Source organism: Lysobacter sp. HA18 (assembly GCF_054057595.1).
This window is the reverse complement of the sequence record NZ_JBSRZL010000001.1, coordinates 2,559,249-2,616,919: the sequence shown is the minus strand read 5'-3', so window position 1 is coordinate 2,616,919 and position 57,671 is coordinate 2,559,249. Positions and strand designations below refer to the sequence as shown.

Genomic DNA, 57,671 nt, shown 5'->3' with positions numbered 1-57,671 from the left:
GCTCGATAGAATTCCCGGTCCCCCCGTTGTTCGGATCCGCATGCGATCGATTCTGGTGTTCCCGGCCCTCGTGGCAGCCCTGGCCCTGACGGGCTGCGGTGACCGGGCGAACGCCGCCAAGGACGGCAGCAGCAAGGGCGGCGGCGACCGCCCGATCACGGTGACGACCGAAGTCGTCCGAACCCAGCCTTTCGTCGACACGCTGCAGGCGCTCGGCACCGTGCGCGCGCGCGAGTCGGTGACGGTCACGGCCAGCGTGTCGCAGAAGGTGCAAACCGTTCACTTCGACAGTGGCGACACCGTGCGTGCCGGCGCGCCCTTGATCACGCTCGTGGGTGACGCCGAGCAGGCGCAGCTCCGCTCGGCCGAGGCCGCGGCGAAAGAAGCGAGTGACCTCTACAACCGCCAGGCCTCGCTCGCGACGCAGCAGCTCATCGCGCGTTCCCAGCTCGAGACACAGCGCGCAGTGCGCGACGCCGCGATCGCCCGTGTCGCGCAGATGCGCGCGCAAGCAGCGGATCGCGTGATCCGCGCGCCATTCGCGGGCGTCGTCGGCCTCCGCCAGGTCAGCCCGGGTTCGCTGGTCACGCCAGGCACCGCGATCACCACGCTCGACGATCTCGGCACGGTGTTCGTCGACTTCCCCGTGCCCGAGACGCAACTCGCGCAGGTGTCTGCCGGTGAATCGCTGAGCGGCCACGCCGCCGCATATGCCGGTCGCCGTTTCGATGGCACGGTCGCGACGGTCGACGCCCGCGTCGATCCCACCACGCGCGCCGTCACCATCCGCGGCCAGTTTCCGAACGCCGACCATGCGCTCAAGCCCGGCATGCTGATGCAGGTGGACGTCGCGCGCGCCGAGCGCCAGGCGCTGCTGATTCCCGAGATCGCGGTCGTGCAGGTCGGCAACGATTCGTACGTGTACCGCGTGCGCGACGGCAAGGCGGAACGCGCCGACGTGAAGCTCGGCACGCGCACCAATGGCCGCGTCGAAGTGCTGTCGGGCATCGCGGTCGGCGACAGCATCGTGGTCGACGGCACCGGCAAGCTGAAACCGGGCGCGAAGATCAGCGACGTTTCCAAGGCGCCGCGCGGCAAGGCCGCGTGACCTGCGCCGGGCGCGCAATGCCCGGCATTTCCCGACGCCCACGCACCGGGTGTCCTCCGACGCCGCCGGCACGCGGGCGCGACGAGCCTGAGCCTTCGCGATGAATCTGTCCGACCTCTCGATCCGCCGTCCCGTGTTCGCGACCGTGATGAGCCTGCTGCTCATCACCCTGGGCGTGATGGCCTTCAGCCGCCTCACGCTGCGCGAATTGCCGGCGATCGATCCGCCCGTGGTGTCGGTGGACGTGAGCTACCAAGGTGCGTCGGCGAGCGTGGTCGAAACGCGCATCACGCAGGTGCTGGAGGACGCGCTGTCGGGCGTCGAGGGTGTCGAGTCCATCGATTCGCGCAGCGTCAACGGACGCTCGTCGATCTCGATCGAGTTCAAGCTCACGCGCGACATGGAAGCCGCGGCGAACGACGTGCGCGATGCAGTCAGCCGCGTGCTCGACCGCCTGCCGGACGAGGCCGACGCGCCGCAGATCGCGAAGGTCGAGAGCGACGCAGAACCGATCATCTGGCTCAACATGAGCAGCAAGTCGATGAACACGCTGCAGCTGTCGGATTACGCCGACCGCTACATCGTCGACCGGCTCGCAGCACTCGAAGGCGTCGCGCAGGTCCGCATCGGCGGCGAGCAGCGCTATGCGATGCGCATTTGGCTCGATCGCGATGCGATGGCCGCGCGCAACATCACGGTCAACGATGTCGAGAGCGCACTGCGTGCCGAGAACGTTGAGCTGCCGGCCGGCCGCATCGAATCGCAGACGCGCGACTTCACGTTGCGGGTGGCACGCAACTACCAGAAGCCCCAGGACTTCGCGCAGATCCCGCTGAAGAAGGGTGATGACGGCTACGTCGTGCGTCTCGGCGACATCGCGCGCGTCGAGCTGACCACCGCCGAGCGCCGCGCGTACTACCGCAGCAACGGTGAGAACAACATCGGCCTCGGCGTCATCAAGACATCGACTGCGAACAGCCTAGACGTTGCACGCGCCGCGCGCGTCGCGGCCGACGAGATCCGTCCGTCGCTGCCGCCGGGCACCGACATCTTCGTCGCGTTCGACACCACCACCTTCATCGACGCCGCGGTCGATCGCGTCTATCACACGCTGGCCGAGGCGATCATCCTCGTGCTCGTGGTGATCTGGCTATTCCTCGGCAGTTTCCGCGCCGCGTTGATCCCGGCCGTGACGGTGCCGGTCTGCCTGATCGCCGCGTTCATTCCGCTGTACGCGTTCGGTTACTCGATCAACCTGCTGACGCTGCTTGCGCTGGTCTTGTGTATCGGCCTCGTCGTCGACGATGCGATCGTGGTGCTCGAAAACATCCAGCGTCGATCGGATCTCGGCGAGCCGAGGCTGGTCGCCGCAGCGCGCGGTACCAAGCAGGTCGCGTTCGCGGTGATCGCGACGACCGCCGTGCTGGTGTCGGTCTTCCTGCCGATCGGCTTCATGCAGGGCAATACCGGACGACTGTTCCGCGAGTTGTCTGTTGCGCTCGCCGGTGCGGTCGCGCTGTCGGCATTCGTCGCGCTCACGCTCACGCCGATGATGTCGTCGAAGCTGGTGCGTCCGCATAGCGACGAAAAATCCAACCCGGCCACGCGGTTCGTGAACGCGCGGCTGGAAGCGGTGAGCGCGCGTTATCGACGCTTCCTCGACACCACCGTCGAACGCCCGTGGATGTTCGGCCTGCTGATGCTGGTCGCACTTGCGGCGAGCTTCGTGCTGTTCAAGGTCGTGCCGAGCGAGCTTGCGCCCGCGGAAGATCGCGGCTTCTTCCAGGTCATGATCACCGGGCCGGAAGGCGCGGGCTTCGACTACACGGTCGGGCAGGTGCAGCAGGTCGAGAAGATCCTCGCGGCGCGTACCGGCGACGGCAAGACGATCGCGCGTTACAACCCGCGCGTTCCGGGTGGATTCGGCGCGAGCGAGGAAATGCACACGGGCCGTATCTCCGTGTTCCTGCAGGACTGGGACAAGCGCACCACCAGCACCGCGGACGCGGCCGACAGCCTGAAGAAGGAGTTCGCCAAACTTCCCGGCGTCAAAGTCGCCGCGCAGGTGAGCGGTGGACTCGTGCGTTCGCGCGGGCAGCCGGTGAACATCGTGCTCGGTGGCCCCGACTACGCGCAGCTGGTGAAGTGGCGCGACGCGTTGCAGGCGCGAATGGAACAGAACCCGGGTTTCTTCGGCGTCGACTCCGACTACAAGGAAACGCGCCCGCAGATGCACGTGGAGATCGACCACGGCCGCGCTGCGGATCTCGGGGTTAGCGTCACCGACATCGGTCATGCGCTCGAAACGATGATGGGCAGCAGTCGCGTCACCACGTTCGTGCAGAACGGCGAGGAGTACGACGTCATCGTGCAGGCCGACCGCGTCGCGCGTGCATCGCCGGCGGATCTTGAGCAGATCCAGGTGCGCGCACGCGACGGTTCGCTGGTGCCGCTGTCGAACCTGGTGACGCTGCGCGAAGTCGCCGAGCCGGGCAGCCTCAATCGCTTCAATCGACTGCGTTCGATCACGCTCAGCGCCGGGCTGTCGCCGGGCTATCGCATGGGCGACGCGATCAAGTTCCTCGACCAGGCGGTCAAGCAGGATCTTCCGCCCGAAGCGCAGATCGACTGGAAGGGCGAGTCACGCGAATACCAGCAGGCCGGCGGCGCCGTGGTGCTGACGTTCGCGCTCGCGCTCCTCGTCGTATTCCTCGTGCTCGCCGCGCAGTTCGAAAGCTTCATCCATCCGCTGGTGATCATGCTGACCGTGCCGCTGGGCGTGCTCGGCGCGCTGCTCGGCATCTGGATCACGCACGGCACGCTCAACCTCTTCAGCCAGATCGGCATCGTCATGCTGGTCGGCCTGGCGGCGAAGAACGGCATCCTGATCGTCGAGTTCGCCAACCAGCTGCGCGACGAGGGCCGCACGATCCACCAGGCGATCGTCGAAAGCGCGAGCGTACGGTTGCGGCCGATCCTGATGACCTCGATCGCGACCGTCGTCGGTGCGGTGCCGCTGGTGCTCGCAGGCGGGCCGGGTTCCGCGAGCCGCGCGGCAATCGGCATCGTGGTGATTTTCGGCGTCTCGTTCTCGACGCTGCTTTCGCTGTTCGTGGTGCCCGCGTTCTACGTGCTGCTCGCGAAGTACACGCGATCGCCCGAGGCCGTCAGCCACGAGCTCGAGGCGCTGGAGGCCAGTACGCCGCAGGCGGGTGGGCACGCCTGACCGGTTCATCATCGTAGGCCCGAATGGGTTGACGATGGCCGGAAGCACTTCCGTTTTGCGTTAGACCCCCCTTATGATCGGCGTCACAAAAGTGTAGCCGTCGTCCCGGTTTGCGGGCGCGGTGTGTCGCCGACAGGGGAAAACTCGATGCAAGGTAAGAAGCCGGCCCGCACGGCCCGCGCTGGAACGTCGCGTGTTATTCGCATGGCGCCGGTTGCATCGGCGATCCGCCACGCCCTCGCGGCATCGGTCGCAGCGGTTGCGCTTGCCGGCCCGGGCCTGGCTCTCGCAGCGCCGGCACGGATATCGACGAGCTATAGCGCACAGGCCGCATTCGTCCCGACTTACCCCGTTCACGACCTCACGCGTGTTTCCGCCGCGCAGGCTCCCGCCTTCAACTCTTTGGTGCCGCCCCCGCAGACGGGCGACACCGTCGTCGATAACAACCTGCCCGTTACGTATGCGGCGGCTTCGGGGTACACGGTCGGGGTGGACGGGTACGCCAGCGGCGCAAACGTCCACATTAACAATACCGGCGACATCACGATCGATTCGGCGTACGCCGGGTCGGCGATCGGCGTCGGCATCAGTGGCAACGCGGTGGATGGAGGCGTCGCGATCACGAACTCGGGCGCCATCGCGCTCGGTGCCAGCACCATCAATTACGCGTCGTTTGGCATCGTGGGCATCGCCGACGCAGTTGACATTGCGAACGTAGGCGCCATCGCCGCGAACGGGCTTACGCAGGCCACCGGCATCTACACGGTCGCGACTGATGCGGTGTCGATTAACAACGGCGGCGATCTGCAGATCAGTTCCGCCTACGCAACCGCCGACGGCATTTTCGCGAGCGCTGGCGACGTGGACGTTACGAACTCCGGGTCGATTCGCGTGTCCGGCTACAACTGGTCCGCGGGCATTGAAGCGCAGGGCACCGATGGGGTGACCGTCGACAACAGTGGCGCAATCAACTCGCATGCGACGCAGTACGCCTATGGCGTACAGAGCAGCGCGTTTGGCATTTACGCCACGGGCGGAACCGGCCAGGCGACGGTGACGAACTCGGGGGCGCTGGATGTTTTGGTGGATGCCTACGGACCTGGCGCGGTAGCGACGGGCATCAGCGTGCAGGCCGGCACTGGTGGCGCGGTGGTGCAGAACCATGGCGACATCACGGCGAACGGTTACTACGCCAACGGCATCGACGTGCGCTCGTACGGCACAGCCTTGGTGACGAACGAGGGCACGCTGGCCATTGGCAGCGTCAACTACACGCTTGAGGCCACGGGTATCCATGCCTCGGCCGGCTACGACGGAGCTCACGTCGGTGTCGTCAATTCCGGCGACCTGACCGTAGATGCATTTCTTAGCGGTACCGGCATCGAAGCGATTGCCACCGGAGCGGGCAGCACGGTCGACGTGTCCAATAATGGCGCGATCGCGATCAATACCTTGTCGAGTCGCTCCGCCACCAACGGCGTCGTGGGTTCCGGCGATGCGGCAACGACGGTGACCAATAGCGCGAGTGTGGACGTCTTGGGTCACGGCACGCTCGAGGGCATTGTCGCCGAGTCGGTCATCGGCCCTGCAACGATCGTCAACAGCGGCGATGTATATGTCGCGGCGCCGACGGTCGGTGGCTATCACTACACGACGGGTCTGGCGGCGATCTCGAGCGGCGGCACGGCTCATGTCGACAACACGGGCGCGGTCAGCGCCTACGGCGGTTATTTCGCGACGGGCATCCATGCCGATGGCCTGGCCGGCGCGAGCGTCACGAACGACAGCGCGGTCGCCGCGTATGCAGTGCGCGCCTACGGCATAGACGTCCACGCCGATGCCGGTGACGTGTCGATCGCGAATGGCGGGAACGGTTCCATCTATGGCGGGGGCGCGATCGCCTTCGGCGTGTCGGCTCGTTCGACGCAGGGCGATGTCGCCATCGACAACGCCGGCGCGATTCAAAGTTATGGCTCTTACTTCCCGTCGGTTGGTGCGCGCGGCAATTCGACCTACGGCGACGTTAGCCTGACCAATACCGGTGATATCACTTCGATTGGCGTCGGGAACTATTCCAACACCAGTGCCGAGGCGGTACGGCTGACGGCCACCAACGGCGACGTTCACGTCGACAACAGCGGCACGATCAACGGAGTCGGCTACTTCGGCGCCTATGGCGTGCGTGCGCGGGCGCTGGCCGGTGACGTCGGTTTCGACAACAGCGGCAGCATCTACGCACTCGGTGTCCAGGGTGACGCGATCGGTGCATTCGTCCAGGCCGGCGGCGTTGCGACACTGACGAATGCAGGCGACGTGCAGGCGTACTCGCGAGACGGGTTCGCCGCAGCGCTCGTGGTGCAGGCGATCGACGGGATCGCTCTGACCAACAATGGTGCGATCACGGCACAGTCCAACAACGGCGGCGCTATCGGCATGTATCTCGGCGCCGCGAATGTTGCGATCACCAATGACGGGCCCGTTATCGTCACGGGCTATGGCAACGCCACTGGCATTGCAGCCTTGGGCGACAGCGTCACGATCAATAGCAGCGGTGATTTCCAGGTCAGTTCCGCGTACGCAACGGCCGACGGCATTTTCGCGAGCGGCGGCGGCGACGTCGACGTCACGAATTCCGGATCGATGCGCCTGTCGGGCTACAGCTGGGCTGCCGGCATCGAAGCGCAAGCGACGGATGGCGTGAGCGTCGACAACAGCGGTGCCATCAGCTCGCAGGCGACCCAGGGCGGGCTAGGCAATGCGTTTGGCGTGTACGCAACGAGCGGAACTGGTCTGGCGACGGTGACCAACTCCGGCGCAATTGATGTCTCGGTCGTCGGGGCTTACGGCATCTACAGCTCGTTGGCGACGGGCATCAGCGTGCAGGCCGGCACTGGTGGCGCGCTGATCCAGAACCATGGCGACATCATCGCGAACGCTTATTACGCCAACGGCATCGACGTGCGCTCCGACGGCACGGCTTCGGTCACGAACGACGGTGCGCTCACCATCGGCGCCACCTACTACTCGCTTGTGTCCACCGGCATCCACGCCTCCACTGGGTATGACGGGGCGAATATCAGTGTTGTCAACGCGGGCGACATGAACGTCAACGCGTTCTGGAACAGCACTGGCATCGAAGCCATTGCGACGGGGGTAGGTAGCACAGTCGATATATCGAATGCTGGCGCTATCACGGCCAACACGCTGTCCTCCCGCTACGCGACTACCGGCATCATCGGGTTGGGCGATGCGGCAACGACGGTGACCAATAGCGCGAGTGTGGACGTCTTGGGTCACGGCACGCTCGAGGGCATTGTCGCCGAGTCGGTCATCGGCCCTGCAACGATCGTCAACAGCGGCGATGTATATGTCGCGGCGCCGACGGTCGGTGGCTATCACTACACGACGGGTCTGGCGGCGATCTCGAGCGGCGGCACGGCTCATGTCGACAACACGGGCGCGGTCAGCGCCTACGGCGGTTATTTCGCGACGGGCATCCATGCCGATGGCCTGGCCGGCGCGAGCGTCACGAACGACAGCGCGGTCGCCGCGTATGCAGTGCGCGGCTACGGCATAGACGTCCACGCCGATGCCGGTGACGTGTCGATCGCGAATGGCGGGAACGGTTCCATCTATGGCGGGGGCGCGATCGCCTTCGGCGTGTCGGCTCGTTCGACGCAGGGCGATGTCGCCATCGACAACGCCGGCGCGATTCAAAGTTATGGCTCTTACTTCCCGTCGGTTGGTGCGCGCGGCAACTCGACCTACGGCGACGTTAGCCTGACCAATAGCGGGGATATCACTTCGATTGGCATCGGGAACTATTCGAACACCAGTGCCGAGGCGGTACGGCTGACGGCCACCAACGGTGACGTTCACGTCGATAACAGTGGCACGATCAACGGAGTCGGCTACTTCGGCGCTTACGGCGTGCGTGCGCGTGCCCTGGCGGGTGATGTTGGTTTCGACAACAGCGGCAGCATCTACGCACTCGGTGTCCAGGGTGACGCGATCGGTGCGTTCGTCCAGGCGGGCGCGGTTGCCACGGTCACGAATACCGGCGATGTAGCCGCGATGGCTATCTATGGCAATGCGACATCGGTCGTCGGTCGTGCAACCAACGCGATCGCGCTGACCAACAACGGTGCAGTTGGTGCACAGTCGTATTACGCGAGTGCGGTGGGTCTCGACCTTGCCGCTGCGAATATCGTCGCGACGAACGCAGGATCGATCGATGTCACCGCGTACGACCAGGCGATGGGCATCGCTGCGGTCGGCGACGGCGTCACGGTCAGCACCAGCGGCGATCTGGCGGTCAACGGCGCATCGGCCTACGGCGCGTATGTCAGTGGCGCCACGGCCGGATCGTTCACGAACTCCGGCATCGCAACGATCACGGGTGATTCCGCGATCGGCGCGTTCGTGACCAGCGACGCCAGCGCCAGCGCGACGAACACGGGCACGCTCGGCGTATCCGGTACCAGTCGCGCATTCGGCTTCGACGTCAGCGGCGCCGGCAACGGGGCTGCGATCAACAGCGGCACGCTGAAGGTGGATTCGCAGGACACGGCGATCGGCATGCTCGCCGACAACCAGGGCGGCACCACGGCTCGTAACAGCGGCGCGCTGACGGTGAACGGCGATCTGCTCGCGATGGGCATCAACGCGTTCGGCTACGGCAGCACGACGGTCGCGACGACCGGCGGCGCGATCACCGTGTCGTCCTCTGCAGGTGACGCTTACGGCGTGGTCGCGGGGAGCGGTGGTTCGCTGACGATCGACAACACGGCTCCGATCAGCGCCACCGCTTACGGCATCGCCGACGGCATCCTGGTGCAGACCTATGCGGGTGCGAGCGTGCTCAACCGCGGCGCGATCACCGCGTTGTCGAACTACGGCACCGCGACGGGCATCGATGCGACGGGCTACGGCGCGCTCGCGATCGAGAACCGTTCGACGATCGACGCACAGGCTTACGGGGTCGCGGCCGGTGTCGCGATTGCCAACGGGCCGGGCGCAGCGTCGCTGCTCAACAGCGGCACGATCTCCGCGACGTCGGGCACGGATGAAGCCATCGGCGTGCGCGCCGGCGGGGCAGGCAGCGTCGTCATCGACAATCGCGGACTGATCACCAGCACGAGCGATACCTCGGCCGTGGCGGTGAGCTTCGACACGGCCGGCACGCTGCTCAACTCCGGCACGCTGTCGCCGGTCGCCGACGGCGATGGCGCCATCGCGGTGCGCGGCGATGCGGGCGTGCAGGACATCCGCAACAGCGGTTCGATCACCGGGGCAGTCATCACCGGTGCGGGCGACGACGTGTTCGTCAACAACAGTGGCGGCACATGGACGGTCTACAACGCGTCGACCGACTTCGGTGACGGCAACGACTCGCTGGTCAACGCGGCGAATGCCAATCTCGTGCTCGATGGTGGTTCGATCGCCTTCGGTGCGGGCGACGACAGCCTGACCAATGCGGCCGGCGGCACGCTGTTCCTGAGCGGCGGCACGATCCGCTTCGGCACCAGCACGACCGGCAACACGTTCGCCAACGCCGGCACGCTGCGCATTCTCGACAGTGGCCTGATCGACATGGGCGCCGCGAACGCGAAGGCGTTCACCAATACCGGCCTGATCGACATGGCCAACGGCAGCCCGACGGACACGTTGACGCTGACCGGCAACCTCGCCGGCGCCGGACGTCTCGCGGTTGATCTCGATCCGAACGGTGGCGGCGCCGATCACCTCGTGGTGAACGGCAACGTGGTGCCGAATGCGGTGCAGACGGTGGATGTCTACTTCACCGGCCTGCCGTCCGATGGCGCGGTCACGCCGACTGAATTCGCACGTGTCAGCGGCGATTCGACCGCCGGATCTTTCGTCGGCGGCCAGCTGATCGGTTACTCGCCGGCGGACTTCCTCGACCTGCGCGTCGGTGTCACCAGTTCGCTCTCGGCCAGCAACGCGGCGCCCGACATCTTCTTCGTCGGCCTCGACATCGCGGGCCTCAACACGGCCGGCGCGCTTGCGGCGACCGTGGCACCGGCGGCGCACAGCCTGATGAGCGCGCAGGTCGGCACCTGGCGTGAGCGCATGGGCTTCAACCCGTCGCTCGATGAAGGTCGCGTTGGCCTCGGCCCGTGGGTGCGCGTGTTCGGCGAGCACGGTCGCGTGGCGCCGGAGAACCTCGGCACGACGATGGGTTCGTCCGGCGACCTGCGGTTCGACCAGTCCACGCACGGGACGGAGGTGGGCTTCGATGCGCATGTCGGCCGCGGCGTGCACCTCGGTGTGCTCGTCGGCGAGGCGGATTCGAGCGAGACCCTCGTCGCGAAGACCGGCACCGATCACCTGCGCGGCGAGACCTCGGGTGTCTATGGCAGCTGGTTCGGTACGAACGGGAGCTACGTCGATCTCTCGTATCGCTGGAACACCTTCACCGCGAAGATGAATTCGTCGGCCGGCCCGCAGAAGACGCGCGGTGATGGTTCGGCGTTCAACGTCGAAGCCGGTCTCGGCGGCCTGTCGTTCGCTGGCATCAACGTCGTTCCGCAGGCGCAGTACACGCGCACCACGATCGACAACATCGATGCGGTCGATGGCGCGACGGCGGTGTTCTCGGCTGATGGCGGTCGCTCCAAGCGCGCGCGCCTCGGCGTCGAGTTCAACACGCTGCTGCACAGCGGTGCGGTGACGTGGATGCCGTACGGCGCAATCAGCGCGGTACGCGAGTTCGACGGCAAGACGTCCTACGACATCGACAGCGTGTTCGGCGGCACGACGACCACCGAAGGCACCAGCGCGAAGGTGAACCTCGGCGTTGGCATGCAGTACCACGGAATCAGCGTGGCGGGCGGCGTGGACTGGACGGACGGCGGTGCACTGCAGGACTTCCTCGGTGGCCAGGTGATCATGCGCTACACCTGGTAATGCTCCGCGGCCGGCGGATCAGTCCGCCGGTCGAGGGCTTTCGAGGCGCTGGCATACTCGTTTGACGTTCGACTTCTGGAGTTCCACGTGGCGACCGAGAAAGGCGCGGACGCAACGCCGATCAACGAAAACAGCGAGCCTTCGGGCGCGCAGGCGCGACTCGATACCGTCGGTGCCGAGCCGCCCGCAGCGGGCGTACCCGCTGCAAAGCCGCCGGTGGATCTCACGCAGCTGAAGGTCGACAAGAGCTGCTCGCGCGGGCTTGCGGGCTGGCTTGCTCAGAACCGCATGTCGCTCGCGATCTCGTCGTATCAGAGCGGCCGGTTGTATCTGGTCGGCAGTGATGCGCAAGGCCGCGTCTCGTTCTTCGAACGCATCTTCGAGCGCGCCATGGGCGTGGTCGGCAATGCGCAGCGCATCTACCTCGGCGGCCTGTACCAGTTGTGGCGCTTCGAGAACGTGTTGCGTGGGAACGAAGTCATCCACGGCCAGTACGACAAGTGCTACGTGCCGCGTAATGCACAGACGATCGGCGACCTCGATATCCACGAGCTCGGCATCCGCAGCGACGGGCGCGTCGTATTCGTCAACACCAAGTATTCCTGTCTTGCCGAGCTGAGCACGACGCACAGCTTCAAGGCGATCTGGAAGCCGAAGTTCATCAGTCGCCTCGCACCGGAAGATCGTTGCCATCTCAATGGCCTCGCGATGGTCGACGGCCGGCCGAAATACGTGACCGCCGTCTGCCGCAGCGACAGCGTGGACGGTTGGCGCGATCGCCGTCGCGACGGTGGGGTCGTCATCGACATCGAGACGGACGAGATCGTCTGCGAAGGCCTGTCGATGCCGCACTCGCCGCGCTGGGCGAACGGCAAGCTTTGGGTGCTGAATGCGGGTACCGGGCACCTGGGCTGGGTCGACTTCGAGAAGAAGGCGTTCGTGCCCCTGACGTTCGTGCCGGGCTTCGCGCGCGGCTTGTCGATCGTCGGCAACGTCGCAGCGGTCGGCCTGTCGAAGCCGCGCAACCAGCGTTTCGAAGGTCTCGAACTCGACGACGAATTGCGCAAGCGCGACGCCGACCCGTGGTGCGGCGTGCAGATCGTTTCGCTCACGAATGGCGACGTCCTCAACTGGATCCGCTTCGAGGGCGACGTCACCGAACTGTTCGACATCAGCTTCCTGCCCGGCGTTCGCAATCCGATGATGATCGGCCTGCGCACCGCCGAGATCCGCGACCTCATCACTTTCGAATCCGCCGTTCCCGGCGCGGAGCTCGCTCCATGAAACGCATCGTGCTGACCTTTGCGATCGCTGCACTCGCGCCGTTGTTCGCGATCGCCGCGACGCCACCTGCCGCCGCTCCAAAGGCCGCCGCGCAGCCGAATCCAGCCGACGCCGTCTTCAGTGCATGGGACGTCGACCACAACGGCTCGCTGACGCACGACGAGTTCCGCCAGGGTTGGGCGCGTCTTCAGTCGCGCATGCAGATCGAAGGCCGACTTCGCGCCCAGTTCCAGCATCTCGACACCGACCACAACGGCAGCATCGACGCGAAGGAATACGCGGGGGTCGAGCTCGCGAAGCAGCAGGGCTCTGCCGCACCGCTGTCGCGTTTCGACCTGAACTACGACCAGAAGCTCAGCTTCGCCGAGTACGTCGGGCTGGTGCAGGCGCTCGCGCCGCGCACGCCGGCATCGGCGTCGCCGGCGCCGAAGGGGCATTGATCGATGTCGGTCGACATCATTCCCGTTTGGAAGCAGGGCACGCCCGAGTTGCAGTCGGAGCTCGCGGACTTCTGGCTCGGCCATCGCGCGTTGCCGGATCGCGCTGCCGCGGAGAAGCGCGCTACGCAGGCCGTCTCGATCGCGCGCGATGACAGTGGCGCGATTTGGGGTGTGTCGACTGCCGCCATCCGCGTGCTGCCGCGCCTGCGCCAACCGGTCTACAACTACCGGCAGTTCTTCGCAGAGAGTCGCCGAGGTCAGCGGGCTGCGCGTGAGTTCGCGCTCGCGTCGCGCAGCATTCTTGCGACGTACAACGCGTCGCTTTCCGCACCCGAGTCGCTCGGCGTGCTGCTCGAGTTCGAGAACCGCGACGTGGGTGCGCGTTACAGCAAGGCCATCGAAGACGGTTTCGTTTTCATTGGCTATTCGCCGCGCGGATTCGCGCAGCGCATTTCGTATTTCGACGGCGCGACGTTGTCGCCCGTCGCACACGTCGCGTCGCAGCAGCTGCGTCGCGCGTGAGTCACCCTCCAATCACGTCAAGTGTCGTCCGGGCCGCGTCGCGGCTCATCCGTCGCGCCGCCATCGACTCGGCCGGCATCATCGCTCCAGGGGAAATCACCATGCAGCATCCGCTTCGTTCGTTGACCGCCGCGATCGTCGCGGCGCTCGTCGTCTCCGCACCGGCCAGCGCGGGTACGCTCGCCGCAGGCACCCGTGCCGCCGTCGCGCAGCGCGCACTCGGCCTTGCGCAGGGCCCGATGGCCGCGAGCCTTCGTCGCGCCGACGCCGACGCGTTCATCGCCGGCGACGCGATCGTCGACCACCGCGGCACCGAGCATGTGCGTTTCGCGCGCACGTACCGCGGCCTGCCGGTGATCGGCGGCGACTTCATCGTTCATTCGCGCAACGGCCAAGCGGTCGGCGTGAGCCAGACGCTCGCTACCACGTCGCGTCCGAACATCGTTCCGACGGTGACGCGTGACCGCGCGATCGTCGAGGCCGGCGCGCATTTCGGTGCCGGTTTCGTCGGCATGCCAACCGCGCGTCTCGTCGTGTATGCGCGCACCGACACGCCGACGCTCGCGTACGAAGTGACGTTCGCCGGCAAGAAGGCCGACCAGACGCCGACCGACATGCACTACTTCGTCGACGCGCGCACCGCCGCGGTGCTCGACAAGTGGGACACGATCGAGACGGCGGTGCAGGGGCCGGACGCTCCTGCGGTCTGCGCGGGCGCGACGGCCAAGACCGGTACCGGCTACACCTTCACCTCTGGCACCGTGGCGCTTGCGACCACGCTGTGCGCGAACGGCAATTTCCAGCTGCGTGACCTGACGCGCGGCAACGCCACGGTGACGAACCTGGGCACGCAGATGTTCGGCAATGGCACGCTTGTTGTCGACGCGGACAACTTTTGGGGCAACGGCCTGAAGACGAATTCGCAGACGGCTGCGGCCGACGTAGCGTATGGCGTCGCCGTGACGTGGGACTATTACAAGAACGTACACGGCCGCAGCGGCATCGCCGATAACGGCGTCGGTGCGATGAGCCGCGTGCACTACGGCCGCAATTATTCGAACGCGTTCTGGTCCGATGGCTGCTTCTGCATGACGTACGGCGACGGCGACGGCGTGTTCACCAATCCGCTCACCGTGCTGGATGTGTCGGGTCACGAGATGAGCCATGGCGTGACCAGTCATACGGCCGACCTGACGTATTCCGGCGAGTCGGGCGGCCTGAACGAAGCGACGTCGGACATCTTCGGCACGATGGTCGAGTTCTATGCCAACAACGCCAACGATCGCCCCGACTACCTGATCGGCGAGAACGTTTATGTGGACAACCCCACTGGCCTCAAGGCGCTGCGTTACATGTTCAAGCCGAGCCTGGATGGCGCGTCGCGCGATTGCTATTCGTCGAACATCGGACAAGCGGACGTGCATTACAGCTCCGGCGTCGCGAACCACTTCTTCTATCTGCTCGCGGAAGGTGCGGTGGTGCCGGCGGGCTTCGGTGCGGGTACCTCGGCCAACCTCACGCCGGCCTCGCTGGTGTGCAACGGCAACACGGGCCTCGTCGGCGTGGGCCGCGATGCAGCGCAGAAGATCTGGTACGCGGCGCTGACGCACTACATGACCTCGAACACCAACTACGCGGCCGCACGCGCTGCTACGTTGAGTGCGGCTACCGACCTCTACGGTGCGGGCTCGCCGCAGTACAACGCCGTCGCCGCGGCGTGGAGTGCGGTCAGCGTCAACTGACGTTCCACGTTCGGCTTTGGACGTGCCCGCCTCCATGGCGGGCACGTTCGTTTCCGGCGCCGGATTTCGCGGTGCGCGCTATCGGCGGCGGGAGGGCCCGACACATCCATAGCCCGCATCGCCGACAATGGCGGCCTCGATAGCAGGGCTGCCGCCATGAACCGACCTTTCCCGCCGCGTGGGCGTCCACCGCAGGCCGATGCATCGCCGCGCGATACCGGCGACCGCGGCACGCGCGACGAGCTGCGGCTGTACGGGCTCAACGCGGTGCAGGCGGTGTTCGCGCGTCGGCCAGAGGCGATCCGCAAGCTCTATCTCGCCGAGGCGCGCATCCCGGCCGTGCAGCCGCTGCTGAAGTGGTGTGTCGCCAATCGCGTCGGCTATCGCGTCGTGGACGATCCGGACCTGCAGAAGCTCGCAGCGAGTTCGCACCACGAGGGCATCGTTGCCGACGTTCTGCGCGATACGCCGATGCCGCTGTCCACTTGGCTGCGCGACCTGCCGGCCGGTCCGCATTGCGCGATATGGCTCGATGGCGTGGGCAATCCGCACAACCTCGGCGCGATCCTGCGCTCGGCGGCGCACTTCGGCGTCTCCGCGGTGCTGATTCCGAAGGAGTCGACGCTCGCGTTGTCCGGCGCCGCTGCGCGCGTCGCGGAAGGTGGCGCGGAAGCGGTGCCGTTCGTTCGATTGGGTCGCGCGGACAACTCGGTGGCGCAGCTGCACGGTGCAGGCTTTCGGCTATCGGCCACGCTCGTGAAGGGTGGCGATGACGTCTTCACCGCGACGTTGCCGGAGCGCCTGGTCTACGTGATGGGCGCGGAAGGCGCGGGCATGGATCGCACGTTCGCGTCGATGTGCGACATGCGCGTATCGATTCCGGGCAGCGGTGCGGTGGAAAGCCTCAACGTCGCCAGCGCGACGGCGGTGCTGCTCGCCGAATGGCGACGCCGCGTGCGCTCAGCCCTGTAGCAGCCCCGCGCGAGCGTCGGCTTCGGGCGGCAACGGCAGCACGGCTTCGACGACCGTTTTTCCCGGGCGACTGTCCAGCGTCAGCACACCGCCGACGAGGCGTGCGCGCTCACGCATGGTGATGAGCCCGAGGCCGGCGTGGTGGTCGGCAGGGATGCCGCGGCCGTCGTCCTCGACCCGGAGCCGCAGCTCCACATCGTCGCAATGCAGTTGCACGACCACGCGCCCCGCACTCGCGTGACGCAGCACGTTGGTCAGCGCTTCCTGCGCGATACGGAAGCATGCGAGTTCGACTTCGCGCGGCGGCCGGCAATCCAGCGGCGGGATGTCGAGTTCGATGCGCGGCAGGTCGCTGCGGAACAGCGCGCCGGCCTGCCAGCGTAGTGCCGCTTCCAGACCCAGCGCGTCGAGTTGCGGCGGGCGGAGCAGCAGCGACAGGTCGCGCAGCTTGGCGACCGTCTGGTCAGCGATCTGCCCGATCTCGTGTGCGGTTTCCGCGACCACCGCGGTGCGCGGCGGATCGGGTTCGTGCGCCAGCGAGCTCGCGCAGAGCTTGATCGCCGTAATGGCCTGGCCGATGTCGTCGTGCAGTTCGCGCGACAGCGAGGCGCGCTCGTCTTCCTGCACGCTCATCAGCCGGCGCGTGAGCGTCTCGAGGTCCGCGCGTTGCACGTCGAGCCGCGCGGCCAGCGCGCGATCGGCGCCGAGATCCGCAAGTTGAACCAGGCGCATCGCGACGCCGGCGATGCGTGCATCGCGCGCGGACACATGCGCCTCGAACGGACTTCCGCCACGACGGCGCAGCAATGCATCACGATCGAGCGCACCCTCGGCGACGACCGCGCGTGCGATGTCGCTGTCGACGAACAAGGTGCCCGGATCGATCGCGGCGACGTCGCTGTCTACATCGAGGCCGACCATGTCGCGTGCAGCCGGATTTGCCGCATGCAGACGACCCTCGACGACGAGCAGCACGCCTTGCGGCAGCGTCGATGTGAGGTCGAGTAGGGAGCGTTCGCACTCGGCGACGGGTTCGCCACCGATGTCCAGCGCTCGCCGCATGGCCGACGCGGCGAATGCGGCAGCAGCGAGCACCGCGACCGTCACCGCCGCAGCGGCACGCATATCGAGATGCAGCGCATAGGGAACGCCGAACGCGATGAGCAGTACCGGCACCAGAGGCAGCGCGGCCTGCGCAGGCGAGCGGTGCGGGGGCACGGGCGCATCCATGGGCATGGCCGGAGTGTGCCATGCGGACGCGCGCCGCCGCGCGGAGGTGCGTGAGCCGTTCAGTGCGACGGCGGCATCGTCAAAACGATCGGGGCCGCGCACCGGTGTTTCCGGTGGCGGCCCCGAAGGGGTGTCGCGGTCAGTGAAATCAGAACAGCTCGATGCCGCCTGCGTCCATCGACTGCTGCATCACTGGCTTGTGCGGCGGGCGTTCCCACTCGCCGCGCATCGACGCGATGCGCTGGGCGATCTGGGCGAGTGCACGCTGCACTTCGACGTCGTGGTGCGGGCGGTGCAGGAGTTCCTGCAGCGCGACCGCTTCGCGATTGATCGAGGCCAAGCGATCGAGGTGCACGTTCGCAGCGCCGAGGGCTTGCGTCGCGATGTCCTCGAACTGCAGCGAGCGCACGGCTTCCGACACGGAGCCGTCGATCGAACGGCCGCATTCCGCGATGTCGCGCATGCCGTTGCCGAGCGAGCGGTTGATGCCTTCCACGCGCTCCAGCATCGACGCCGCTTCCCCGCGTGCACTGCGGGCGCGGTCCATGTCGCGCGACGCCATCGTCGTGACGGTGTCACGCACCTTGGCGATCGCGTCCTTCGACGAGTACGCGAGCTTGCGGATCTGTTCGTTGAACGCGGTGCTGCGCTCGGAGAGGTTGCGCACCTCGTCGGCGACGACCGCGAAGCCGCGGCCCGCTTCGCCGGCACGCGCCGCTTCGATCGCAGCGTTGAGCGCGAGCAGGTTGGTCTGGTCGGCGATCGACTTCACGTCTTCGAGCAACGCGAAGATGCCGTCGAGATGTTCGGCCATCGCGTCGATGTGCGTCACCGTGTGGTTGCTCTGGCCCGACACGGCCTCGAGCGCTTCCACGAGCTGCTCCATCTGCTGGCTGGCCTGCACCGCGAAGCGTTGCACGTCGACGCCGCTGCTGCCGTCGCCGCGATCGATCAGGCGCGACACCACCTGGTTCTGTTCGCGCGACTTGCGGTTCACCGCTTCGAAGCTGCCGCCGAGCTTGGCGACGGCCTCGCGGATGAGGTCCTTGGTGCGGTCGAGTTCGTGCTTGCTGCCGTTGATCTCGGTCGACACGAAGGTGCGCAGTTCGTCGAGAACGCGCATCTGCTCGCGCACCATCGAGACCTGCTTGCCGCCGGTGTGGCTCATCGACCATGCGAAGGCCAGCCAGGCGCCGAACATCGCAACGAGAGCGCCCCATCGCACCGCGGTGGGCCATTCGAGCCCGACAGCGAGCATGACGAGAAAAGTGAGCGCTACTGGCGCTGCGATTCGGATTAGTACGCGGGAGTCCATCGCGGCTCTCTGGAAGAGGGTCAAAGGTGATAACGGCACTGGGGGCAGGCCCTTTAGCGGACCGTGTCGCGAATTTCGATGCGTGGCGCGCGCTTTGGCGCGTTGATTTGCGATGGATGTATCGAACGGCGGCGTACGGCGATGCGTTGGAGATGAAGCTGTTCAGTCACGCTGCGTGGCGGCGAGCAGGCGTTGCGCGACATCGGCGAGCGGAACGACCTCCTGCGCCGCGCCACGTGCGACTGCCGCACCCGGCATGCCCCAGACCACACTCGTCGCCTGGTCCTGCGCGATGGTCGCGGCACCGGTGTCGCGCAATTTCTGCAGACCGCGCGCGCCGTCCTCGCCCATGCCGGTCAGCAGCGCCGCGGCGGCATTGCGGCCAACATGCGCGGCGACCGAGTCGAACAGCACGTCGACGCTGGGGCGATGGTTGTTCACCGCGTCGTCGTCGCCCACGCGGCAGAGCCAGCGCGCGCCGCTCCGCTGAACGCGAAGATGCAGTCCGCCCGGCGCGAGATACGCATGGCCCGGCAGGATCTGCTGGCCGTCTTCGGCCTGCAGCACGGTCATCTTGCTGTGGCGGTCGAGGCGCTCTGCGAACGAGGCGCTGAACTGCGCGGGGATGTGCTGCGCGATCACCACCGCTGGTGCATCCGCGGGCATCGCCGACAGCACTTCGCGGATCGCCTCGGTGCCGCCGGTGGATGCGCCGATCGCGAGCAACCGGTCCGTCGTGCGATACGCGGTGACGGCATGACTCGCCGCGCGCGGTTCGATGCGGCCAACGCGCGCCTTCGCCGCGTTCAACACCTTCTCGCGCAGCACCGTCGCGTATTCGGTGATGCCGCGTGCGACGTCGATGCTGGGTTTTGCGACGAAATCCACGGCGCCGAGCGCCAACGCATCGAGCGTGACCGTCGCGCCGGCCTGCGTAAGCGACGACACCATCACTACCGGCATCGGGCGCAGGCGCATGAGGTTCTGCAGGAACGTCAGCCCGTCCATGCGCGGCATCTCGACGTCGAGCGTGAGCACGTCGGGGTCGAGCTGCTTGATCTTGTCGCGCGCGATGAACGGATCCGCCGCGACACCAACGACTTCGATGCCCGGGTCCGCGGACAACAGCTCGGTCATCAGTTGGCGGATCAGCGCGGAGTCGTCGACGATCAACACACGAACCGGGCGGCCTGGGGCCGCGTCGGTCTTCACTGCACTCATGAAAACAGTTCCACGCTACCGGCGACAGGCGTATGCGACAGCCGGCCGAAGAGGGCGCGCTCGGCCTTGACGATTTCCTCGTCGCGGGTGACCGGCAGGTGGCGCACGAGCGCCCGGCCGGTCTGCACGAAGAAGCAGACCTTGCGCGGATGGATGTCGCCGAGGTCGCGCGCGACGATCGGAATGTTCTCGGCGCCGAGGTACTCGACGACGAAGCGCGCATTGCGCGTGCCGATGGGGTCGCTGGTGAAGCCGCGCAACACGTTGCCGCCGCCGAACACCTTGGCCTGCAGCCGCGAGCGGCGCGCGCCGCGCTTGAGCAGGTCGTTGATCAACAGTTCCATCGCGTGCGCGCCGTAACGCGCGCTGCCGTCGGACTTCGCCGCCATGGACGCCGGCTCGGAATCCGGAAGCATGAAGTGGTTCATGCCACCCACGCCGAGCGCCGGGTCGTAGATGCACGCGGCCACACACGAGCCGAGCAGGGTGACGATCGCCATCGCGTCGCTGCAGACGCGGTATTCGGCCGGCAACAGGCGGAACGCGTGCGTCTGCAGCGCTTCGTCGTAATAGGTGCCGGGATCGGCGATGGCGAGGGCGGCGCCCATGTCAGCGGGCCGCCTTGTAGATGGTGCGGCCGCAGCCGGTGAACAGGTCGGCGGCGTGGTTGAAGCTTTCCGAGTGGCCGGCGTACAGACGGCCATCGGCCGCGAGCAACGGACGCATGCGCTGGAGCACCTGGTACTGCGTCGGCTTGTCGAAATAGATCATCACGTTGCGACAGAAGATCGCGGTGAGACCGGGCACGACGCGATAGTTCGGATCGAGCAGGTTCATCGGCTGGAACTGCACCAGCTCGCGCAGCGCCGGCTTGATGCGGCACTGGCCGGAATGCGGGCCGCTGCCGCGCTGGAAGAACGTCTGCTTGCGTTCGTCGGAAAGATTCGCGACGCGATCGATCGCGTACACGCCGTTCTCCGCGGTTTCCAGCACCTGCGTGTCGATGTCCGTGGCGAGGATGCGCACCGGCGGCGTCAACGTGCCGAATGCTTCGCAGGCGGTGATCGCCAGCGACCACGGCTCTTCACCGGTCGACGCGGCCGCGCACCAGATGCGCAGCGGCTCGTCGCGACGGCCTCGCGCATGCGCCTCGCGCAACTGCTCGATCAACGCTTCGAAGTGGTAGGCCTCGCGGAAGAACGAGGTGAGGTTGGTGGTCAGGCAATTGACGAACGCCTGCCACTCGTCCGCATCACCGCGCATCTCGAGCATGTCGAGATAGTCGCTGAAGCGGCTCATGCCGTGCGCGCGCAGACGACGCACGAGACGGCTGTAGACCATGTCGCGCTTGTGCGGGCCGAGCGCGATTCCGGCGCGCTGGTGGATCAGCTTGCAGATGCGGTTGAAGTCGCGATCCTCGAACGCGAACACCCGCTCCATACTGGCGCCGACCGGCAATTCCTCGCCGCGACGACGCACATTTGCATCAGCCATCGTGGTGCTCCGGACGACGCCACGGTGCACGCACCGGGTCGGTCGTCTGCGCGGCCAGCCAGTTCTCGAACGCCTTCGGCGCGAGTGCGGGCGAGTACAGGAAGCCCTGCGCGGCCTGGCAACCGATGCCGCGCAACAGCTCGGCCTGCGCGTGGTTCTCCACGCCTTCCGCGGTGACGTCCAGTTCCATATTGCGCGAGATCAGCACGATGGACCGCACGATCGCCGCGTCGCCGCGGTTGTCGAGCATGTCGCGTACGAACGAACGGTCGATCTTGACGCGGTCGATCGGGAAGCGCTGGAGCATCGACAGCGACGCGAAGCCGGTGCCGAAGTCGTCGAACGACAGCTTCACGCCACGCGCGCGCAGCGCGGCGAGCGCGCGCGACGCGCTGTCGTCGGGCTTGAGCGCAATGGTTTCGGTGATCTCGAGTTCGAGCTGTTCGGCGGGCAGGCCGCTTTCGCGCAGCGCTTCATCGACGTCGAAACGCAGGTCGGTCTCGTGCACCTGGCCGGGGAACAGGTTGATGCTGATCGCGATGCGGCGGCCGCCGACTTCTGGCCACGACGCGGCGTCGCGACAGGCCTGACGGATGATCCAGCGGCCGACGTCGTTCGCCATCGCGCTGCCGGCAAGCACGTCGAGGAACACCGCCGGTGACAGCAGGCCGCGCTCTGGATGACGCCAGCGCAGCAGCGCTTCGGCGCCGAAGGTCAGGCCGTTCGCTAGGTCGATCTGCGGCTGGTAATGCAGTTCGAATTCGCCACGCGCGAACGCACGGCGCAGCTCGACTTCCAGCATGCGGCGGTCGATGACTTCGCGACGCATGCCGAGGTCGTAGCGGCACCACTGGCGGCCGCCGCGCGCCTTCGCCTTGTACAGCGCGAGGTCCGCGCGCGCGATGAGTTCGCTGGCGTTCGGCAGGCTGTCGTCGTCGATGTTGTGCAGGTCTTCGCGCACGGCGAGCCCGACGCTCGCCTCCAGATGCATCGGCGTGCCGGTGACGTCCATCGGCTCGTTCACCGCGACCAGCATGCGGTCGAGATGCGCTGGCAGGTCGGCGGTGTCGATGCCGGTGAACAGCACGCCGAATTCGTCGCCGCCGAAACGGCCGACCTGCGCGTTCGCCGGCAGCGTCATGCGCAGACGCGCCGCGGTGGTCTGCAGCACGGTGTCGCCGGCTGCGTGGCCGAGCGTGTCGTTGATGGTCTTGAAGTTGTCGAGGCCGAGCAGCGCGAGCGCCAGCGGCGTGTCGGTGGCCTCGAGTTGCGCGGTCAGCGTTTCGACGAGCGCGGTGCGGTTCGGCAGGCCCGTCAGCGCGTCGTAGAGCGCAAGCTGGCGCAGCGTGGCCTGCTGCGCGAGATCGTCGGTGATGTCGCGCAGGATGATCGCCTTGCCGTGGCCCTGGCCGAGGCGCCACGTGCAACGCGTCGCTTCGAGCGAGCGCACGTCGCCATTCGGGCCGAATGCATGCAGGCGGTGCTGCGGCGCGCGGCCGAGCAGGGCATCGCCGTCTTCCGCGCTGAGCCACGTGCTCGCCGCAAGCGGGTCCGTCTGCAGCTGCGACGGGAACAGTATTTCGACCGGCATGCCGCGCATGCGACGGCCGCGGATGCCGAACAGCAGTTCCGCCGCGCGATTGGCGAGCGTCACCTGCCCGTGTTCGTCGGTGACGATCATCGCGCTGAATCCGGCCTGCATGATCTGCGTGGCGATGCGATTGCGACGCTGCAGGCGCTGGCGTTCGATCAGGCGTTCGCCGAGTGCCGCCACGCGCGTAAGCGCCTGCACGACGTCGCGACCGGCCGCAGTGCGCGCCGTGCGATCAGCGACGGCCAGCGTTCCGATGTAACGGCCGTGCTCGCCGAGCAGCGCCTGTGCATGGATGAAACGGATGCCCGGATAGCTCGCAACCAGCGGCTCGGACACGAAGCAGGCGTCGTCCAGCGCATCGGGCACGGTGAGGCGCGGCACTTCGGAATTGGTCGACGCGCACAGCGCGATCAGTGATGCATCGAGGCTCGCGTCGAGGCCGAAGCGCGCGACCATGCGCGGGCGCGATTCGCCATCGTTGAGTGCGATCCACGCGAACGGTGCATCGGCGACGCGTGCGGCCAGCGCGACGAGATCGTCGAATTCCTCGCCCCATGCGTTCGCATCCGGCAGCGTGTCCGACACGTGCGGAGACGACACATCGATGTGGTCGTTCGCGGGATGTGGAATGAGCGCCATGGAGGTCCTTCGGGTGGGGTCGTCCCGCGCAGGCGTCCGGGCGGACAGGGTCCTGCGCTATTGGATTAACGGCGACGCGGAGTGCGACTTGAACCGGCGGCCGGGCCGCCGCGATGTCGCGACGCCAAGCGCGTCACGGCTGCAGGCGTGCATACGTCACGGTCCAGAAACACGAACGCCGGCACGGGGCCGGCGTTCGTGGGGCAAACGGGGCAGGGCCCTTAGAACTCCTGCCAGTGCTGCTCGCCGTTCGCCTTCGCGGTGCGACGCGACTTCGGCGCCGCGATCGCAACCGTCGCCGCGGCCTTCGGTGCATGCACCTTCACCGGCTCGACTGCGCGGGCCAGCGCCGCGTTCACTTCGGCCTGCGCCGCGTCGAGTCGGAACGCTGCGACGGTTTCCACCAGCTGCACGGCCTGCTGCTCGAGCGAGCGTGCCGCGGCGGAAGCTTCCTCGACCAGCGTCGCGTTCTGCTGGGTCGATTCGTCCATGTGCAGGATCGCCTGGTTGACCTGCTCGATGCCGCTGGTCTGTTCCTGCGATGCCGCCGAGATGTCCGCGATGATGTCGCTGACGCGCTTCACGCTCGTCACGATCTCCTGCATCGTCTGGCCGGCCTGGTCGACCAGCTGCGTGCCTTCGCCGACCTTCTCGACCGAGTCGTTGATCAGGCCCTTGATCTCCTTCGCCGCCTGCGCCGAACGCTGCGCGAGCGAGCGCACTTCGGAGGCGACGACCGCGAAGCCGCGGCCCTGTTCGCCGGCGCGCGCCGCTTCCACCGCCGCGTTGAGCGCGAGGATGTTGGTCTGGAACGCGATGCCGTCGATGACGCTGATGATGTCGACGATCTTGCGCGAGGCCGCGTTGATCGCGCCCATCGTGCCGACCACCTTGCTCACCACGGTGCCGCCCTGCTGCGCGACGTCGGCGGCGCCGATTGCGAGCTGGTTGGCTTGGCGTGCGTTGTCGGCGTTCTGGCGGACCGTGCTGGTCAGCTCTTCCATCGACGACGCGGTTTCCTCGAGCGACGCGGCCTGCTGTTCGGTACGCGCCGACAGGTCGCTGTTGCCCGCGGCGATTTCGCCGGCGGCGGTGTTGATGAGCTGGCTGCCCATGCGGATCTGGCCGACGATGCCCGCCAGCTGGTGCACGGTGCGATTCGCGTTGTGTGCGAGCTCGCCGAACTGGCCCGGCAGGTTCTCGTCCGCACGCTGCGTGAGGTCGCCATCGGACACCGCTGCGAGCAGCGAGCCGACTTCGCTCAGGCCGTGGTCGGCGCTCTGCATCAGCGTGTTGAGGTTGCCGACCATCTCGCGATAGATGAACTGGTACGACTCGGCATTGCCGCGCGGGCTGAAATCACCCGCGACCGCGGCGTCGACCAGCGTCTTGATCTCGTCGGTGACCTGCAGCATGCCGGCCTTCACCGCGTCCATGGACTCGGTGATGCGCGCCTTCTGGCCCGGGTAGCGTTCGATGTCGCGCGACAGGTCGCCCTTCGCGTACTGGCCCACGAGGTCCATGACGTTCTTCTGCACGTCGATGTGCGACGACACCAGCGTGTTGAGGTCATCGGCCATCACGCCGTACGAGCCGGGGAACTGGTCGGCATCGATGCGGTGATCGATGTTACCCGACTCGTGCTCGTTGAACATGTCCTGCTGCGCCTTGGCGAAGCCACGCAGCGCGCCGACCGCATTCTCGATGCCGTCGCCGATCACGCGCAGTTCGTCCTGGCTGTCGACGCCGACGGTGTCCGGGAACTGGCCGACCGCGAGCAGCTCGGCGGCGTTCTTGATCTTGGCGAGCGAATCGCGGGTGCTGCGGCTGAAGCCTACGAACAGGTAGGCGGCCAGGCCGAGCGACAGCACGACGATCATGATCACGACGAGCGTGCGATTGCGCACGGCGGCGATCTGGTCGGCGGTGGTGTCATCCAGCGAGACGAACATCGCCTTCGTCGCGTTCTGTACCGCGGCGCGCATCGCGTCGTTGTTCGCGGCCATCGCCGGGATCGGCATGTCCTGCGTTTCGGCGTCGATGACGTTCTTCTGCACGAACGCCTTGTTGCCGTTGATGGCTGCGATCGCGGCCTTCAGCGGGCCAGCGGACTTGGCGGCGTTCTCCGCGTCGAACTTGGCGAGCTGCTTGTGGTCGACGTCGATGCGGTCGAGCAGGAACTGCTCCATGCCGCCAGCCGCGGCGAAATTCGCGCGGTCATCGGCCCAGATCGACTGCTCGCCGAGCACGTGTACGGCGGTCAGGCCGTAGTTCGAACTCGCTTCGCCTAGCAGCGGGAGCCAGTCGACGACCGCGCGGCTCGAGTAGTAGCTGGCCGGGTTCTGCGACAGGCTCAGGCCGCTGGCGACATCGATCTGCTTCACCAGCAGGCGCGCCTGGCGCAGCGCCTCGGTGTGCGCTTCGGTCATCTTGGCGGCGTCGGTCTCCGGCACGAGTGCCTTCGCCCATGCGGCCTTGAACGTATTGATCTGCGCGGCGAGCGGCGTGCCGCTCAGGCGATCGTCCTGCCAGCTCGCGACGTCGGCCAAAGCCTTGTCGATCGCGGTCTGCGCCGATGCAAGCGCTTCGGTTGATACCGGCTGCTTGTACAGCGCGCGCATCGACAGCGCACGATGCAGCTGCATCGCCACCATCGCGTCGTCGAGCGAATGGATCGGTGCCGAAGCGCTTGCCGCCAGCTTCGCCGCCGACATCTCGCTGTACGCGGACTTCGCGATGAAGCCCGTGAGCACGGCGCAGGTCAGCACGAACGAGGCGCCGATGACGACGGCCTTCTGGGTGAAGCGGAGCTTCGACATCAATCGCGTGGACGGCGCGAGTGCCCGGTCGGCGAAGGACGAACTGTTGGAACGCATGACAGCCTCGGCGGTAGACCCTTCATGGGTCGGCTGTGTCCGTCATCGGCGCGTCACCCGCGAACTTTAGTGACCCGCGTCGGATTTCCGGCGCGTCAGGAATCCTGCACATCGCTTCGCGCGCGGCCGACGGGCGGCTTATTGCGATGCGCATCAAGAAGTGGTGAATCCGTTGCGGCAAAAGGCGCTGCGCGGCTCAAGAACACGCGCGCGTCGCCGTTGTCGGGCTCATGGCGCCGCTGTGTGCGCCCTGTACCCGTTGTCAGGAGAAAAACAAATGAGTCGTTCTTTCGTGTTCGCGATCGCGTTGGTGCTCGGTGCCGCGCTGCCGGCCCAGGCCGCCGACCTCAAGCCCATCAAGCGTGTCGAGCCGTCGTACCCGCCGGAGGCCGCACGTGCCGGCACGACCGGTTACGTCGACGTTGAATTCGAAGTCGACCCGACCGGCAAGGTCGCCTCGGTGTCCGTCGTCAGCGCCAAGCCGACGCGTACGTTCGAGCAGTCGGCCGTGAAGGCGGTCAAGCAGTGGCAGTTCGAGCCGGGCGGCGGTAAGGGCAAGGTTCGCCTGAACTTCTCGCTGTAAGAGGTTCGATGCTCTATCGGGTGCTGCGCTTCGGCGCGCACCTGCGGGGCCGGCATTGCCGGTTGCTCGCACAAACCCTTGAGCCGGTCGCGAAAGCGGCCGGTTTTTTTATGCGCGACGAAGAAACGGAGGTCGAAGCCTCCGTTTCGTTTCGACGACGTCCGATCAACGCGAAGGCGGCGTGCGCGTCGTGCTGCCCGGCTGCTGGCGCTGCGTCTGCTGCGCAGCAGTCAGCTGCTCGACGTCGACATCCTGGCGGCGAACCGTGTCCTCGATGGTCTCGGTGCGCACCTCGGCCTTCTTGCCGACCGCCACTTCCTCGACAACGCGCGCCTGCTTGCCGACAACCGCTTCCTCGCCGCGCTCGCGCAGTTCGAACTCGCGGTCGCCCAGGTTCAGGCCTTCGAGTTCACCCGGCTGCAGCACGCGGTCGACGGGGCGGCGCTCCACGATCGCGCGCTCCTGGCACAGCTGCACCTGCTCCTGCACCGGGCGCTCGGTGACGAACTGCCGCACGCGCACGCCACCGGTTTCGACTGCACGCTTGCCGACCTGCAGCTCTTCCTGCACGACTTTCAACGTGTCGTTGCCGAGCGTATCGCCACGCTGGGTCGCCTGCGACGAGGCACGATAGGCACGCGCGCGCTCATCGACATCGCTCGCGCCGCTGCTTTCGAGCAACGAGCTCACGCGGCTCGCGTCCGAATCATCCGGGAGCGTGACGGTCAGCATGGCGTGGCCGCTGCGCACGGCATCGGAATATGTCGACGCGGTCTCGTCGCTATCGCCGAGGCCGAACAGGCGCGAGAAGAAGCCGCGGTGATCGCTCGAATCGGAACCGGCGGTCGTGGTGGCGGACAGGGATTCATTGTTGGCGACGTGCATCGCGCTCTGCTGCACGCCTTCGCGAAGCAGCATGTCGCGGGCGCGTTCGGCGTCGGCGAGCGAATCGAACATACCAACCAGGGTGGTGGCCATGGCCTGTGTCTCCTTGCGTGGGGGAAGGGTGCCCATTGGGCGGATTACTGAAGGGGCGTTGCGCCCCCGATGGGGTGGTGATCGATCTCGACGTCCTGCCGACGCAGCGTCACCGGCTGTGTGCTCTGCACCGTCGCAACGCGGCGACGGATGTGCAGTTCCTCCTTGAGCATCAGTTGTCGCTGGACGACGATGACTTCCTCGTGCACCGGCACGATCATCACGTCGCCTTCCTGCCGCGCTTCGACCGGTCGATCGACGGGTCGGCCAATCGCCACGCGTTCGATCTGCACTTCCTCGCGTTCGAGCGGGATGTCCACGACTTCCTCGTGGGTGCGCGTCACCGTGCGTACGTGCACCACGCCGGTGTCGACGATGCGCTTGTCGACCTGCAACTCTTCCTGCACGACGGGAAGCACGACCTCGTCGTTGCGATCGAAGTGCGGGGAGCGTGGAAACGTGGGCATGGAAGGCGGTGTCCGTGTTGCGGGCACGCAGTGCAACAGTCATCAAGTAAATCGATCGCGAAATTCACGCATGCATTGGAGTCGTTGCGGCTTACGGCCGGTGTCGGTTAAGACTGCGAGCGTGTGTCGCAATCGCAATGCCTGACTTGAACGCGCATGAAAAAAGCCGCGATGTGGCTATCGCGGCTTTCGTGAACAGGCAGTGCGTGAACGTCAGGCGGCGACAGCCTGCTCCACGAGTCCCATCTCTTCGCTCGTCATCAGTCGTTCGATGTCGAGCAGGATCAACATGCGTTCGTCGACAACACCGAGCCCGGTGAGGAACTGCCGATCAATCGCGGAGCCGAGGTCCGGCACTGCGCGAACCTGCGACGGGTCCAGGCGCAGCACGTCCGACACACCATCAACGACGATACCGATCGTGCGGCCGGCGATGCTCAGCACGATCATCACCGTGGTGTCGTCATACACGGCCTGCGACAGCTCGAACTTCAGGCGCATGTCGACGACGGGAACGATCAGGCCGCGCAGGTTGATTGCGCCTTTCACGAAGTGCGGCGCGCCCGGCAGGCGGGTGACCTGGTCGTAGCCGCGGATCTCCTGCACCTTGAGAATGTCGACGCCGTACTCCTCGCTGCCGAGGGTGAACGTCAGGTACTCGTGGTCGGTGATGCCGGCGTCGTGGATGGCTTCGGTGCTCATGGTGCGTTCCTGTGGCGGCGTGCTTACGCCGCGTCCTTCATGCGGATGTGCTGCGCGAGGCCGTCCGCGTCGATGATCAGCGCAACGCGACCGTCGCCCAGGATCGTCGCGCCGGACACGCCGGCCACCTTGCGGTAGTTCGACTCGAGGTTCTTGATGACGACCTGCTGCTGGCCGATGAGTTCGTCGACTTCCAGCGCGATGCGCTTGCCTTCGCTTTCGACGACGACTGCGATCGACGGTGTATCGAGCATCGCGCACATGTCCATGCCGAGCCCGTACTGCGCCGACAGGTTGACCAGCGGGATGTAGTCGTTGCGCAGGCGCAGCAGGCGATCGCCACCGCCGATCGTGCGGATCTCGTCGCCACTCGGTTGCAGCGATTCGACGACGACGTTGAGCGGCACCACGAATACTTCGCTACCGACCGCGACGGTCATGCCGTCGAGAATGGCGAGCGTGAGCGGCAGGCGGATGGTCATGGTCGACCCCTTGCCCGTCGCGCTGCGGATGTCGACGCTGCCGCCGAGCGCCTGGATGTTCTTGCGCACCACATCCATGCCCACGCCGCGGCCCGACACATCGGTGAGCTTGTCGGCGGTGGAGAAGCCGGGGTGGAAGATGAGTTCCCACACCTGCGCATCGGTCGGGTTGTCGCCGATGGGCAGCTCGCGTTCCGCGGCCTTCGAGAGGATCTTGTCGCGATTCAGGCCGCGGCCGTCGTCGGTGACTTCGATGACGATGTGGCCGCCCTGATGCATGGCGGACAGCGAGATCGTGCCCGTCTCGTCCTTGCCCGCGGCGCGTCGATCTTCCGGCGATTCGAGGCCGTGGTCGATCGAATTTCGGATGAGGTGCACGAGCGGATCGACAATCTTTTCGATCACGCCCTTGTCGAGTTCGGTCTGCTCGCCCTGCGTCTTCAGGCGCACCTTCTTGCCCAAGCGCGTCGCGAGGTCGCGCACCATGCGCGGGAAGCGCGAGAACGCGAAGTCGACCGGCAGCATGCGCACGCTCATCACCGCTTCCTGGAGGTCGCGGCTGTTGCGTTCGAGCTGGTTGATCGCGGCCAGCAGGCCTTCGAACTGCACAGGATCAAGACCTTCGGCGCGCTGCTGCAGCATCGCCTGGGTGATGACGATTTCGCCGACGAGGTTGATCAGCGCGTCGACCTTGGTGACGGCCACGCGGATCGAGCTCTCGGCGCCGCCGCCACCGGCGACGGGTGCATGTACGTCGTTCGACGCGGCCACTTCGACGGGAAGCTCGACGACGACTTCAGGTTCGGGCTCGATCGCATCGATGACGAGGTCGCACTGGTCTTCGACCCATGCGAACACGTCGTCGATTGCTGCACGCTTGACGGTGCCCGGCAGCTCGAACGACCAGCCGAGGTAAGCATTGACCGGATCGAGCTCGCCGAATTTCGGCAGCGTGTCGTCGAAGCAGGCGATGTCGCGCGCGCCGAGGTCGGCGAGTTCGCGCAGCATGCGCAGCGGATCATTGCCGCTGAGGAACAGCGATGGATATGGACGGAAGCTGACGCGCCAGCACTCGGGGCCGTCGCTCTTGGGCTTCGCGGCTGCGGCAACCGGCGCTGCAGGCGCAACGCCGGTGAGCAGCGTGTCGAGTTCGCGCTTGCTCGCGTCGACTGCGGGCTGGTCGAGCATGCCGCCGTTCTCGGCGTAGTCGAGCATGCCGCGCAGCACGTCGACCGACGTGAGCAGCACGCTGACCGCAGCGGAATCGAGATGACGCTTGCCGGCGCGCGCTTCGTCCAGCAGCGTTTCCATCACGTGCGTGAAGTCGCTGATGTACTTGAAACCGAACGTGCCCGCGCCGCCCTTGATGGAGTGGGCCGCGCGGAAGATCGCATTGATGGTGTCGGCGTCGGAACGCCCGGCCTCCATGCCGAGGAGACCGGACTCCGCCGTGTCGAGGCCTTCGCGACTCTCCTCGAAGAAGGCCGCGTGGAACCGGCTCATGTCCATGGGGACGACGACTCCTGCCGGCTCAGCCGAGGACTTTGCGGACCGTGGCGAGTAGCTGGTCAGGATCGAACGGCTTCACCAGCCAGCCCGTCGCACCGGCGGCGCGGCCTTCCTGCTTCTTCTCGGGGCCGGATTCGGTGGTGAGCATCAGCAGCGGGGTGAAGCGGTAGTCGGGGAGCTGGCGCAGGTTGCGGATCAGCTCGATGCCGTCCATGCGCGGCATGTTGACGTCGGTGACGACCGCATCGAACCGGCGCGTCTTCGCGATGTCGAGCGCGGCCTGGCCGTCCTCGGCTTCGCTCACGTTGAACCCGCCGGACGACAGCGCGAACGCGACCATCTGCCGCATGGAAGTGGAATCGTCGACGATCAGCAGTTGCGCGCTCACGCAATATCTCCGTTTACAGCTTGAGTGTTTTCGACGCCCAGGCTGACCGCCAGCGCGAGCTGTCGCGCGGCATTGACCAGGGCAGGGGATGCGAGGGTGAAACTCGTGCGGCGGCCCGCGCCCGCGCGGTCGCGCACGAACGCATGCAGCAGCTGCAAGCCGGCGGCATGCACGCGCTGCACCTGGTCGGCAACGATCGAGACGGGCTCGTCGTCCTCGAGATGGGGCAGCAGCACCTGCTGCAATGCACCCACGTGCTCGATGCCGAGGTCGGATTGAAGGCTCAGTTCGGTCATGACGCATCTGGCCGCGGAAAGGATTACGACCGGTTTAACGGCCCCGCGGCGGGTGACTTGAGGCGTGGGGGGTGGGGGTGATGTGGGAAGGGTGTCGCAGTTTGTTGTGTCGGTAGGGTTTGGACGGTGCTCGCACGTTGATTGGTGCTGCGACGACGCGCGGCCGGGCATCAAAGGCGTTTCGTCCGCTGTCGCGGCCGAGTCACTTTTCTTTGCTGGTGCAAAGAAAAGTAACCAAAAGAAAGCACCTTTCTCGAGGGATCTAAAGCCTGCGATCGGGCTGCTGCGTCGGGATCGCCACACTCGCATCCTTCGGCCCGCCGCAGCGCGGCGGGCGCTCACTGGCGCGCGAACCTGCGGTTCGCAAGCGGCGCCGGATCGCCAAGTGGCGACGGCCGACGTCCTGTCGGCCGCCCCTTCGGGGTCTTTACGGTTTGGGCGGCTGCTGAAGTGAGCCTTAGGCGCGGCGCTGCGACTTGGCCATCTGGGGCAACCCAAACCACGGATCGCGAAAAACAGAATCCGAAGTACAGCCCGGCAGAGTTGGGCACGGGACGCCAGCTGCTAAAGCGCGCACGGCAGCAATTCTGCTACGCAGCGCCTGCTGAAAAGGGCTGCGACTCATCGCGACGCGCAAGCGAGCGCACGTGCGAGTGCACGCCGCGACCAAAAATCGTGAGACCCGAAGGGCGGCGGCCATGGGTGGCCGACGTCCGCACCCGAGCCAGGATGGCGAGTGTGCGGATCGAGTGGAGTTACAAGCCGCGCGCTGTAGATCTGATCGGGGAAGGCGCTTTCTTTTGGTTACTTTTCTTTGCGCCCGCAAAGAAAAGTGACTCGGGCGCGCCAGCGCACGAAACGCCTTTGCTTCTAAGGAAAAGTTACGCAGCCGCGATCAATCAAACAACGCATCCGCATCCAACAAAACCGTAGGCGCCTCGGTAACCCGCGCCACGCCCAGCGTCGGCCCCGGATCCGTGCCATGCAGCGGCGGTTCGACATGCTCGCGCTCAAGCGACACCACGTCCTCCACACACGTCACCAGCACGCCAATCAGTTCGTCATCGCGTTCGATCACCACAACGCGCGAGCGCTCGTCCGCCTTGACTGCACCCACGTCGAGCCAAAGTCCCAGGTCGAACACGGGGACGATGCGACCACGCAGATTCATCACACCCAGCACCGAGTGCGCGGCGCCGCGCATGGCGACCACCGGCGCGACGCGCACGACTTCCTGCACGCGCAGCAGTTCGAACGCGTACGAATCGTTGGACACGCAGACACGCAGCCAGCGATTGCCGCCAGTCGCCGTACGCGCACGGCCTGGCGTCGCGGCGACCGGCACGCGCGGGATCGGTGCGATCGGCGTGGTGGCCGCGAACGCTTCCAGCGACGGCATCGCGCGTGCAGGCGACGGCGTCGGCGCGGGATGCACCGCCGGCGGTTCGATCGCGATCACCGGCGCAGCGGGCGCGGCGATCAGCACTTCCGGCTCCGCATGCGTCATCGGCAACGCGTCGGCAGCGACCGTTGCGGGCGCCGCGTGCGTGCCGAGCAGTTCGTCGAGGTAGGCGTCGATGGTGGCCATGGTCACGCGGCTTCGCACTGAAGTGAAATGGGGTCGAGGAGCCACTGCAGCGCCTCTCGATAAGCATCGGCACCGCGGCTGGAAAACTTGGGGCCGGATGCCACCGCCGCGGCATCGCGCAGGCGCGTGTCGACCGGGATGGCGTCGGGGCTGACCTGCTCGCCGTAGTTGTCGCGCAGCTGGTCGAGGCTTGCCTGACCCGAGCGCGTGCGCTTGTCGTGCAGCGTCGGGATGATCGATCGCGGCAGCGGGCGGCGACGCGAGCGTTCCACCATGTCCGCGGTGCGCAGCATGTCGCGCAGGCCGTGCAGCGCGAGCGGATCGGTCTGCGTCGGTGCGACGAGTCGATCAGCCGCGGCCAATGCGTTGACCATCAGCAGGCCCAGCGTCGGCGGGCAATCGAGCAACGCGAAGTCGTACACGTCGCGCGCGGCATGCAATGCGCGACCGAGCGCGAGGCCGAGGCCCGGCTGGCTCGCACCGCGACGCTCGAGCGTCGCCAGCGACGGCTGCGCGGGGCAGATCGAAAGACCTTCCACTGCCGTCGTGCGCGCAAGACGCGACAGCATCTGCGTCGCATCCGTGAACAGTTCGTACGAGCCGCGCGGTGGCGGATCGTTCGGCACGTCGAAGGCATGCGAGACGGACGCATGCGGGTCGAGATCGACGACCAGCACGCGGAAGCCCGCATCGACCAGGCCGCGCGCGAGGCACAGCGTCGTGGTCGTCTTGCCGACGCCGCCCTTCTGGTTGGCGATCGCCCAGGTCTGCATCAGCCGGCCCTCCCGGCGGGGTGGATGTCCTGCGCCGTCGCGATCGACGTACGTGCATCGGCGCCGCTCACGGCGTCGGTGCCGCGGCCGGCGGGCAGGATCACGAGCATGACCCGACGGTTCGCGTTGCGACCTTCGGGCGTGGTGTTGTCGGCGACCGGCTGGTATTGGGCGTAGCCGGTCATCGACAGCCGCGACGGCGCGATGCCGGCCTGCTGCATGACGTGCAGCACGCTGGCCGCGCGCGCGGCGGAGAGTTCCCAGTTCGACGGGTACAGGCCGCTTGCGATCGGCTGGTTGTCGGTATAGCCCTCGACGCGCAGCGCGTTCGGCTGGTCGCGCAGCACGTCGGCGACCTTGCGCACGGTGTCGATGGCGAGGCCGCTCGGCATCGCGGACCCGCTGGTGAACAGCAGGTCGCTCTGGATTTCGACTTCGAGATAGTCGCTGCCGGCGCGTACGTGCACGAGGTTCTGCTGCACGAGCCCCGCCAGCGCATCGCCGATGCGATTGCCGATGCCCTGAAGTTGCGCGCGCGATGCACGCTCGCGCGCTTCGCGTGCGGCGGGCGTTTCAGCGGCGGCCGTCAGCACGTGCGGAACATGCACCGGCGCGGCGCGCGTCGGGCCTGCGGCGCCAGCGGTCGCGAGCGACGGTCGGTCGTAATCCGAACCGCGCGTCTGCGTGGTGCCGAGCTGCACGGGCGTCATCGATTTCGGTGGTCCGCCGAACGCGGTCGACAGCGAATCGGCGACGACGCGGTACTTGCCCGCGTTGATCGACGACATGGCGTACATCACCACGAAGAACGCGAGCAGCAGCGTGACGAGGTCGCCGTACGGGATCGCCCAGGCCTCGTGGTTCATGTGCTCTTCGTGGGCGAAGCGGCGCGGCATCAGTGCAGGTATCCCGACAGCCGCGATTCGATGTTGCGCGGGTTCTCGCCCTGCGCGATCGCGATCAGTCCTTCGATCAGCATTTCGCGCTCGGTGGCCTGCGCATTGATCACGCCCTTGAGCTTCGCCGCCATCGGCAACAACGCGAGGTTGGCCGAGCCGATGCCGTAGATCGTCGCGGTAAACGCGGCCGCGATGCCGTGGCCGAGATTGCTCGGGTCGGCGAGGTTCTTCATCACGGCCATCAGGCCGAGCACCGCGCCGATGATGCCGAGCGTGGGCGCGTAGATGCCCATGCCTTCGAACACCTTGGCGGCGGCGATGTCGCGATGCTGGTGGCTCTGCAGTTCGATCTCGAGCGTCTGCCGGATCTGCTCCGGCTCACTGCCGTCGACCACCATCTGCAGGCCCTTGCGCAGGAAATCGTCCTGCACAGTCATCAGCTCCGACTCCAGGCCGAGCAGGCCCTGGCGACGCGCGGTATGGCTCCAGTCGACCAGGCGACGGATCTGCGCGTGGCCGTCGCGCGCCGGCGGGCTGAACACCCAGCGCACGATCTTCATCGCGCGTCGGAACGTCGACATCGGAGTCTGCACGAGGATCGCCGCAAGCGTGCCGAGGATCACGATCACGAAGGCCGCAGGCGACCACAGCCCGGCCAGCCCCGCGCCCTTGAGCACGCTGCCGCCCAGCAACGCGACTAGCGCGAGCACGACGCCGATAAAAGAGAGCCTGTCCATCGGGACCGTTAACGGATAACGGCCGCCGATTCTTGAGCCGGGAGAAGATTCCGAATCGGGGACGCGGCGCCCGGTTCGGCGACGCGGTCAGCGCCGGTGGCGGCGCTTACCCGGCAGGACGCGCTGCAACACGATCAACCCGGCGGCGACCAGCGCCGCGATCGCCGCGACATCTGCCCCGGAAAGCGACGCGCGCGACTGCTTGGCGTACGTCGCCGCCAGTCCCCAGACGATCGCCAGCACGTACGGCCAGCTGCGAAGGCGGCGACTCACCGCCAACGCAAGCCCGGTCGCCAGCGCCAGCAGCACGAGGCTCCACGGCAGCATCCGGTCGGTTGGCAACCAGCGGTACGCAACGATTACCTGCGCGATGTTGAGGAACGTCGCCAGCGACAGCCAGCCCGCGTGCAGCGGCAGCGACCAGCGCGCGAGGCCCGGCGACGTGGAATCGGCCAGCACGATCATCGACGCACGCACCATGCCCAGCGTCGCCAACGCGATCACCAGCACGCAGACCGCGTACTGCCCCATCGAGAACAGCGGCATCCAGGCGGTCGTCGCCGCGAAACCGAGCGCGGTCCATGGTGCAGCGCGGGAGAGCACCGGCATCTTCCTGCGACGCCCGGTCATCTGCGAAATGCCGTGCAGCGCGTCGAGCAGGAAGATCAGCCCCCAGATCGCGAACGCGTAACCCGCGGCGACCAGCAGCGTCGGAAATCGGTTCGATACCTCGCCATTCGAGGGCCCGAACGTCCCCCGCTGATCGAGCCACGCGACCACCGGCATGCACAGCGAGAGCAGCAACACGAGCAGGCGCACGGCACGGTCCGACAGCGGCAGTAATGCATGAGTAGCACACGGCCGGTGGGCGGCGCGACATGGCGCTAGTCGCCCGATGCTGCCTGCGTGATCGGGCCGACCATCGTCATCAACCCGCCATAGCGCATCACGGTGCCCAGCAGCGGCAATGCGAGTTCGACATCGAACCGGTACATGCCGTCGACGATCCGCTTTTCGCCACGCACTCGCGGCGCGAGACGGGCCGGAATGCGAAGGCCTGCGATCGACGTGCTTCGATGTTGCCAACGCCAGTGGCCGTCCGCGAGGTCGACGCTCAACTCGATCTGCGTGCGGCCGGTACGCTCCCGCCACACGCCCGTCGGCCAGCACCCGACCGGCCGGAAGTGCGAGGCGAAGGCGGGGCCACCATCGAAACGCCGTGTCCACACGAAACCGTCGTCGCCCGGCACGACGTCGACCTGCATGCGGACGCGGGAGGTGCCCGTCGTAAGCCCCATGCGACGTGCGAGCCGCCGCCCGATGACGTGGTCTGCCACGTACGTATCGACATCGCCCGCCAGGCGACCGCCGACGCTGTGCAGCGCGCGAAGCGCCGGATGCAGTCGTTCGGCGCCGTGGCCGAGCCAAGTCTCGACAACGCTGGAACCTGCTGAGCGTTCCGTCATCGGCGCGCGATCGCGTCGGTCGCGGTGCGTAGCATCGTGGGCGCGATGTAACGCCGATGAGCGGCTTCGATCGCGGCCATGTACGCGCGGCCGAACACGTTGGAACAGTGCACGCGCGTCAGCATCGAAAGACGCGCATGTCCGTCCGGTCCTTTGATGATGGAGACGGTCGTGCGGAACCGCAGGTGGCGATCGTCCGCGCCGAGCAATACGGCAACTCCGTCGCCGGCGATTCGCGCGTGTGCCAGCACGGGAAAGCCCGCGAAGCTGTTCGGGGCATCCCCGAGCAATGAAGAGACCGGGCAGCCCAGTCGCGACGTGCGCAGGCGGAACGGCGCGACCATGACGTTCCGCATCCACATCAGTGCGCTTACCGCATCCGGTGAGTGCTCGACGAACGCACGCAACAGGTCCCCCATGAGAGCGGATGCGCCGCGCCCGTCGACTTCCGCCGCGCCGAGTGCGGTCGTCACGATGTCCTCGTGGTGCACGTGCGTCAGGCCATCGTCCAGACGTAGCGCCGCGGGTGAAGACATGGGGTGTTCGACCGTGCGTGCAGGTTCAGCGCGATAGCCGCGAAGTGGGCGCAGCCGTGTCAGCGTTCTGCGCACCGGGCCAACGGCGCCGCGGATATGAGCGCACGCCCGAAGCGCCAGTGAGCCGGGGCGTGCGTGCAGCGCGAGGTTGACGGTCGGCACTGAGGCGATCGGATGACGGCGCACGACAGCCTGCACTTCGGCCGGCAACACATCGGTGAGCGAGGGAATGTCGGCCATGTTGGCGGCGACCTGCGCGCGCACGTCCGAAGACAGATCGCCGCCAAGTTCATTCGTGTGGCACGACAACGCGAACAGCGCGGGGCTCGACGCGCGGTCGTTTGCGGGCAGGAACTGGTGCCATGTACCGCCGCCGAATCGAACGGTGAACAGGCAATCGGAAGGAATGCGCACTTGCCGCAGTGCGCGTACGAACGCGTCCGGGTCGTTGCGCATCGTCTCGTCCGCAACGGTCGAAAACCGCAGCAGCGCGCCGCTGCTGCCCGAAATCGCGGTGAACACGCGATGCCCGGCATGGCGATGGAACGGATGACCTGCCTTACCGACTACGAACGAATACAGCGTGGATGGATCGCCGCGCGACAGGTCCATCGCGCCGATTCGCGCCGAAGGTTCGTCCAGTGCATCGACGAAATCCGGATGCGCGGACTGGCGCTTGCGGGCGTCTTCGATCAACGCGTCCCCGGCACCAATGCCGAGTTGGGTGATGAGCGCGACTTCGATGGGGAGGCCGCCGTCGTGTGCGGGCAAACGAACCGAGGGAAATGTGGCGATGAGGTCGGGCAGGGCGAGCATGCGATGTCCTCAGGTACCGGCCGGCTTCGGCTTGCGCGCGCGGGCGCGGCTCTCGCGCTTGAGCGGCCCGGCAACGGGACACACCTCGGCGGCCCACGCGAACAACGTGTTCGTGAGGTGCTCAGGCACAAGCCGGAAGTAAACGAACTGGCCGCGCTTTTCGCGCTGGATCAGCCCGGCGTCCTCGAGGATGCGCAGGTGGCTCGACAGCGCCGGCTTGCTGAAGTCGAACCGCTCGCCGATCTCGCCGGCCGTCAGTTCGCCCTCGTTGAGATAGGCGAGGATCTTCCGTCGGGCGGACGACGCGATGGCTTCGAAGACGCGATCCACGGCGGCACCTATAGTTAATTAAGACGTTAACTATTTACCCGGCGCACGTGGAGCTGGTCAAGCACGTCCGCACGTGCGCCGACGACCGGTCGAAAACGACGAAGCCCGCGTCTCCGCGGGCTTCCGATATCTGCGTGCGGCTGCGAACGATCAGCCGTTCACCACCGCCCGCCGCGTGCGCACACCCGTTTCGTGCAGCGTATCGACGTCGAGGATCAGGGCCATGCGGCCGTCGCCGATGAGGCTTGCGCCCGCGTAGCCGGCCAGGCCGCGCAGGGTGCGGGGTAGGGCCTTGATGACCACTTCCTCGCGGCCGCGGACGCGGTCGACGATCAGCACGAAGCGCTGTTCGCCGGCCTGCAGTACGACGCCGGTGGACGCGCCCTGTGGTGCGGCGTCGAGGCCGAGCCATGCGCGCAGGTCGAGCACGGGCGTGGGTTGCTCGCGTAGATCAAGCACGCTCTGGCCATCGATCCACATCGCGTTGCCGCCGTGGTGTGCGAGCACTTCGACGACGCGCACCAGCGGAAGCGCATACACGTCGCCTTCGATCTCGACGAGCAGCGTCGGCAGGATCGCGAGCGTCAGCGGCACCTTGATCGCCATGCGCGTGCCGCGTCCGACTTCGGACTGGATGTGCACGGTGCCGGAGAGTTCACGGATCTTGCTCTGCACGACGTCCATGCCGACGCCGCGTCCGGAAAGATCGCTGACTTCGGTCTTGGTCGAGAAACCCGGCAGGAAGATCAGCTGCAGGCATTCGTCGGACGTCAGGCGCGCGGCGGCTTCCGGCTCGATCAGGCCTTTGCGGATCGCGCTGTCGCGGATCTTGTCGGGGTCGATGCCGGCGCCGTCGTCGCGCACTTCGATCATGACGTGATCGCCTTCCTGCTGCGCGGAAAGACGCACGTTGCCCTGCTCGTTCTTGCCGGCGATGCGACGCACTTCAGGCGATTCGATGCCGTGGTCGATCGCGTTGCGCACCAGGTGCACCAGCGGATCGGACAGCGCTTCGACGAGGTTGCGATCGAGTTCGGTTTCCGCGCCGATGACCTCGAGCTCGACCGTCTTCTGCACCTGTCGCGCGACATCGCGCGCAAGTTTCGGGAAGCGCGAGAACACGCGGCCGACCGGCTGCATGCGCGCCATCATCACCGCCGACTGCAGGCGGCTGGTCGCGGCATCGAGCACGGTGACGGCGCGGTCGAGGTCTTCGTCGCGCAGGCGCGGGCGGATCGTCTTCAGGCGATTGCGCGCGAGCACGAGTTCGCCGACGAGGTTCACCATCGCGTCGAGACGACGCACGTCGACGCGCACGGTAGTTTCACCGGCGTCGTTCGCGGCCGGGCTGCGACGTCCGCCAGTCGTTGGCTCGGGACGCGCGACCTGCGTGGGAGAAGGCGCGGGGGCGACCGCTGCCGGCGGCGGTGCTTCGGACACCACCACGGCGCCGGGAAGCGCCCCTTTGCCGTGAAACGCGTCGAGCAGCGAATCGAAATCGAGCTCGTCGAGATTGTCGGGAAGATCGCTTGCGGCGACGACAGGTGCGGCCGCTGCATGCGCGCTGTCGTGGCCATGCCCGTCGACATGCATGCTGTCGATGAGGATTTGCGGCACGGTCGGCAGCGGACGGCCCTGCGCGACGCATTCGAGCATGTCGGCGAGCAGGTCGATCGCCTGCTGCGCGCCGTCGAACGCGAAACCGTCGAGCGGCATCGAGCCGTTGCGCGCGACGTCGAGGCGATCCTCGACGGCGTGGCACAGCGTCACCATCGGCGGGAAGTCGAGGAAGCCCGCGCCGCCCTTGATGGTGTGGAAACCACGGAAGACGGTGTTTAGCGCGTCGCGATCTTCCGGCGCGCGCTCGAGCACGACCATCTGTTCGCCGAGCTGTTCGACGATCTCGCGGGCTTCGACGAGGAAGTCCGCGCAGATCTCGGTCATGCCGTCGCTTCCGCTCATGACGTCAGGTCCCTGGAATCAAAGGCCCAGCGCGGACAGCAGCTCGTCGGCGTTGTCCTGCGTGGCGGGCGTGGGATCGACGCCGGCGATCGCCGGGCCGTGGCCGCGATTGGAATGAAGATGCAGCGGCTCGTGCTGCGTGCCGACGATATCGCCAAGGCCCGCATGCACCGCGCGCACGAGTTCGACCACGCGCACGATGATCTGTCCGGTGAGGTCCTGGTAACCCTGCGCGAGCGACATCTCGGAGAAACGCGAACGAAGGCCGGCCAGCGCTTCACGCTGCGCATCGGTCTGCGGTTCGGGCAGCGCGCTCAGCAGTCGACCGCATTCGTCGATCAGATCGAGCGTGCGCATGCTCGAGGACTCGGTGAGCTGCACGACATGCTCGAGACGCGAGCACGCGTCCGGCAGCGAAGCCGCGCCGGTGCCGCGACCGTCATCACCCAGCGCAACGGACAGCTCGCGCGCAAGCCGCACGAGGCCCTGCACCAGCGGCTGCGTGCGCCACGAGACGAGGCCGTCGATCGCAGCGCGACAGCCCGCATCGTCGCCGCTTTCCAGCGAGCGCAGTGCGGACTGCAGCGTTTCGACGATGGCGTCGCGTTCGGGGGAAACGACGGCGGCGGCCGCGTTCATGCCGCGGCCTCGATGCGCTCGAAGATCTTGGCGAGCTTGTCCTGCAGCACCGCCGCGGTGAACGGCTTGATGACGTAACCGTTCACGCCGGCCTGCGCGGCTTCGATGATCTGCTCGCGCTTGGCTTCGGCGGTGACCATCAGCACCGGAATCTTCTGCAGCGCCGCATCGGCGCGCACATTCTTGAGCAGGTCGATGCCCGGCATGCCCGGCATGTTCCAGTCGGTGATGATGAGATCGAACTTGGCCTTGCGCAGCTCGACGAGCGCGCTGTTGCCGTCTTCGGCTTCGGTGGTGTCGAAGAAGCCGAGATCGTTGAGCAGGTTCTTGACGATACGGCGCATCGTCGAGAAGTCGTCGACGATGAGAATCTTGATGTTCTTGTCCATGGACGGGTTCCGGGCGTTCCTAGGTGAGCTATCGGCGTGGCGAGCGCGTTCTTGAGGCGCCGCGCTGAAATTCAGAAGCGAGAAAATCGCAGCGCGTCACAACGCGGGACACAACACGTGTGCGACGCGCATCACATGTCGCAATGTCGACCCCGGTAGATGCGCCGCAATGCTGACGGGTGCTCGCGCACCCGCGCTACATCACGCCTCGACGTGCTCCGCCGCCGTATCGCGCCAATCGCCGAGGCGACCGCGCAGGCGCAGCATCGCCTGGCCATGGATCTGGCAGACGCGCGATTCGCTGATGCCCAGCACCGCGCCGATCTCGCGCAGGTTCATTTCCTGCTCGTAGTACAGCGACAGCACCAGCTGCTCGCGCTCGGGCAGGTTGCCGATCGCTTCGCCGAGCGCCTGGCGGAACACGGTGTGTTCGAGTTCGCGCGCGGGCGTGACGTTGCAGCTGGCCGCAAGCCGCGGTTCGCCGTCGAAGTCGTCCATCTGCTCGTCCAGCGAAAGCAGCTGGCCGCGCGAGGCGTCCTCGAGCATGTGGTGGTAGTCGTCGACCGACACGCCGAGCACCTCGGCGATCTCCGACGAATTGGCCGCGCGGCCATTGGCCTGTTCGACCTGGCGCGTCGCCGATACCACGTCGCGGTAGCGGCGGTGCACGCTGCGCGGCACCCAGTCGCCACGACGGATCTCGTCGATCATCGAACCGCGGATGCGGATCGAGGCGTACGTCTCGAACGCCGCGCCCTGGTCGGCCTGGAAATTCTTGGCGGCCTCGATCAGGCCGAGCATGCCCGCCTGGATGAGATCGTCGACCTCCACGCTCGCCGGCAGACGCGCGGCAAGGTGATGGGCGATGCGACGCACCAGTTCGCCGTGGCGCACGACCACCGCGGTGGCATCGAAGCCATCGCTCGCGGTGCGCGTCTGCTTGTATTGATTCGCTTTCACTGCGGTCGCCGTCATGCTCATGCCGTCGCACTCCGCGCTGTGGGGATGAGTCGTTCCATGAAGAACTCCACGTGGCCGCGCGGGCCGGCAGGGGTCTGCCACTGGCCGGCGCGCTTGGCGATCTCGCGGAAGGCCATCGACGACGGCGCGGCCGGGAAGGCGTCGACGACGGCCTCCTGGCGCTGGATCGCGCGTCGCAGCCATTCATCGCGCGGGATCGCGCCGAGATAGTTGAGCGTCACGTCGAGGAACTTCGACGTCACGCGTTCGAGCTTGTCGTACAGCTGGCGACCTTCGGACGGATGACCGACCTGGTTCGCGAGCACCTGCACGCGGGTGAGGCCGCGCTCGCGGCTCAGCACCTTGATGAGCGCGTACGCATCGGTGACCGACGCGGGTTCGTCGCACACAACAACGATCACGTCCTGCGCGGCCTGGCAGAAGGTCAGCACGCTGTCGGCGATGCCGGCGGCGTTGTCGACCACCATCACGTCGATCGGTGCATCGAGTTGCGAGAACGCATGCACCAGCCCGATGTGCTGCGCCGGCGTGAGTTCGGTCATGTGACGCTTGCCGCTGGCGGCCGGCACGACGAGAAGTCCGTTCGGGCCTTCGATCAGCGTGTCGGCGAGTTCGCAACGGCCGGCGAACACGTCGCTGAGCGTGAAGCGCGGCGACAGGCCGAGCATCACGTCGACATTCGCGAGGCCGAGGTCGGTATCGAGGAGCAGTGCGCGGTGGCCGGCGTTCTGCAGGCTCATCGCGAGGTTCACCGACACCGAGGTCTTGCCGACGCCGCCCTTGCCACTGGCAACGGCGATGACGCGCACCGGGCCGGCGGCGTCGTTGGCGGGCGTGGCCATGCGCGTGGCGGCGATGGGATCAGGCGACGACATGGCGTTCCTCGGTGGCGAGCGGGTTGTCGGCGGCGCGACGGAGTTTTTCGATCTGGAGCACGAGTCGCGACGCATCCGCGGCTTCGAGGTCGGCCGGCACCTGCTGGCCTGCCGTCGTATATGCAAGGGGCAGGCCATGCTTGATCGCGACGGAAATCGCGCTGCCGAGGCGTCCGGTTTCATCGAGCTTGGTCAGCACGACGGCTTCAGGCGCGGCCATGCGATAGCGACGCACGGCTTCGGACATGTCCTGCTGTTGCAGGTTGGCCGGCAGCACCAGCAGCGAACGCAGGTTGCGCGTCGCACGCAGCCACGTGACCTGGCTGAGCAGCGCCTTGTCGCGCGCCGCGTAACCCGCGGTGTCGACGAGCACGAGCGGATAGTCGACAAGCTGGTCGAGCGCGTCGGTCAGGCCTTCGGGGCCTTCGGCTTCGCAGACGGTGATGCCGAGCTTGCGACCGAGCGCGTGCAGCTGTTCGCGTGCGCCGGGGCGTTCGACATCGGTGGTGACGAGTGCGACGTCGCGTGCGCGGTGGCGCTGCGCGAAACGTGCGGCGAGTTTGGCGAGCGTGGTCGTCTTGCCGGCGCCGGTCGGGCCGATCAGCGCGAACACGCCGCCGTCTTCGAGCGGTTCCGAACGCGCGATGGTGAGCATGCGCGCGAGTTCCGCGAGCAGCGGTGCCTTCACCTTCGCCGGTTCGAGCTTGGGATCGATACGCTGCGCGATGGACTGCGCGAGCGTGTCGTCGATGCCGTAGGCCTGCAGCGTTTCGAACGCGAGTGCGCGCGCCGGCGAACCGCGCAGGCGCTCGAGACCGAACTGGCCCATCTGGCGCTCGATCATCTGGCGCATCGAGCTCAGCTCGTTGCGCATGGCAACGATGGTCGGGTCTTCGGATTGATTGACGACCAGCTGCAGCGTCGGCGGCGCGGCGACGGTGACGATCTGCGCCTGCGCGACGACCGGAGCCGGCGCCTGCACCGCGGCCATCTCGGCCAGCGGGTCGAAGGCATCGACGTAGGTCTGCGGCTGGATCGTTGCAGCGACCGGCGCGGTGGTGACGAGTTCCGCGAAGGTCGGCGCGGCGACCGGAGCCGGCGTCGCAACGATGGTTTCGATGATCGGTGCGGGCTGCACTGCGACCGGCGCCGGGATCTCGACGATCTCCGCTTCGATCGGCGCAACCACTTCGGCAACGACGGCGACCGGTGCTTCGATGATCTCGTCGACCGACGCAGCGGCTTCGATGTGCGCCTGGGCGCGGGTCTGAACGTATTCGGCTTCGGCCTGCGCCATTTCGGTAGCGCGTGCGCTGAAGGTGGCGGTGTCTTCGTCGGTGAGTCGACGCAGCAGGCTGCGGAAGTCGTCACCCGGGCGCGCATTCGTCGTGTCGGCGTGTTCGGGCTTCGGCACCGGCGAGGCTTCGGGTGCCGGCTTGCGCAGCAGCGCCGACAGCGCCGGCTTCGGCTTCTCGACGTCGTTGACCGCAGCGCGGGCGCGATCGGCCAATGCGGTGCGTGCGGCGGCGGCGTGTGCCGAGTTGCCGCCGAGCGCGGCGATCATGGCGTCGGCACGCGACAGCGACCTGGGTTCGGGTGCACCGGCGGCGACGGTTTCACGTGCCGTGACCGGCAGCGAGGCGGCGGCGAACGCAGGCATTGCGTCGAGCGCGGTCGCGGGGCGCTCCGGCTCTTCGGACGCGTTGCGCAGCGCCTGCTGCACCAGTGCCTCGTCATAGTCGGTGGCGGCGACCACTTCGATGCCGCCATGCACGGGCTTGTTCGACAGGATCACGGCATCGGGACCGTGCTCCTCGCGCACCATCTTCAGCGCGGTGCGCATGTCCGGGGCGACGAAACGCTTGATTCTCATGCGACAGCCTCGATTCGGGCGGTGACGGTTTGCAGGGGCGTGCGGCTCATGCCGGGACTAGTGCAATGGCCGTGCCAGAGGCGGTACGACGGGAAAGCGTCGAACTTGAGCGGCGGTAGAGATCGGAAGAACCGGATTTGTGCGACCGCGTTCGCCGTTTGCCGGTGCGGCGTCAGGCGGCCGTCAAAGGAGGCGGCGACATCGCGTGAGGGCGACCGCTATTAAGCGCGGCAGGCTTTCGCCGTGCTGCGAGCACTGCCGCGCAAAGCACTGTGCGATTTCGTCGCGGCGGCTGTTCTTCGAGCTCCGGCCCGCCGCAGCGCGGCGGGCGTTCGTCATCGCCACGCGGCAGTGCCGCGTAGGCGGCGTTGCCTCACCCAGCCCGCCGCAGCGGCGGGCGTTCGGCGATGCCACGCGGCAGTGCCGCGTAAGCGGCGTCGCCTCACCCGATTGAACCCACCAACCGAAGGCGCTTGTCCTCAGGCACCTCGCCATACGCGAGCACCGCAAGCTGCGGCACGCTGTGGCGGACCAGTCGCGCGATAGAAGAACGAATCGGCGAGGGCACCAGCAGCACGGCCGGTTCGCCCTTGCCTTCCTGGCGGGTGACGCATTCGCTGAGGTTCTGGTGCAGCCGCTCGGCGAGGCCGGGTTCCAGCGCAGCGCCGGTACCACTCACCGAATCCTGCAGCACGCGCTCCAACTGCGGCGCCAGCGTGAACACCGGCAGCTCCGCATTCAAACCGTTGAGTTCCTGCACGATGAAGCGGCCGAGCGCGGTGCGGACGACGGCCACCAGCTGCGCCGGATCCTGCGTCATCGCGCCATGTTCCATCAGCGCTTCGACGATCTGGCGCATCTGCCGCAGCGGCACCTTTTCCGACAGCAGCGACTGCAGCACGCGCACGATGGTCGACAGCGGCAGCAGCTTGGGCGTCAATTCCTCGACGAGCTTCGGCGACTGCTTGGCGACGTTCGCCAGCAGCTGCTGCACTTCGTCGTGGCCCAGCAGTTCCGCCGCCTTCTCGCGTACGAGGTGCGAGAGATGCGTGGCGACGACGGTCGCCGGGTCGACCACCGTGTAACCGAGCGATTCGGCATGCGCGCGCTGCGTCGGCGCGATCCACACCGCGTCGAGACCGAACGCGGGATCGCGCGTCGGAATGCCTTCGAGCGTGCCGAACACGCGGCCCGGATCCAGCGCCATTTCGCGGTCGGGTTGCAGCTCGCCGGTCGCGACCGGAACGCCGTGCACCATCACGCGATAAGCGTTGGGCGCGAGTTCGAGGTTGTCACGCACGTGCACCGCGGGAATCAGGAAGCCGAGATCCTGCGTGAGCTTGCGACGCACGCCCTTAAGGCGCGCGAGCAGCTCGCCGCCCTGCGTCTTGTCGACCAGCGGAATCAGGCGATAGCCGACTTCCAGCGACAGCGGCTCGACCGGGCGCAGTTCATCCCACGTGAGCTCGGCATTCGGCGACGGCGTCGGCACGGTCGACATGCCGTTGTCTTCGACCGGTGCGACATCGCCATCCTTCGCCTTTTTGCTCAGTCGCCACGCCGCATAGCCCATGCCACCCGCGGCGAGCAGGAACGGAATGTTCGGCATGCCCGGCACGAGCCCAACCAGGCCGAGAATCGCAGCCGAAACGGTGAGCGCGCGATGGTGGCCGAAGATCTGCTTCTGGACCGTCGCGCCCATTTCCTGTTCGGTGGTCGCGCGCGTGACGAGCATGGCCGTCGCGGTCGACACCAGCAGCGCGGGCAACTGTGCGACGAGGCCGTCGCCGATCGCGAGCAATGAATACGTCGATGCCGCCTGGCCGAAGCTCAGGCCGTGCTGCAGTACGCCGATCAGCATGCCGCCGACCAGGTTGATGCCGAGGATGAGCAGGCCGGCGACCGCGTCGCCGCGCACGAACTTGCCCGCACCGTCCATCGAGCCGTAGAAGTCGGCTTCATTGCGCACGTCTTCGCGACGCGCCTTCGCTTCTTCGCGCGTGAGCAGGCCGGCGTTTAGGTCGGCGTCGATCGCCATCTGCTTGCCGGGCATCGCGTCGAGGATGAAGCGCGCTGAGACTTCGGAGATGCGTCCCGCGCCCTTCGTCACCACGACGAAGTTGATGATGGTGAGGATCGCGAACACCACCAGGCCGACGGCATAACTGCCGCCGATGACGAACTGTCCGAACGATTCAATGACGTGGCCCGCGGCCGCTTCGCCTTCGTGGCCGTGCAGCAGCACCACGCGCGTGGACGCGACGTTCAGCGCGAGGCGCAGCAACGTCACCATCAGCAGCACGCTGGGGAAGATCGAGAATTCCAGCGGACGTTTGACGTAGACCACCGCCAGCATTACCACCAGCGACAGGGCGATGTTGATGGTGAAGAAGGCATCGAGAACGATCGGCGACAGCGGCACCGTCACCATCGCCAGCATGCCGAGCACGACGAGCGGCGCGGCAGCGCCACCCTTTAGCGATTGCAGTACGCCTGCGGCGCGACTCATGCGTTATCTCCGGCCGGATCCGGCGCGCCTTCGGCGCCGACGTCCAGCTGCACCAGCTGCGGCATCGGCCCGCGAGCGGGGTGCCATTTCTTCAGCTGGAAGATGTAGGTGAGCACCTGCGCGACTGCCGCGTAGAGCTTCACCGGGATTTCCTCGTCGACCTTGCACTGGCGGTACAGCGCACGCGCCAGCGGCGGCGCTTCGACCAGCGACACCTTGTGCGTGCCCGCGAGTTCGCGGATGCGAAGTGCCATTTCGTCCACGCCCTTGGCGACGACTTTCGGCGCGCGCATCGCGCCGGCTTCGTACTTGAGCGCCACGGCGTAGTGCGTCGGGTTGGTGATGACCACGTCGGCCGTCGGAATCGCGTCCATCATCCGGCGGTTCGACATCTCGCGCGCGGCCTGTCGCATGCGCGCCTTGACCTCGGGATTGCCGTCGGATTCCTTGGCTTCGTCGCGCAGCTCCTGCTTGGTCATCTTGAGCTTCGCGCGCCATGCGAACTTCTGGTACGGCACGTCGATCGCCGCGAGCAGCGCGAGCGCACCGACCAGCGCGAGGAACACGCCGAGCACGGTGTCGACGCCGTTCGACACCGCCATCTCCAGCGACTGCTTCGGCATGTCGAGCAGGCGCGACATCGAACTCTTGATGACGATCGCGGCGATGCCACCGATCAGCAGCAGGCGCAGGATCGAACGACCGAGTTCGGCGAACGACTCCTTGCCGTACATGCGCGACAGCCCGGCCATAGGGCTCAGGCGGGTGAGGTCGGCCTTGAGCGCCGAACTCGAAAAGCGCAGACCGCTCATCAATGCCGGCGCGATGAAGCAACCGCCGAGCGCGGCGAGGATAAGCGGGGATACGGGCAGCACCAGCGCAGCGGCGGTTTTCGCCGCATATACGGGCAGACGAGTCGGGTCGTCGAGCAGCGCGGGTTCGAACTGCAGCGCGTTGCGCATCCAGCCCTGCGAGACCGCGCCGATGTGCGGGCCGGTCACCTTCAGCGCCAGCGTCGCGCAGCCCAGCACCGCCACGTTCGCGAGTTCCTTCGAGCGCGGCACATCGCCGCGCTCGCGGGCTTCCCGCAATCGCTTCTCTGATGGCGCTTCGGTGCGGTCTTCGTGGTCGGTCTCGGACATCGCAACAGGTCAGCCGGTGAGGGCGCGGGCCGCCTGGAAGGCGTCTCCGAACAGCCGTTGCACGGGACCCTGCAATTCCCTTGCCAGCGCCATCAGCAGCAGCAGGCCGACCAGCAATGCGATGGGGAAGCCCATCGACATCGGGCTCAGCTGCTGGGCCGCGCGTGAAAGCACGCCGATTGCGACGTTCACCGCCAGCAGCGCCATCATCACCGGCAGTGCCAGAAGCAGCCCGGTGCGCAGGGCCACGCCAAAGAATTGCGGCACCGACTGCACGAAGCCGGCCCAGTCGGGGATCGGTGCACCCACCGGCATCGAGCCGTAGCTGTCGAACAGCAGCTGCACGAGCGCGAGGTGGCCGTCGGTGGTGAAGAACACCAGCCCGAACGCCAGAAAAAACCATTGCGAAATGACGGGCGACGACGTGCCGCTGAGCGGGTTGGCCATCGTCGCCGACGCCAGGCCCATGCCCTGGCTGACCAGTTCACCGGCAACTTCGCCGGCTTCGAACGCGATCCGCAGCATCAGCCCGATCGCGACGCCCATCGCGAATTCACGCCCGACGGCGAGGAAGGTGGCGGCGTTGATTCCTGCCGGTGGCGGCCCGGGGAGCATCTGCGACAGCGCTGCGGCAATCGCGATGGTGAGTACAAGGCGCGAGCGCGCCGGAATGCCGCGCCCACCCACCATCGGCAACGCCTGGATCGCCGCGCCAACGCGCAGCGCGTACCAGAGGATGCTCGAGAGCATGCCGAACAGGTTCAGCCCGTCGGCAGTGGTGAGGGTGACGGCGTCCATCGCGGCGGACGGATGCAAAGGCTGTTCCGCTGGCGCGCGGACAGCTGGGCGCTACGGTCTGGTGAGCATCTCGACGACCATGGGGTAGAGCGAGCGGCCGTGGGTGAGCGGCGGCTTCTGCATCGTCAGCGCGCCGAAAGACTTGGCGAAGCAGCGGGCGAGGGCGCTGGCGGGGCGGGTGTCGATGTTGCTCAAGCGGCCGTTCGCGTCAACGTCCGCGACGAGGACGAAATCGCCGCCGCGGGTGGGGTCGGTTCCCTTGGGGACGCAGGGGACGAGGGCGTGGTGGATCGCCGGGACCATGGCGGTGTCGTAGATGAAGCCGGGGCGGGTGGCTACTGCGGCTTTGGCGGTTGCGACGCGGGTTTCGAATGTTGGCGGGGCCGCGCCGGCGGCCGCGGTCGACACTGCGAGCGCTGTGGCTAGGAGAAGGGGCTTCATTGTTCGTCGGACGGGGGCGCTTGGGCCGAGAGTGAGTGGTTGTGGCTGAAGGGGTGGCGACTGGCAGCGCGCTTTGCTGGGAGGAGCAAAGACGTTTCGTGCGCTGTCGCGCCCGAGTCACTTTCTTTGCTGGTGCAAAGAAAGTAACCAAAGAAAGCACCTTCCCCGACGGATCTACAGCTCGCGATCGGGTTCGTATGTCGCGATCGCCACACTCGGCATCCTGCCTCGGGTGCCGACGGCGCGCGTCCTGCGCGCCGCCCCTTCGGGGTCTTCACGATTTGCGCGGCTGTTGAGGTGAGGTGAGGGGAGGCACACGCCTACCAGCAACGGCGCTAAACCGGAGACGCTAACAGCGCCATACGTACGCAACGAACAAGTGCAGAAGCGCAGATCGCGAGCCGACGCGAGCCGAGACATCGCGACGACAGACTAGCGCGCCGAACGCTCTGTACCTGCGCGCCTACGTGCCTGCGTGCTCGTCTTTGTGTGTTTGCGGCCATGCCGGCTGTGAAGCGCCACGCGGGCCGTGCCGACACGTTCTTTGCGAGCCGAGCGCGCCGGCCACGCCTACCAAAGCCGGCGGAACGCAAAGAACGCGTCGGCAATCGTCGCTACCAGCAGCGCTGACAAACCCGCGATGCGCAAGCGAGCGCAAACGCGACTGCGCCGCGCGAACCCAATCGTGGGACCCGAAGGGCGGCGCACATGGATGTGCGCCGTCCGCACCCGAGCCAGGATGGCGAGTGTGCGGATCGTGGGGAACTCACACGATCGCGGGCGGTAGATCTGATCGGGGAGGGTGCTTTCTTTTGGTTACCTTTTCTTTGCACCAGCAAAGAAAAGTAACTCGGGCGCGCAAGCGCACGAAACGCTCTTGCCTCGAAGTCTCAACGCACTCGCGAAGTCGAACAGGCGTCGATCGTGCGCGAAATCAGCCGATGAGCTGCGGAATCCGCTGAAACAAATCCGCCGTAAACGCCACCAATCGCCCCAACAAAAAATGCCCCATCACCGCGATCGTCGCCGTCAGCGCAATAGCTTTGACTACGAAACCAATCGTCTGCTCGTTGATCTGCGTTGCAGCCTGCACGACACCCACCGCAACACCCACGCCCAGCACCGCAAGCAGCGGCGGCGCGCCGAGGACCAGCGCCATTTCCAGGCCTCGGGTGATTTCCGTCATCGCGACTTCAGGCGTCATGTCATGTCACCGGATTGAAGGAGCCGGCGAGCGAGCCGACGACGAGCACCCAGCCGTCGACGAGCACGAACAGCAGGATCTTGAAGGGGGCCGATACGATCATCGGCGACATCATCATCATGCCCATCGACATCAGCACGCTGGCGACGACGAGGTCGATGATCACGAATGGGATGTAGATCAGGAACGCGATCTCGAACGCGGTCTTGAGTTCGCTGGTGAGGAACGACGCGGCGAGCACGCTGAAGGGCACGTCGTTCGGCGATGCGTACGGGCCGGTGTGCGAGAGGCCGGCGAACGTCATGAGGTCGGTGTCGCGAACCTGCGCGAGCATGAAGCCGCGGAACGGTTGCGATGCCGCGGCCCATGCGGATTTGAAATCCATGTGGCCGTCGAGGTACGGCGAAATGCCCGCACTCCATGCCGCGTCGAATGTCGGCGTCATGATCATGAAGGTGAGGAACAGCGCGAGCGCGAGCAGCACCTGGTTGCTCGGTGTCTGGCCCGTGCCGAGCGCCTGCCGCAGCAGGCCGAGCACGATGATGATGCGGGTGAATGCAGTGATGCCCATCAACGCTGCAGGCAGCAGCGTGATGCCGGTCATCAGCAGCAGCACCTGCAGCGGCATGCTCACCGGCTGGCCACCGACCTGACCGACGTTGATCGCCGGCAGCGGGCGCGATGGCGTTGCAGAAGCGGCGGTCGCGGTCGACGGCTGCATTGCAGCGGCGACGGCTGGCGCGTTCGGCGCGACCTGCGCGTGTGCGGAATGCGTCAGCAATCCGTAGGCGAGGCCGAGCAGCAGGGCGAGCGCGCAGACGCTGCGCAGCAGGCGGTCGAGCGAGATGCTCATGACTTCTTACCGAAATGCTGCGCGAGCACCTGTGCGAACACGGTCGGTGCCGACGATTCGACGACGGGCAGCGGATGCTCCAGCGTGTGCAAGGTCCGTACCCCGCCTTGGCCAACGCCGACAAGCAGCTGCTGGCCACCAACATCGAGCACCACCGCGCGATCGCGCGGACCGAGCGCAACGCTCGCGACGATCTTCAATTGCGACGAACCGCCGCCGCGATTCATGCCGGGCATGCGCTTGGCGAGCCAGCCGAGCCCGAGGATCAGGCCGATGACCAGCAGCAGCGAGAACACGGCGCCGCCGATGCTTCCGGCGTCGGTGCCCGGTGCGTGGCCAGCCGGATGCGCGACCTGCGCGGTCGTCGCGGGACGCAGCGGGAACGAAACCTTGCGCGGGGGCGCGACGGGCTGCGCGGTGGTTGTCGTTGCAACCGACTGCGTCGGAGTCGCGACAGTCGATGTCGACGCAGCAGGTGCAGCAACGGTCACTACAGGCGCGACAACGGGAGCAGCAGCCGTCGTCGACACATCCGCGCTCGACACGTCGGCAACCGCCTGCACGGGCGCCGCGACCGCGACCATCTCGTCCATCGCCGGGCCCACGTTGCTCACTTGAGTCGCTTGATGCGCTCGGACGGGCTCACGACATCGGTGAGCCGCACGCCGAAGCGATCGTTGACCACGACGACTTCGCCCTGCGCGATCAGCGTGCCGTTGACGTAGACGTCGAGCGGTTCGCCGGCGGCGCGCTCGAGTTCCACCACCGAGCCCTGGTTGAGCTGCAGCAGGTTGCGGATCGGAATGCGCGAGCGGCCGACTTCCAGCGACAGCGTCACGTTGACGTCGAGGATCACGTCGAGATTGAGGTCCGCGCCGGTGCCGCCGTCGGCGGTCAGCGTGTCGAACGCCGCGGGCGCGGCCAGGTCGGAAGTGTTCATGCGTTAGCCCAGGGAATCGAGGGGAATCAGCGAGCGCGGCTGGTTCACGTGGGTGATCTTGATGGCGTTCTTGCCGTTGTGGGTTCCGAATTCGCCCGCGAAAAGCGGCGTGCCTTCGACTTCCAGCGACAACTGCTTCGGCAGGTCGATCGGAATCACGTCGCCGACTTTCAGCTTGCTCAGCGCGCGCAGCGAGATCGAACGCTCGGCGAGGCTGCTGCTGATTTCGACTTCCGCGTCCTGCAGCTGCGAGCGCAGCGCGCGTGTCCAGTTCTCGTCTTTCTCGATTCGATCGGACTGCACGCCGGCATCGAGAAGTTCGCGGATCGGCTCGAGCATCGAATAGGGCAGCGCCACATGCAGCTCGCCGCCGCCGCCTTCGAGTTCGACATGGAAACGGCTCACTGCGATGTACTCACGCGGCGAAATGATGTTGGCGAAGTGCGGATTGACTTCGGAGTTCACGTATTCGAACTCGACCGGCAGCACCGGCGCCCACGCTTCGGTGAGGTCCGCGAACGTCTGCTTGAGCAGCAGCTGGATCACGCGCATTTCGGTGGGCGTGAACTCGCGGCCTTCGATACGCGTGTGGTATTTGCCCATGCCGCCGAAGAAGTTGTCGACGGTGGTGAACACCAGGCGCGGTTCGAACACGATGATGCCGGTACCACGCAGCGGCTTCATCTTGATCAGGTTGAGGTTGTTCGGCACCTGCAGCGAATGCATGTATTCGCCGAAGCGGATCAGGTCGATGCCGCGCACCGAAAGATCCGCCGAACGACGCAGCAGGTTGAACAGGCCGATTCGCCACGTGCGCGCGAAGCGCTCGTTGATCATCTCGAGCGTCGGCAACCGGCCGCGGACGATCTTGTCCTGGCTGGCGAAGTCGTAATTGCGTGCCTCGCCCGGAGCGGCCGGCGGCTCGACCTCGATCGCCCCCGCGTCCACGCCGTGGAGGAGGGCATCGATCTCGTCCTGTGAAAGCAGGTCGGCGCTCATGCGGAATCCCTTACTGGGTGACCAGGCTCGTGAAGATCACCGCGTCGATCTTCATCGGCGCGCCTTCGGCCTTCAGGACGGACTTCACTTCGGCGAGCGCCTTTTCCTGCAGGCGCTCCTTGCCGCTGCGCTGCGCCAGCTGGTCGGCGGTCTGCTGGCCGAACAGAAGCAGCAGGCGATTGCGGATGGCCGGCGCCTGCTCGTGCAGCGCGGCGAGTGTCTCCGGGTCGCGCGTCGCCAGCTGCACGTCGGCCTGCAGGTAACGCACGGTGTCGGTGTCGGCGAGGTTGACCACGAACGACGGGTCCATCGCGAAGTACTGCGTCGGCAGCTTCTTCGATGCTTCCTTCGTCGCCGGCGTGCTCGTGTACCACCACGCGCCGGCAACGCCGCCGCCAAGCAGCAGCACCGCCGCGACGACGATGATGATCAGCTTCTTCTTGCTCTTCTTCTGGGGCTTGTCGGTCGCCTCAGGGGCGGCGGCCGGAGCGGCAGGGGCTTTGGCGGACACGGGAGAACTCCATGGGTACGCCCGGCTTGTGCAAGCGCCGTGCCGCGTCCTGGAGGTCGATCGCCGGGGTTTTGACGCTGGCCTGAATGCGGCCGCGTCGGGACATCGTCTTGCGCGACGTGCGTCACGGATGGGCCGTGAAGGCGGCTGTTGGAGGCGCGTCAGTGCTGCTTGAACGCCGCAGCGGCTGCTGGTTAGCGGCCGTCAGCGATTGCATTTCGAAGCGAGCGACCGTACGTGGCCGCTCGATCGCGATCAGACGTACTCGTCGATCAGGCCACGCGCGCGCAGCGTGCGAACGGTCGTGACCTGCTGCTCGGCATCGCTGCCCAGCTCGCCGCCGCCGGGGAATCCACCCGAAGCAGCATTGGTGCGACCGTCGCCACCCTGGCGGCTGCCGGTGCCGACCTGCGCCTGACCGAGTTCCATGCCCTGCTTGCCGAGCAGCGTGCGCAGGTGATCCATGCCGGATTCGAGCGCCTGCCGCACGTCCGCATGTGCGGTGTGGAACGTCGCGTTGACGCGATGCCCGTCCATCTGAAGGCGGATGTCGATGGGGCCCAGCGAATCGGGCGTGACGCGGATCTCGGCGTGGTCGAGCTTCTGGTCGGCCATCCACGTGATGCGCTGGCTCATGCCGTCGTCGAAGTCCGCATCGAGCGCGAGTGACGCAGACAGCGGCGATGCCGCGATGACGTCGCGAACGTTCGACGGCACGTCGGTGCCGCGTGTCATCAGAGGATTGAATGCGATGCCGGGTGCGCCGGGCGCGGATGCGTCGATGGACGACGTCGAACCCGCGCGATCGCTCTTGGACTGCGCGAGTGCGGCCAGCGCGGCGAATGCATCGGCTGCGGGTGTCGCGGACGTGGCCTGGAGGTTGGTCGCATCGGCTGTGGGCGACAACGCCTGCATCAGTGCGACGCCTGCGGCGGCGCCGGGTGTCGATGTGGTGTTCGTAGTCGATGCCGTTGCATCCGTCGACGCTGCGATCGCACCAGTGACGGGCGCGGTTGCAGCGGGAAGCGGCGTGGCACCGGGCAGACCGGGGAGTGCGGTGGCTGCACCGTCGCCGGTCGCGGGCGCCGGTTTCGCGCCGACCGCGGACCAGTCGCCAGTGAGCAGCGCGAGCATGCGGTCGGGCAGGGAATCGGCGGTCGTTGCAGTCGTATCGTCCGGTGCGGTTTTCTTCGCCGTGTCGTCGGATGCTTCAGTGCTCGCGGCGGCCGTCGTGTCCGTGGATTCAGGCGTCGATGCGTCGTCGCGCGGCTTGCCATCGCGACGCGACGCGGCATTCGCATGTTCGTTCGGCTTCGCACGCGTTGCCGTGGAGTCGTCGCCGCGCGTTGCGTCATCGTGATGCGATCGCGTTGCCTCACGCGGCTTCGCTTCATTCGCCGCGTGTTCGCGCGGCATGTCGCGGCGCGCTTCGATCGGCGCGGCGGGCTTCTCGCCGGTGTCGAACGAAAATTCCGGTGCGTCGTGCTGCTTCGCCTTGGACGACGCATGCGTCGCGGCGCCGGTGAGCGCCTGCACGGGCGATGACGATCGATCGACGTTCATTGCGTCGGCTCCTCGGTGCCGAGCGCTGCGCGCACGCGGCGGCTCGCGAGATCATCGAGTTCCTTCTGCGAACGCTGGTCGGCCACGCGCGTTTCCTCGCTGCGATAGCTCGCGGCGAGCTTCTGCAGCACGTGCGTTTCGCGGCTGGCGAGCATCAAACGCGCGCGTTCAACTTCCGTCGCTTCACGCGAACGCTCGACCGCCTGCAACTGCTGCGTCACCGCCTGCTGCAACTTCGCCTGGAACGCGACGCGGTTGGCGAGCAGCGCGGGATTGAACGTCGCGCCCTGTTCCGGCGTCGACGAATACTCGGCGGAGTAACGCTGCAACGCTTCCAGGCGCGCCTTCTGCTCGGCGTGCGCGGCTTCGCGCGCGGCGACCTGCTGCGCGACTTCGTCCTGCTGGCGTTGCTTGATCTGGAGGATCGGATCGAGGCGTTGGGAGCGGGGCGCCATGGAAAAGTCCGGTTAGAGGGGGATGCCGGCGCCGTCGTCGAGCAGGCGCATCAGCGCGGCCTTGCTCTCCTCGACGTTGGACGCTTCACGGACATCCTGTCCCAGGAATTCAACGATGGACGGCCAGCGCGCGAGCGCTTCGTCGACCACCGGATCGCTGCCGCGCTGGTAGGCGCCGATGGCGATGAGATCGCGCTGCGTGGAGTACGCGGACAGCAGGCGACGCAGCTTGCGGATGCGTTCGCGCCACGGCGCGTCGGTGATGTCCTGCATGACGCGCGACACCGACACTTCGACGTCGATGGCGGGGTACTGGCCGGAATCGGCGATACGACGGCTCAGCACGATGTGGCCGTCCAGAATCGCGCGTGCAGCGTCGGCGATCGGCTCCTGC

Annotated in this window: 49 protein-coding genes (1 of these 49 only partly in view); 9 read left to right on the top strand and 40 right to left on the bottom strand. The window is 66.8% G+C overall.

Features of this window, described 5'->3' with window-relative positions; all coding sequences use genetic code 11:
* Nucleotides 1-49 precede the first annotated feature (49 nt).
* The 8 genes from ACVWWW_RS12865 to ACVWWW_RS12830 all read left to right on the top strand — a co-directional run bounded on the left by ACVWWW_RS12865 (nt 50) and on the right by ACVWWW_RS12830 (nt 16,224).
* Nucleotides 50-1,108 (top strand): efflux RND transporter periplasmic adaptor subunit, encoded by a 1,059-nt coding sequence (locus ACVWWW_RS12865; RefSeq protein WP_027082061.1) that lies wholly within the window; start codon nt 50-52, stop codon nt 1,106-1,108.
* A 100-nt stretch (nt 1,109-1,208) separates the two neighbouring features.
* A complete protein-coding gene (locus ACVWWW_RS12860) occupies nt 1,209-4,334 on the top strand; it encodes an efflux RND transporter permease subunit (protein ID WP_027082062.1) in 3,126 nt (1,041 codons plus the stop codon).
* A 405-nt stretch (nt 4,335-4,739) separates the two neighbouring features.
* The gene (locus ACVWWW_RS12855) at nt 4,740-11,264 is read left to right on the top strand and encodes a hypothetical protein (RefSeq protein ID WP_456998709.1); all 6,525 of its coding nucleotides are present in this window, start codon (nt 4,740-4,742) and stop codon (nt 11,262-11,264) included.
* An 87-nt stretch (nt 11,265-11,351) separates the two neighbouring features.
* On the top strand, nt 11,352-12,548 hold the full coding sequence (locus ACVWWW_RS12850) for a TIGR03032 family protein (RefSeq protein ID WP_456998708.1): 1,197 nt from the start codon (nt 11,352-11,354) through the stop codon (nt 12,546-12,548).
* Nucleotides 12,545-12,988, top strand: coding sequence for an EF-hand domain-containing protein (locus ACVWWW_RS12845; RefSeq protein WP_027083200.1), 444 nt, complete (start codon nt 12,545-12,547; stop codon nt 12,986-12,988). The genes ACVWWW_RS12850 and ACVWWW_RS12845 overlap by 4 nt, the downstream gene beginning before the upstream one ends.
* Before the next feature lie 3 nt (nt 12,989-12,991).
* Entirely contained in the window at nt 12,992-13,510 is a 519-nt protein-coding gene (locus tag ACVWWW_RS12840) for a hypothetical protein (RefSeq protein ID WP_027083201.1), read from the top strand.
* 101 nt (nt 13,511-13,611) lie between these two features.
* Nucleotides 13,612-15,252: a M4 family metallopeptidase gene (locus ACVWWW_RS12835; protein WP_027083202.1), complete on the top strand. Its 1,641-nt coding sequence runs from the start codon at nt 13,612-13,614 to the stop codon at nt 15,250-15,252.
* 156 nt (nt 15,253-15,408) lie between these two features.
* Complete coding sequence (locus ACVWWW_RS12830; protein ID WP_027083203.1) at nt 15,409-16,224, top strand: TrmH family RNA methyltransferase; 816 nt, start codon at nt 15,409-15,411, stop codon at nt 16,222-16,224.
* Here ACVWWW_RS12830 and ACVWWW_RS12825 read toward each other — a convergent pair.
* The 7 genes from ACVWWW_RS12825 to ACVWWW_RS12795 all read right to left on the bottom strand — a co-directional run bounded on the left by ACVWWW_RS12825 (nt 16,213) and on the right by ACVWWW_RS12795 (nt 26,593).
* Nucleotides 16,213-17,442, bottom strand: coding sequence for a sensor histidine kinase (locus tag ACVWWW_RS12825; protein WP_196804376.1), 1,230 nt, complete (start codon nt 17,440-17,442; stop codon nt 16,213-16,215). The two genes, ACVWWW_RS12830 and ACVWWW_RS12825, sit on opposite strands and share 12 nt — an antisense overlap.
* A 160-nt stretch (nt 17,443-17,602) precedes the next feature.
* The gene (locus ACVWWW_RS12820; protein ID WP_027083204.1) at nt 17,603-18,769 is read right to left on the bottom strand and encodes a methyl-accepting chemotaxis protein; all 1,167 of its coding nucleotides are present in this window, start codon (nt 18,767-18,769) and stop codon (nt 17,603-17,605) included.
* Nucleotides 18,770-18,931: 162 nt separating this feature from the next.
* Nucleotides 18,932-19,990, bottom strand: coding sequence for a protein-glutamate methylesterase/protein-glutamine glutaminase (locus tag ACVWWW_RS12815; RefSeq protein ID WP_051235190.1), 1,059 nt, complete (start codon nt 19,988-19,990; stop codon nt 18,932-18,934).
* Nucleotides 19,987-20,598, bottom strand: a complete 612-nt coding sequence (cheD, locus tag ACVWWW_RS12810; RefSeq protein ID WP_027083206.1) for a chemoreceptor glutamine deamidase CheD — start codon at nt 20,596-20,598, stop codon at nt 19,987-19,989. The genes ACVWWW_RS12815 and cheD overlap by 4 nt, the downstream gene beginning before the upstream one ends.
* Nucleotide 20,599: 1 nt before the next feature.
* Nucleotides 20,600-21,484, bottom strand: a complete 885-nt coding sequence (locus ACVWWW_RS12805; protein ID WP_051235191.1) for a CheR family methyltransferase — start codon at nt 21,482-21,484, stop codon at nt 20,600-20,602.
* Nucleotides 21,477-23,717: an EAL domain-containing protein gene (locus ACVWWW_RS12800; RefSeq protein WP_051235193.1), complete on the bottom strand. Its 2,241-nt coding sequence runs from the start codon at nt 23,715-23,717 to the stop codon at nt 21,477-21,479. Before ACVWWW_RS12800 ends, ACVWWW_RS12805 begins: the two co-directional genes overlap by 8 nt.
* A gap of 221 nt (nt 23,718-23,938) precedes the next feature.
* Nucleotides 23,939-26,593 (bottom strand): methyl-accepting chemotaxis protein, encoded by a 2,655-nt coding sequence (locus tag ACVWWW_RS12795; protein ID WP_081672115.1) that lies wholly within the window; start codon nt 26,591-26,593, stop codon nt 23,939-23,941.
* 277 nt (nt 26,594-26,870) lie between these two features.
* Here ACVWWW_RS12795 and ACVWWW_RS12790 point away from each other — a divergent pair, with 277 nt between their 5' ends.
* The gene (locus ACVWWW_RS12790) at nt 26,871-27,176 is read left to right on the top strand and encodes an energy transducer TonB (RefSeq protein WP_027083208.1); all 306 of its coding nucleotides are present in this window, start codon (nt 26,871-26,873) and stop codon (nt 27,174-27,176) included.
* A 165-nt stretch (nt 27,177-27,341) separates the two neighbouring features.
* On the opposite strand, the gene ACVWWW_RS12785 is transcribed toward ACVWWW_RS12790, so the two are convergent.
* From ACVWWW_RS12785 to fliI, 33 genes are all read right to left on the bottom strand, one after another.
* Nucleotides 27,342-28,154 (bottom strand): YsnF/AvaK domain-containing protein, encoded by an 813-nt coding sequence (locus ACVWWW_RS12785; RefSeq protein WP_051235196.1) that lies wholly within the window; start codon nt 28,152-28,154, stop codon nt 27,342-27,344.
* Nucleotides 28,155-28,198: 44 nt separating this feature from the next.
* Nucleotides 28,199-28,621: a YsnF/AvaK domain-containing protein gene (locus tag ACVWWW_RS12780; protein ID WP_051235198.1), complete on the bottom strand. Its 423-nt coding sequence runs from the start codon at nt 28,619-28,621 to the stop codon at nt 28,199-28,201.
* A gap of 213 nt (nt 28,622-28,834) precedes the next feature.
* A complete protein-coding gene (locus ACVWWW_RS12775; RefSeq protein ID WP_027083209.1) occupies nt 28,835-29,323 on the bottom strand; it encodes a chemotaxis protein CheW in 489 nt (162 codons plus the stop codon).
* Nucleotides 29,324-29,346: 23 nt separating this feature from the next.
* A complete protein-coding gene (locus ACVWWW_RS12770) occupies nt 29,347-31,314 on the bottom strand; it encodes a chemotaxis protein CheA (protein ID WP_027083210.1) in 1,968 nt (655 codons plus the stop codon).
* Between the two features lie 22 nt (nt 31,315-31,336).
* The gene (locus tag ACVWWW_RS12765) at nt 31,337-31,702 is read right to left on the bottom strand and encodes a response regulator (RefSeq protein WP_027083211.1); all 366 of its coding nucleotides are present in this window, start codon (nt 31,700-31,702) and stop codon (nt 31,337-31,339) included.
* Nucleotides 31,699-31,998 carry an STAS domain-containing protein gene (locus ACVWWW_RS12760; protein WP_051235201.1) on the bottom strand — a complete coding sequence of 100 codons (300 nt, stop codon included), beginning with the start codon at nt 31,996-31,998 and terminating at the stop codon, nt 31,699-31,701. The genes ACVWWW_RS12765 and ACVWWW_RS12760 overlap by 4 nt, the downstream gene beginning before the upstream one ends.
* Before the next feature lie 895 nt (nt 31,999-32,893).
* Entirely contained in the window at nt 32,894-33,586 is a 693-nt protein-coding gene (locus tag ACVWWW_RS12755) for a chemotaxis protein CheW (RefSeq protein WP_051235202.1), read from the bottom strand.
* 2 nt (nt 33,587-33,588) lie between these two features.
* Nucleotides 33,589-34,359 (bottom strand): ParA family protein, encoded by a 771-nt coding sequence (locus ACVWWW_RS12750; RefSeq protein ID WP_027083212.1) that lies wholly within the window; start codon nt 34,357-34,359, stop codon nt 33,589-33,591.
* Nucleotides 34,359-35,255: a flagellar motor protein MotD gene (gene motD, locus ACVWWW_RS12745; RefSeq protein WP_081672121.1), complete on the bottom strand. Its 897-nt coding sequence runs from the start codon at nt 35,253-35,255 to the stop codon at nt 34,359-34,361. Before motD ends, ACVWWW_RS12750 begins: the two co-directional genes overlap by 1 nt.
* On the bottom strand, nt 35,255-35,995 hold the full coding sequence (locus ACVWWW_RS12740) for a flagellar motor protein (RefSeq protein WP_027083213.1): 741 nt from the start codon (nt 35,993-35,995) through the stop codon (nt 35,255-35,257). The genes motD and ACVWWW_RS12740 overlap by 1 nt, the downstream gene beginning before the upstream one ends.
* An 87-nt stretch (nt 35,996-36,082) precedes the next feature.
* Nucleotides 36,083-36,814: a hypothetical protein gene (locus ACVWWW_RS12735; protein ID WP_027083214.1), complete on the bottom strand. Its 732-nt coding sequence runs from the start codon at nt 36,812-36,814 to the stop codon at nt 36,083-36,085.
* Between the two features lie 65 nt (nt 36,815-36,879).
* Nucleotides 36,880-37,461 (bottom strand): DUF4166 domain-containing protein, encoded by a 582-nt coding sequence (locus ACVWWW_RS12730; protein WP_027083215.1) that lies wholly within the window; start codon nt 37,459-37,461, stop codon nt 36,880-36,882.
* Complete coding sequence (locus ACVWWW_RS12725) at nt 37,458-38,813, bottom strand: DUF2867 domain-containing protein (protein ID WP_051235203.1); 1,356 nt, start codon at nt 38,811-38,813, stop codon at nt 37,458-37,460. The genes ACVWWW_RS12730 and ACVWWW_RS12725 overlap by 4 nt, the downstream gene beginning before the upstream one ends.
* Nucleotides 38,814-38,822: 9 nt before the next feature.
* Nucleotides 38,823-39,143 (bottom strand): metalloregulator ArsR/SmtB family transcription factor, encoded by a 321-nt coding sequence (locus ACVWWW_RS12720; RefSeq protein WP_027083216.1) that lies wholly within the window; start codon nt 39,141-39,143, stop codon nt 38,823-38,825.
* 150 nt (nt 39,144-39,293) lie between these two features.
* On the bottom strand, nt 39,294-41,087 hold the full coding sequence (locus tag ACVWWW_RS12715; protein WP_155914329.1) for a chemotaxis protein CheA: 1,794 nt from the start codon (nt 41,085-41,087) through the stop codon (nt 39,294-39,296).
* Nucleotides 41,088-41,123: 36 nt separating this feature from the next.
* Nucleotides 41,124-41,744 carry a protein phosphatase CheZ gene (locus ACVWWW_RS12710; RefSeq protein WP_027083218.1) on the bottom strand — a complete coding sequence of 207 codons (621 nt, stop codon included), beginning with the start codon at nt 41,742-41,744 and terminating at the stop codon, nt 41,124-41,126.
* On the bottom strand, nt 41,741-42,133 hold the full coding sequence (cheY, locus tag ACVWWW_RS12705) for a chemotaxis response regulator CheY (RefSeq protein ID WP_027083219.1): 393 nt from the start codon (nt 42,131-42,133) through the stop codon (nt 41,741-41,743). The genes ACVWWW_RS12710 and cheY overlap by 4 nt, the downstream gene beginning before the upstream one ends.
* Before the next feature lie 201 nt (nt 42,134-42,334).
* A complete protein-coding gene (locus ACVWWW_RS12700; RefSeq protein WP_027083220.1) occupies nt 42,335-43,108 on the bottom strand; it encodes an RNA polymerase sigma factor FliA in 774 nt (257 codons plus the stop codon).
* Nucleotides 43,109-43,110: 2 nt separating this feature from the next.
* A complete protein-coding gene (locus ACVWWW_RS12695) occupies nt 43,111-43,989 on the bottom strand; it encodes a MinD/ParA family protein (RefSeq protein ID WP_027083221.1) in 879 nt (292 codons plus the stop codon).
* Nucleotides 43,976-45,862 carry an AAA family ATPase gene (locus ACVWWW_RS12690; protein ID WP_027083222.1) on the bottom strand — a complete coding sequence of 629 codons (1,887 nt, stop codon included), beginning with the start codon at nt 45,860-45,862 and terminating at the stop codon, nt 43,976-43,978. The genes ACVWWW_RS12695 and ACVWWW_RS12690 overlap by 14 nt, the downstream gene beginning before the upstream one ends.
* Before the next feature lie 442 nt (nt 45,863-46,304).
* Entirely contained in the window at nt 46,305-48,293 is a 1,989-nt protein-coding gene (flhA, locus tag ACVWWW_RS12685) for a flagellar biosynthesis protein FlhA (RefSeq protein WP_456998757.1), read from the bottom strand.
* A gap of 74 nt (nt 48,294-48,367) precedes the next feature.
* On the bottom strand, nt 48,368-49,513 hold the full coding sequence (gene flhB / locus ACVWWW_RS12680) for a flagellar biosynthesis protein FlhB (RefSeq protein ID WP_027083224.1): 1,146 nt from the start codon (nt 49,511-49,513) through the stop codon (nt 48,368-48,370).
* A gap of 9 nt (nt 49,514-49,522) precedes the next feature.
* Complete coding sequence (fliR, locus tag ACVWWW_RS12675; RefSeq protein WP_027083225.1) at nt 49,523-50,311, bottom strand: flagellar biosynthetic protein FliR; 789 nt, start codon at nt 50,309-50,311, stop codon at nt 49,523-49,525.
* 51 nt (nt 50,312-50,362) lie between these two features.
* Nucleotides 50,363-50,752 (bottom strand): hypothetical protein, encoded by a 390-nt coding sequence (locus ACVWWW_RS12670; RefSeq protein WP_051235206.1) that lies wholly within the window; start codon nt 50,750-50,752, stop codon nt 50,363-50,365.
* A gap of 934 nt (nt 50,753-51,686) precedes the next feature.
* Nucleotides 51,687-51,956, bottom strand: coding sequence for a flagellar biosynthetic protein FliQ (locus ACVWWW_RS12665; protein WP_027083226.1), 270 nt, complete (start codon nt 51,954-51,956; stop codon nt 51,687-51,689).
* Between the two features lies 1 nt (nt 51,957).
* Nucleotides 51,958-52,809 (bottom strand): flagellar type III secretion system pore protein FliP, encoded by an 852-nt coding sequence (fliP, locus tag ACVWWW_RS12660; protein WP_027083227.1) that lies wholly within the window; start codon nt 52,807-52,809, stop codon nt 51,958-51,960.
* Nucleotides 52,806-53,423, bottom strand: a complete 618-nt coding sequence (gene fliO, locus ACVWWW_RS12655; RefSeq protein WP_155914331.1) for a flagellar biosynthetic protein FliO — start codon at nt 53,421-53,423, stop codon at nt 52,806-52,808. Before fliO ends, fliP begins: the two co-directional genes overlap by 4 nt.
* Complete coding sequence (fliN, locus tag ACVWWW_RS12650) at nt 53,420-53,749, bottom strand: flagellar motor switch protein FliN (RefSeq protein WP_027083229.1); 330 nt, start codon at nt 53,747-53,749, stop codon at nt 53,420-53,422. The genes fliO and fliN overlap by 4 nt, the downstream gene beginning before the upstream one ends.
* Before the next feature lie 3 nt (nt 53,750-53,752).
* Entirely contained in the window at nt 53,753-54,748 is a 996-nt protein-coding gene (fliM, locus tag ACVWWW_RS12645; RefSeq protein WP_027083230.1) for a flagellar motor switch protein FliM, read from the bottom strand.
* Nucleotides 54,749-54,758: 10 nt separating this feature from the next.
* Nucleotides 54,759-55,259 (bottom strand): flagellar basal body-associated FliL family protein, encoded by a 501-nt coding sequence (locus ACVWWW_RS12640; protein ID WP_027083231.1) that lies wholly within the window; start codon nt 55,257-55,259, stop codon nt 54,759-54,761.
* Nucleotides 55,260-55,514: 255 nt separating this feature from the next.
* On the bottom strand, nt 55,515-56,822 hold the full coding sequence (locus ACVWWW_RS12635; protein WP_027083232.1) for a flagellar hook-length control protein FliK: 1,308 nt from the start codon (nt 56,820-56,822) through the stop codon (nt 55,515-55,517).
* Entirely contained in the window at nt 56,819-57,277 is a 459-nt protein-coding gene (gene fliJ, locus ACVWWW_RS12630) for a flagellar export protein FliJ (protein ID WP_027083233.1), read from the bottom strand. The genes ACVWWW_RS12635 and fliJ overlap by 4 nt, the downstream gene beginning before the upstream one ends.
* 12 nt (nt 57,278-57,289) lie before the next feature.
* A protein-coding gene (gene fliI, locus ACVWWW_RS12625) for a flagellar protein export ATPase FliI (RefSeq protein WP_027083234.1) crosses the window boundary here: on the bottom strand, nt 57,290-57,671 show its 3' portion. It continues 998 nt past the right edge of the window; only the last 382 of its 1,380 coding nucleotides appear in the window; the start codon falls outside the window, past its right edge — the gene reads right to left on this strand; its stop codon occupies nt 57,290-57,292.

What these genes read in the sequence shown, in the direction of transcription:
- ACVWWW_RS12690 (WP_027083222.1), bottom strand. Translation starts at nt 45,862, where the DNA reads ATGAGAATCAAGCGTTTCGTCGCCCCGGACATGCGCACCGCGCTGAAG.
- ACVWWW_RS12700 (WP_027083220.1), bottom strand. Translation starts at nt 43,108, where the DNA reads ATGACGGCGACCGCAGTGAAAGCGAATCAATACAAGCAGACGCGCACC.
- cheY (WP_027083219.1), bottom strand. Translation starts at nt 42,133, where the DNA reads ATGGACAAGAACATCAAGATTCTCATCGTCGACGACTTCTCGACGATG.
- ACVWWW_RS12740 (WP_027083213.1), bottom strand. Translation starts at nt 35,995, where the DNA reads ATGGACAGGCTCTCTTTTATCGGCGTCGTGCTCGCGCTAGTCGCGTTG.
- ACVWWW_RS12760 (WP_051235201.1), bottom strand. Translation starts at nt 31,998, where the DNA reads ATGACCGAACTGAGCCTTCAATCCGACCTCGGCATCGAGCACGTGGGT.
- ACVWWW_RS12635 (WP_027083232.1), bottom strand. Translation starts at nt 56,822, where the DNA reads ATGAACGTCGATCGATCGTCATCGCCCGTGCAGGCGCTCACCGGCGCC.
- ACVWWW_RS12805 (WP_051235191.1), bottom strand. Translation starts at nt 21,484, where the DNA reads ATGGCTGATGCAAATGTGCGTCGTCGCGGCGAGGAATTGCCGGTCGGC.
- ACVWWW_RS12800 (WP_051235193.1), bottom strand. Translation starts at nt 23,717, where the DNA reads ATGGCGCTCATTCCACATCCCGCGAACGACCACATCGATGTGTCGTCT.
- ACVWWW_RS12715 (WP_155914329.1), bottom strand. Translation starts at nt 41,087, where the DNA reads ATGACCGAGATCTGCGCGGACTTCCTCGTCGAAGCCCGCGAGATCGTC.
- ACVWWW_RS12815 (WP_051235190.1), bottom strand. Translation starts at nt 19,990, where the DNA reads ATGAGTGCAGTGAAGACCGACGCGGCCCCAGGCCGCCCGGTTCGTGTG.
- ACVWWW_RS12750 (WP_027083212.1), bottom strand. Translation starts at nt 34,359, where the DNA reads ATGCAGACCTGGGCGATCGCCAACCAGAAGGGCGGCGTCGGCAAGACG.
- ACVWWW_RS12860 (WP_027082062.1), top strand. Translation starts at nt 1,209, where the DNA reads ATGAATCTGTCCGACCTCTCGATCCGCCGTCCCGTGTTCGCGACCGTG.
- fliM (WP_027083230.1), bottom strand. Translation starts at nt 54,748, where the DNA reads ATGAGCGCCGACCTGCTTTCACAGGACGAGATCGATGCCCTCCTCCAC.
- ACVWWW_RS12770 (WP_027083210.1), bottom strand. Translation starts at nt 31,314, where the DNA reads ATGGACATGAGCCGGTTCCACGCGGCCTTCTTCGAGGAGAGTCGCGAA.
- ACVWWW_RS12785 (WP_051235196.1), bottom strand. Translation starts at nt 28,154, where the DNA reads ATGGCCACCACCCTGGTTGGTATGTTCGATTCGCTCGCCGACGCCGAA.
- ACVWWW_RS12830 (WP_027083203.1), top strand. Translation starts at nt 15,409, where the DNA reads ATGAACCGACCTTTCCCGCCGCGTGGGCGTCCACCGCAGGCCGATGCA.
- flhA (WP_456998757.1), bottom strand. Translation starts at nt 48,293, where the DNA reads ATGGTGACGGTGCCGCTGTCGCCGATCGTTCTCGATGCCTTCTTCACC.
- fliJ (WP_027083233.1), bottom strand. Translation starts at nt 57,277, where the DNA reads ATGGCGCCCCGCTCCCAACGCCTCGATCCGATCCTCCAGATCAAGCAA.
- fliN (WP_027083229.1), bottom strand. Translation starts at nt 53,749, where the DNA reads ATGAACACTTCCGACCTGGCCGCGCCCGCGGCGTTCGACACGCTGACC.
- ACVWWW_RS12790 (WP_027083208.1), top strand. Translation starts at nt 26,871, where the DNA reads ATGAGTCGTTCTTTCGTGTTCGCGATCGCGTTGGTGCTCGGTGCCGCG.
- fliR (WP_027083225.1), bottom strand. Translation starts at nt 50,311, where the DNA reads ATGGACGCCGTCACCCTCACCACTGCCGACGGGCTGAACCTGTTCGGC.
- ACVWWW_RS12710 (WP_027083218.1), bottom strand. Translation starts at nt 41,744, where the DNA reads ATGAACGCGGCCGCCGCCGTCGTTTCCCCCGAACGCGACGCCATCGTC.
- ACVWWW_RS12845 (WP_027083200.1), top strand. Translation starts at nt 12,545, where the DNA reads ATGAAACGCATCGTGCTGACCTTTGCGATCGCTGCACTCGCGCCGTTG.
- ACVWWW_RS12795 (WP_081672115.1), bottom strand. Translation starts at nt 26,593, where the DNA reads ATGCGTTCCAACAGTTCGTCCTTCGCCGACCGGGCACTCGCGCCGTCC.
- ACVWWW_RS12695 (WP_027083221.1), bottom strand. Translation starts at nt 43,989, where the DNA reads ATGTCGTCGCCTGATCCCATCGCCGCCACGCGCATGGCCACGCCCGCC.
- ACVWWW_RS12775 (WP_027083209.1), bottom strand. Translation starts at nt 29,323, where the DNA reads ATGAGCACCGAAGCCATCCACGACGCCGGCATCACCGACCACGAGTAC.
- ACVWWW_RS12820 (WP_027083204.1), bottom strand. Translation starts at nt 18,769, where the DNA reads ATGGACTCCCGCGTACTAATCCGAATCGCAGCGCCAGTAGCGCTCACT.
- ACVWWW_RS12670 (WP_051235206.1), bottom strand. Translation starts at nt 50,752, where the DNA reads ATGAAGCCCCTTCTCCTAGCCACAGCGCTCGCAGTGTCGACCGCGGCC.
- cheD (WP_027083206.1), bottom strand. Translation starts at nt 20,598, where the DNA reads ATGGGCGCCGCCCTCGCCATCGCCGATCCCGGCACCTATTACGACGAA.
- ACVWWW_RS12725 (WP_051235203.1), bottom strand. Translation starts at nt 38,813, where the DNA reads ATGCTCGCCCTGCCCGACCTCATCGCCACATTTCCCTCGGTTCGTTTG.
- motD (WP_081672121.1), bottom strand. Translation starts at nt 35,255, where the DNA reads ATGCCGCGCCGCTTCGCCCACGAAGAGCACATGAACCACGAGGCCTGG.
- ACVWWW_RS12755 (WP_051235202.1), bottom strand. Translation starts at nt 33,586, where the DNA reads ATGGCCACCATCGACGCCTACCTCGACGAACTGCTCGGCACGCACGCG.
- ACVWWW_RS12730 (WP_027083215.1), bottom strand. Translation starts at nt 37,461, where the DNA reads ATGACGGAACGCTCAGCAGGTTCCAGCGTTGTCGAGACTTGGCTCGGC.
- ACVWWW_RS12835 (WP_027083202.1), top strand. Translation starts at nt 13,612, where the DNA reads ATGCAGCATCCGCTTCGTTCGTTGACCGCCGCGATCGTCGCGGCGCTC.
- ACVWWW_RS12780 (WP_051235198.1), bottom strand. Translation starts at nt 28,621, where the DNA reads ATGCCCACGTTTCCACGCTCCCCGCACTTCGATCGCAACGACGAGGTC.
- ACVWWW_RS12840 (WP_027083201.1), top strand. Translation starts at nt 12,992, where the DNA reads ATGTCGGTCGACATCATTCCCGTTTGGAAGCAGGGCACGCCCGAGTTG.
- fliP (WP_027083227.1), bottom strand. Translation starts at nt 52,809, where the DNA reads ATGAGCATCTCGCTCGACCGCCTGCTGCGCAGCGTCTGCGCGCTCGCC.
- ACVWWW_RS12665 (WP_027083226.1), bottom strand. Translation starts at nt 51,956, where the DNA reads ATGACGCCTGAAGTCGCGATGACGGAAATCACCCGAGGCCTGGAAATG.
- flhB (WP_027083224.1), bottom strand. Translation starts at nt 49,513, where the DNA reads ATGTCCGAGACCGACCACGAAGACCGCACCGAAGCGCCATCAGAGAAG.